Here is a 57,671-nt window from a genome sequence, read left to right on the forward strand (position 1 = left end):
CGTCCTTGCGCGCCGGAGATCACCACGCGCACCGACGTGAGCGATGCGAACTGCGCCGAGAGGGGCTGGCGCGACTGCGTCACGGTCAGCGTGTACGTCGCCGATGCCGACGCCTCGGACCAGCCGGTGAAGCGGAAGTCGCTGCGCGCGGTGGCGACGGCGGTCACGCTCCGTCCGCAATCCCCCGTGAGCGTGCCGGAGGACAGCGTCACCGTGCCGCCGTCGGCAGGCAGCGCGGCCAGCACCAGCGTGCACTGCGCCGTGAACTCCGGGGTGAGCGTGAGCGTGGGCGCGGTGAGGGTGAGCGTGTACGGCGTGGTGGTCGTGCCATCCGACCAGCTCCGGAACCGGAACCCGGAGTCGGGGCGTGCCTGCAGGCTCACCGCGCGGCCGCAGTCGCCGGTGAGTGCGCCGCTCACGAGCGTCGCCGCACCGCCGGGAGCTGTGCCAAGTGTGAGTGCACACTGCGGCACGGCCGCGAAGGTGGCCACGACCGAGCGATTCGTGGCGAGCGTGAAGCTCCACGGGTTCACGGTGCTGGCGGTGCCGCCCCCCTCGGTGAACGCGCTGAAACGATACAAGGGACTCGGAGTCGCCTGTACCGAAACGCTGCGCCCGCAGTCACCGCCGAGCGTCCCGCTGGTGAGGGCGACGGTGCCGCCGGTGGCGGGTGACGCACCGAGCGTGAGCGAGCACTGGGCGACGAACGCCGGCGTGAGCACCAGGGCCCTCGACGCGACGATGAAGGTGTAGGTGGCCGCGGTGGCACCATCAGACCAGCGATCGAAGCGATAGCCGGCCGCCGGCGTCGCGACGACGGTGACGCTGCGGCCACAGGCGCCGCTGGGCGTTCCGTCGGCGAAGGTCGCGGAGCCGCCGCTGGCCGCGAGGATCGTGACCGTGCAGTCAGGCTCGAAGGTCGCGACCGCCGACACGTTGCCGGTGAGGTTGCTCACCGTGCAGCGCGATGCCGAGCCGGCGCTGGCACAGACGCCGGCCCAGCCGGCGAAGACCGACCCCGCGAGCGGTGTGGCCGTGAGCGTGACGGCGGTGCTGCGCGCGTAGGTCCGCGCGCAGGTGCCGGCAGCGATACCGCTGGCGATGGCGCAGTTCATCCCCGCCTGGCCGCCGGTGGGCGGCACGGTCACCCCACCGAAGCCGGAGCCCCCTCCCCTAACGCGCAGGGTGTAGGTCTGCGCCTGCACGGCCGGGATCGCCAGCAGCATCGCCGCGGCAAGCGCGCACACCCGGGACAGCGGTGCGCGCCGCCGCAGCCGGTCCGGAAACGCCGCGACGGCGGCCAGGACGGCCGAGGGTCCTGCGGCGGTGCGGCTGGGTTGAGGTGGCATGGGTCACGCGCGGTGAGGTACGCCGCCATTCCGCCTGCCGGCGACGGCGAGACAGGACGCGGCGTAAACCAGATGTCCATGCATGAGCCGTGCGCGTCGCTTGCGGTCCATGCCCGTGTTTCCGCGGCGTCGCGGCCTTGCGTGTCCGCGCGGCGATGGGGCCCCGCCCTGGTGGGCGGATCCACGGCGGCAAAGAAACGGCAAACACTTGTCGTTGAACGTGTTACGTGCGAGCTATCGCGCTCCCGGCACCCGTCGCTTCAGGCGGTCCGGTCGCCGCTGCCGGCGCCGCATGTGCCGGACTGATCCGCGGGACCGCCCGATGAAAGGCAGAGTCCGCATCGGAGGGGGCGACCTGTTGCCTGAGCTCTGCAACCGGACGCTACAGGAATGGCCGAGTTTCCGGGGTGGTGTGAGTCGGAGCGGGTGCCGGCTACTGTCGGACCACCGACAGCGTGACTGCCGAGCTCGCGATGGCCGCGTACCCCTGCTCGCGACCACCCGTCGCCTCGACCACCGTCACGGCGAGGGGCGCCTCCACGTTCGCGACCTTGAACTCGAGCACCGCATCGCCGTTGGCCACGCCGCGGGTGCTGATGACGAAGGTGCTGGTGTCCGCCAGCGTCCGCCGCGTCAGGATCGCTGCCGTTCCCTTGGCCGCCGGCAGCGAGACGCCGGCGCCGACCACCAGCACCCGCATGGCGCCGACCGTGCCGCCGGTGGAGGAGAGCGACACGACGGCCGTGCCCGCCTTCACGACCGGCGGCGGCGGGGGTCCGATGATCGGTCCGTCGCCGCCGCTCCCGCAGCCGGCGAGCAGGGCGCTCCCGGCCAGCAGGGAGAACCGTGCGCGCATGGACCGCTTCGAGGGCTTCAGCATGTCGTCAGGGTCTCCGTGTGGGTGCGCCGGCGGTCGTCGGCTGACTGAGCGGCGTCGTCGCCTGCAAGATGCGCGAGGAGATGGCTGGTGTCAGCACCTGCTTCGTCCTGTCCAGGTGGGCGAGCAGGTCGCCGAGGTTGAAGACGCCGTCGCCGTTGCCGGTCTGGTCCAGCAGTTCGCGGTCCGCGAGTGACAGGCCGGTGCCAGTGAGCAGGTCCAGCGCCGCGACGTCGGCCGCGATCGACCGCACGGGGAGGAAGAGGGCTTTCACCTCGCGTCCGTCGCCCTCGCCCGGCGTGCAGGTGCCGCGGCCGCTGCAGACGCCCCGCCAGCCGATGAAGCCCGTGGTGGGCTCGGGTTCGGCCACCAGCAGTTCCGTGGCGGCCAGCACCACCGTGCACGCCGTCTCCGTGGTGCCGGTCACCAGGGCGCACACCGGGGTGCCGCCCGTCACGCGCGCCACGCGCCCCGCCGCGCCGGACACCACCACCCGCACCGCCGCCGTCGGCGCGAACAGGGCCGAGAGCGGCTGGTTCGACTGCGTGACCGTCAGCGTGTATGACGCCGCGGCCGACGCCTCGCTCCAGCCCGTGAACGCATAGCCGGTGTTCGGGCGTGCGAGCGCCGTCACGCTCCGGCCACAGTCACCCGTGAGCGTGCCGCTGGTCAGCGTTGCCGAGCCCCCCTCGACCGGCGCGGCCGTGAGCACCAGCGTGCACTGGGCCGCGAACTCCGGCGTGAGCGTGAGCGTGGTGGCGGTGAGCGTCAGGGTGTACGGGTTGGTCGACGTGCTGTCGGACCAGGCCTTGAAGCGGAAGCCCGAGGCCGGCGTGGCCTGCAGTGTCACGGCGCGTCCGCACGCACCTGCGAGCGTGCCTGCCGTGAGCGCCACTGTGCCACCGGTGCCGGTGCCCAGCGTGAGCGCACACTGCGGGATGAGCGCGAACGTCGCGGTCAGGCTGCGCGCCTCGGTCGTGACGGTGGTGGTGCGTGTGGCCTCGGTGTTGCCATCGGACCAGCTGGTGAAGCGGTACCCGGATGCCGGCGTCGCGACCACCGTCACCGTGCGACCGCAGTCGCCCGCTGCGCCACCCGTCGTGATCGCCGCCGTGCCGCCGGCGGTCGGCGTGGCGGCCACGCTGAACGCACACTGCTGCACGAACACCGGCAGCAGCGTGAGGGTGGTCTTCGTGAGCGTGAACGTGTAGGGCGTGGTGGTGGTGCTGTCGCTCCACCGGGCGAAGCGGTACCCGGTGCCGGCGGTGGCCTGCACCGTGACCGACCGCCCGCAGGCACCCGCCAGCGTGCCGCTGGTGAGCGTGGCCGTGCCGCCGGTGGCCGTGCCGAGCACCAGCGCACACTGGGGCACCGCCACGAAGGTGGCGACGATCGTCCGGTTCGTGGTCAGCGAAAGCGTGAAGGGATTGAGTGTGCTGACGTTCGTCGTGCCATCGGTGAACGCACCGAAAGTGTAGGTGGCGTTCGGCGTCGCGAGCATGGTGATGTTGCGCCCGCAGATGCCGGTGGCGCTGCCACCCGTGATCCGCACGGTGCCGCCGGTACCGGCGCTCAGCGTCAGCGTGCACTGCGGCTGTGCGAAGGTCGCCGTGAGTGTCTGTGCGGCAACCGTCACCGCCACCGTGCGCGACGCGGTGGTCACACCGTCGGACCAGGTGCGGAACTCGTAACCGCTGGCCGGCGTCGCGAGTGCCGTCACCGTGCGGCCGCAGTCACCGGTCGCGCTCCCCGACGACAGCGACACCGTGCCGCCCGCGGCCGGCGTGGCCGCGAGCGTGAGCGTGCACTGCGCCGTGAAGCTGGCGGTGAGGGTGAGCGTGGGCGCGGTGAGCACCACGGTGTATGGCGAGACGGTGGTGCCGTCGGACCAGCTCGCGAAGCGGAAGCCCGTGTTCGGCGTGGCCTGCACCGTGACGCTGCGGCCGCACACGCCGTTGGCGGCACCGCTGGTGATCGTCGCCGTGCCGCCCGCGCCAGCCGACAGCACGAGGGTGCACAACGGCTGCGCGAAGTTGGCGGTGAGCGTCTGCGACGGCGTGGAGATCGTCACGGCGCGCGTGGCCGTGGTGGCGCCATCCGACCAGTTGGTGAAGAGGTACGGCGCCGTCGGTGTGGCCGTCGCAGTGGCGGTGCGGCCGCAGTCACCCGTCAGGCTCCCCGGCGCCAGTGTGGCGGTGCCGCCGGCGCTGGGCGACGCGGCGAGCACCAGCGTGCACTGCTGCACGAATGCCGGCGTGATGGTGAAGCTCGAGCTCATGGTGAGCACGTACGGCGTGACGGTGGTGCCGTCACTCCAGCTCCCGAAGCGGTAGCCGGTGGACGGCGTGGCCTGCACGGTCACGCTGCGCCCGCACGGCCCCAGGGCGCTGCCAGTCGTGATCGTCGCCGCGCCGCCCACCGCGGCGCCGATCGTGAGGTTGCACTGTGGCACCGCCGCGAAGGCCGCCGCGATGGTCCGGTCGGTGGTGAGCGTGAAGGTCCACGGATTCGATGTCGAGACGGGTGCGCTGCCCTCGGTGAACGCATTGAACGAGAAGGTCGGATCCGGCGTCGCCTGGATCGTCACACTCCGGCCGCAGACACCGGTCGCTGTGCCGCTCGTGATGGCGGCGCTCCCGCCGGCACCACTCGTCAGCGTCAGGGTGCACAGCGGCTGCTCGAAGGTGGCCGTGAGCGACTGCGACGGCACCGTCACCACCACGCTGCGCGAGGCGGTCGTCACACCGTCCGACCAGGTCCGGAACACGTACCCCGTCGCCGGTGCCGCCAGCGCGGTCACCGTCCGCCCGCAGTCGCCCACGGCGCTGCCATCCGTCAGCGTCACCGTGCCGCCAGCCACCGGCGCCGCGATCAGCGCGAGCGCGCACTGCGGCGTGAAGGTCGCGCCGAGGGTAAGGGTCGGCGCAGACAGGACCAGCGTGTACGGCGTCACCGTGCTGCCGTCCGACCAGCGCGTGAAGGCGTACCCCGACGCCGGCGTGGCCTGCACCGTGACGCTGCGACCACAGACACCGCTGGCCGAGCCGCTCGTGATCACCGTCGTGCCCCCGGTGGGCGGGTCGAGCACCAGCGTGCAGAGGGGCTGTGCGAAGTTCGCCGTCAGCGCCTGCGATGGCGTGGCGATGTTGACCACCCGCGTCGCACTGGTCGATCCGTCGGACCAGTTCACGAAGGTGTACGGCGCCGTCGGCGTCGCGGTGGCCGTGGCGGTGCGCCCGCAGTCGCCGGTCAGCGTGCCGTCGGTGAGCGTGGCCGTGCCGCCGTCCGCCGGTGACGCTGCCAGCGTGAGCGTGCACTGTTGCACGAACGTCGCGGTGAGCGACAGGCTCGACGACACGACGAACGTGTACGGCGTGACGGTGCTGCCGTCACTCCAGCCCGCGAAGCGGAACCCGCTCGCGGCCGCGGCCTCCACCGTCACGCTGCGCCCGCACGGCCCACTCGGCGTGCCCGCGGTGAGCGTGGCGCTCCCGCCGATGCCGGCGCTCACGCTGACGTTGCAGAGCGGCACCGAGGCGAAGGTGGCGACGATGGTGCGATCGGAAGTGAGCGTGAACGTCCACGGATTGGACGTGGAGACCGGGCTGCCCCCTTCGGTGAATGCGCTGAAGGAATAGGTCGGATCCGGCGTGGCCTGCACGGTGATGCTGCGCCCGCAGGCACCGTTGGCCGCGCCGTCGGTGATCACGGCGTTGCCACCCGTGCCGGCGCCCAGCGTCAGCGTGCAGCCGGGCAGCGTGAACTCCGCCGTCAGCAACTGCGCCGGCGACGTCACGAGCACGGCGCGCGTGGCGCTGGTGGAGCCGTCGGACCAGCGCGTGAACAGATACCCTCCCGTGGGCGACGCGCTGGCGGTGACGGTGCGACCGCAGTCGCCGGTCGCGTCACCCGCGACCAGCGAGGCCGAGCCCGCCCCGACCGGGCTCACGTCGAGGGTCAGCGTGCACTGCTCGGTGAACGACGGCGTCAGCGTGAGTGCCGGCGCCGTGAGCGCCAGCGTGTATGTGGCCGAACGGCTCCCGTCGCTCCACCCGGAAAACCGGTAACCGCCGTCCGGCGTGGCCACCACGGTCAGGCTGCGCCCGCAGTCACCCGTCAGCGTCCCGTCGGTGAGCGACGCACTGCCGCCGACGGCGGTGCCGATGGTGAGGGTGCACTGCGCCACCGCGAAGGTGGCGGTCCAGGTGTCCGAAGTGGTGAGCGTGAACGAGTACGGATTGTCGGTCGAGACCGGACCGCCACCCACTGTCCAGGCCGCGAAATCGTGGCCGACCGCCGGCGATGCCGCGATCGTCACGGTGCGCCCGCAGGCTCCGGTCTCGCCACCGCCGATCACCGCCGCCGAACCACCCGTGCCGGAGCTCACGGCCACCGTACAGACCGGTTCGAATGCCGCGGTCACCGCTTGCGGCCCGTCCAGCGCGCTCAGGCTGCAGGTGGGGGCGGTGCCGGCGGCGGCGCAGGCGCCCGACCAGCCGGTGAAGATGGAGCCTGGCGCCGCAGTGGCCGTCAGCGCCGCGACGGAATCGCGCTCCCACGTGTCCGAGCAGGTGCCGGTGGTCAACCCGGCAGCGATGTCACAACTGATCGCGGCCGTGCTGGCGCTCGCGGCGGGTGCGGCGACGTTGCCCGCCCCCGCGCCGCTGCCCTGGACCGAAACCGTGTAGGTCTGCGCCGCGAGCACACCCGCGCCAAGCACGCTGGCAGCGGCCAGCGCAGCCAACCGGCTGCACCCCTGCCTGGCGCGCACCAGCATGCGGACCAGCCTGGGGCTGATCAGCGCCGGGCACCCGTGGGCGACGCGGCGGAACGTGCGGGAGGGGCGGAACATCGCGCGGCGTACTCGGGAGGGTCGGGCACCATCGGGACACGGATGGCGACGTGCAGGTCGAGCGGGCGTCGCTGGTCTCGCGCGCGTCGTTCGTCATGGAGCAGGAAGAGCGGATTTCCCTGCAGGGAACGTGCACGGAACACCGCCCGATGCGAATCGATCCAGCGGTCTGGACCAGTCGCGATCCGCGAGGATCGACCTGTGCCCCCTGATGATACCACTCGTCACGTGCCGATGCAGCGCGGGCGCCGCGGCCGCGCCCGCCATGGCTCCGTAGCTCCTTCCACCACAAGCGTTTACGGCGCCGCGTGAGACCTGCCGCGTGCCGGCACCGCGCAGGCCCTCCCTTCTGTCGTCACCGCGACGCGAACGGCCTGTCCGTCGCGACGCGCCACCACGCTCACGGGAGCCATCCATGCACCGTCCGGATCACCGCCGTTTCCGCGCCTCACTCGTGGCCCTCTGCTGCGGTACGCTCGCCACACCACGTCTCGGCGCACAGGCAGACCGGCCGCCGATGTGGATGGAGGCGAGCCTGTGGGCGGGGGTCACGTCGCTCGAGCAGACGCCCGGTGCGATCGGACGGACCAGCGCCGTGCAGTCCGGGATCCGCGGGGCCGAGTTGTCGGTGTGGCCGGTGCCGTCGCTGCGGCTGTTCGCGCGCTACGACAACACCTTCTCGCTCGACAACCTCGCGCTGATCCGCGCCGGCCGCAGTGTGCCCCTCTATCGTGCCGGCGTGCAGCGCGACTGGAACCACGCGTCCACGACCGTGGCAGATGTCGGCCGCCGCACGCTCCCCGGCAGCATCACGCAGGGCATGCTGACGGTGGAGCAGGTCGTGTTCCTCCCCGGCACCGTCGCCCTCAAGGCCGGCGGCTGGGTCGGCCCGCGGAGCGACGCGCGCACGGAGTGGCTTGGCTTCGGCGCGCTGTCGGTGCCGATCGCCCCGCGCGTGCGGATCGAACCGACGTACTTCCACGCCCGCAGCGGCCTGGCCGACGAGCGGCAGTGGCGTGCGCTCCTCGCCGGCGAGGCGCGCCTGTCCTCGCGCCTCAGTCTCGGTGGCGGCGCGGCCATGGGGCACAACACCAGCATCACGCCACGCCTCACCGGCGACACCCGCGCGGCGTTCGCACGGCTCGCGCTCTCGCTCACGCGCCGGCAGCGGGTGCAGCTCGTGCTGAACCGTGAGTCGGCGCCGGGCGCGAACACGCAGGTCACGCTCGCGGCAGGCTTCTCCGTCGGGGTGCCGCGCCGATGACACCCCCACGCCCGGCACCCGCGGCCCGGCCCACACTCTACCTCACGATTTTCGCCGCCTGGTTCGCCTCGCTCGCCTGGTTCCACCCGCGCCTGTTGGCACTGCTGCCGCTTGCCGAGTCACGGCTCGCCACCGGCGCGCTGCTCTTCTTCATCGTCTTCACCGAGATCGCCTGGCTCTACGGCTTCTACAACGTCTTCGTGGTGCTGTTCGCGATGTGGTACCGGCGCCGCCAGCGGGTGTCTCCACCGGCCCCCGACGCGCCGATCGAGGGCGAGTTGCCGCGGGTGGCGATGCTCTACCTCACCTGCAACGACTTCGTCGAAGCCAGCGCCGCCTCCTGCCTCGCGCAGGACTACGCGGCGTACCGTGTCTACATCCTCGACGACAGCAGTGATGCGGACTGCCGCGCGCAGGTGGATGCCTTCGCCGCGCGCGATCCGGAGCGCATCCAGGTCGTGCGCCGCAGCGACCGGCGCGGCTTCAAGGCCGGCAACCTCAATCACGGCCTCGCGTCGGCGGCCGTGATGGAGCCCCTGTTCGCGATCGTCGATGCCGACGAGATCCTGCCGGCCGACTTCCTCACGCGCATGGTGCCGCGCCTGCTGGGCGACCCCAGCTGCGGCTACGTGCAGGCCAACCATCGCTGCAACCACCGCGACGCCGGCACGATCGCCGGTGCCGTCGGGGTCGGCATCGACATCCACTGGCGCTGGTACCACCCGCTCCGGAACCGCTGGGGCTTCGTGATGCTGCTCGGTCACGGGGCGCTCATACGGCGCCAGGTGTGGGAGGAGATCGGCGGGTTCCCGGAGATCGTGAGCGAGGACCTCGGCTTCTCCGTGCGTGCCCGCGAACGCGGCTGGGGTGGCGTCTTTGCCGATGACATCGTGTGCCTCGAGGACTTCCCCGAGACCATGCGGGCCTTCCGGGTCCGGCACATCAAGTGGACGCGCGGCACCTGCGAGTTCTTCGCGCGTGAGATGTGGCCCGTGCTGCGGGCGAAACGGATGCCGTGGGTCGAGAAGCTGGACGTGCTCTTCCCCGCCCTCAGCCTGCCGCTGGCGCTCTTCTACTTCCTGTTCGTGATCGACGCCAACCTGCTCTTCACGATGTTGTTCTCGCATCCGCGGCCCCTGACGGCAGTGCTGGCCGGCCACGAGCTCGTGCTGCCCATGCGCGCGCTCGACGCCCGCTTCGCGGTGGTGAGCAGCTGGGACTTCTTCCTCGTGACGGTGCTCACGTTCGTCGCCCCGGTGTTGTGCTTCATCGTCGAGCTGGCGCGCACGCCGCGCGAACTGTTCAGCTTCCTCTGCCGGAGCAGCGTGATCTACTCCGCGCTGGGCCCCCTGTCGTCCCTCGGGGTGGTGGGTTACCTGCTCTCCGGCACGGCGACCTTCCTCGTGACCGGCGATCGCGGCACCGCGAACACCGGCAGTCCCACGCGGCGGTCACCCGCACCCTGGCGCCGCGCGGTGGCGCTCGTCCGCTCGGCGGTGCAGACCAGCCACCCCGACCATCCGCTGGTGCAGGGATTCGAGATCCTCTGCGGCATCGTGTTCGCGCTCGCCTGCCTGCAGATGGGACAGCTGTCGTTCCTCGGCCTCGCCCTCGGCTTCGTGATGGCGCCGGTGCTGCACCACACGCCGTGGAACCATCCCGTCATCCAGCGGCTGGTGTACGTGCCCTTCACGTTGATCATGGGCGGGCTGGCGGTGGGCGGCATGGGATTGCTGGGGGTGCAGACGGTGTTCTTCGGGTATGGCTTCCACTTCTGAGCGCGGGACCAGGGCGCCGTTCAAGGGGACGGGGATCTCGAGTTCGAGTGCGTTCAAGGGGACGGAGATCTCGAGTTCAAGGGGACGGAGATCTTGAACCTTTCGAGGGGACGGGGATCTTGAACGCATGCACACCCACGCCGACACCACCGTCTTCCACATCTGCTCCCGCGCCGCGCTCGCCGAGGCACGCGCCCGCGGCGTCTACCGCGCCGGGAGCCTGCTCGGCGAGGGGTTCATCCACCTCTCGCGCGCGCACCAGGTCCCGGGTACCGCCCGCGCGTTCTTCGCCGGCGTGCCCGACCTGGTCCTGCTGGTGATCGACCCGACGTTGCTCACGTCGCCGCTCGTGTACGAGCCCCCGGCTCCACCACCGGGCGCAACCGAGACCGACGACCGCGCCGCCGAGCTGTTCCCGCACTGCTATGGTCCGCTCGACCTCGACGCGATCATCGACGTCGTCGACCTCGCCACGTTCGATGGCACGCCGGTGCACGCCGACACCGCGGCGCTGCTCCGCCACTACCGGTTCGACCGCCTCCCCCTCGAGGGAACGCTCTACCGCAGCACCTGGCGCTCGACGGTCGAGAACGACGCGGGCGAGCCGGCCGGCACGGCGATGATCGGGCTGTACGCCGACAGCCCGCGCAGCGTCTCCTGCTTCCATCGCCTGGCACACGCCGAGGTGTGGCATGTCCATGCGGGCGACCCCTTCACCCTCCACCTGCTGCATGAGGACGGGCGGACCGAGACGGTGCTGATGGGCACCGATCCCACCGCCGGCCAGCAGGTGCAGCACGTGATCCCGGCGGGGTCATGGCAGGCGGGCTGCCTGGTGCCGGGTGGCCGCCATGCCCTCTTCGGCTGCACCATGGCGCCGGGCTTCACCGGCACCTGCTTCGAGGCCGCCGTGCCTGCCGAGCTGGCGGCTCGCTATCCGGGCGCGGCCGACGTGATCGCGCGACTGTCGGTGACCGGCGGTGCCACCCGCATGCCGGCAGGGTTCGCGACGTAGGATCTCCGGATCCCGTTGTCGAACGTCGGCTCCACGCGTCGCGAGGCTACGGCCGCGGGATCGGCGCCCCCACGTCGCCGTCGTGCACCGGCAGCGCGAACGCCATGTTGTGCTTGTCGATGCGGTCCTGGCCGCCGGCCGCGAAGCCGAAGAACCAGCCATAGGCGCGGTCCTTCGCATAGTCCACGTTCGACCAGTAGCCGTACGAGCGCACCTTCTGGAAGTCGCCCGTCACCTTCAGCCCCCATCCCGGCTGCACCGGCGTGCCGGCGGTGTCGAAGTAGCCCTTGTTGGCGAGCGTGACGTACCAGAGGTGCGCCATCTCGCTGTAAGTGCGCGAGGAGTCCCGCGTGCGGGGATTGTAGCCGCAGTCGCTGCCGTCGTTGCTCCAGTCGCAGCCGCGGCGCCCGGTGTCCACGATGGTCGGCAGGCGCCAGCCACCCACCGATCCCACCACCAGCGACGACGCCCAGGCGTTCGCGCTGCCCCAGTCCATCAGCCCCTTCACGTCCGCGTCACGCAGCCAGGTGATGCGCAGCACCGTGTCGTAGAACGCCTCGGGGCCGTTGGCCGTGTTGCCATCGAGGTCGCGCGGCTGCAGGGTGGACTGCCAGGTGCCCTGCGCGTGCGCCACGCACGGCGTACCACCCAGCACCGCCGCGCCCAGCAACGCCACCGCAACCACCCGGCGCGTCATCCGTGCGATCGTGATTCCGCTCATCCGTCCTCCCATCGTGAGTGTGTGCATCAACCGGCACGGGCGCGACGCGAGCCACGGGCCGCCACCGCGGCCCCCCGTGAGAACTCCGCGTACGCCGCCACCATCGCCGCCGTGATCTCCGGCCCCGCCGCCTCCGGTGAGCCGGCGTGGAACGGCGGCTGCGGGTCGTACTCGATGTTGAGCTGCGTGCGCTTCGCCACGGTCTCGCCCGCGATCCGCGCGAGCAGCGTCAGCGCCAGGTCGATCCCCGCCGACACGCCGGCGCCGGTGACGACGTTGCCGTCGGTCACGACCCGCTCCGCCACCGGCGTGGCGCCAAGCAGCGGCAGGATCGAGTCACGCACGCCCCAGTGCGACGTGGCGCGCCGGCCCTTCAGCAGCCCCGCCGCGCCCAGCACCAGCGATCCGGTGCACACACTCGTGATGTACGACGCGCGCGGCGCCCGATCGGCCAGGAACGTCAGCACCTCCTCGTCCTGCATCGCGGCCAGCGTGCCCCGCGTGCCGCCCGGCACGAAGAGCATGTCCACGTCCGCCGGACACTCCGCGAACGTCGTCGTCGCCGTGAACGGGATCCCCGACGCCAGCAGCGTGTGCCGGTCCTTCCACACCAGGTGTGTCTCCAGCGCACCCGACAACACCGCATGTGGTCCGACGAGGTCCAGCGGATACATCCCCGGGTACATCACCATCGCCAGTTTCATCGGTGCCGATCCTCGCACGGGGGGGCCGAGCCGGTGGAGCAGCGGGAGTGCCCCGATGCCCATCGCGGCCGCTTTCGTGAATGTCCTCCGGTCCATCGTCACACTCCTCTCGTTCCGGGGAACGACCTGCCGGCCCACACGCCGGCCGCGTGCCATGACACCTGTGCCTACCGCTTCCGCTCGAACACGATCTCCCCGGCGATCAGCGTCATCACGGCCCGGGTCAGCAGGATCTCGGCATCGGGGATGGACATGATGTCGCGATCGAGCACCGTGAGGTCCGCCCACTTGCCCACCGTGATCGACCCGCGCACGCGCTCCTCGAAGGCCGCGTGCGCGGCGTACGTCGTGAACATCCGCAGCGCCTCGGTCCGGCTCACCCGCTGCTCGGGGTGCCACACCGCGTCGTCACCCGCCTTGCCGCGGATGTCACGACGGGCGACGGCGGCGTAGAACTCGATCATCGGCTCGCCACGCTCCACCGGCGCATCCGACCCACCGGCCACCGGCACACCCTGGTCGATGAACGACTTCCACGCATAGGCCCCCGACAGCCGCGGCACGCCGAGGCGCTTGTCGGCGAAATAGAGGTCGCCGATCGCGTGGGACGGCTGCATCGAGGGGATCACGCCGAGCGACTTGAAGCGGGGAATGTCCGCCGGGTCGATGATCTGGGCATGTTCGATACGCCAGCGCAGGTCGCGCGATGCCCCGGCCCGCTGCGCCGGCGCGACGGTCCGGAACGCGGCGTCGTACAGGTTGAGGATCAGCCGGTTGGCCGAGTCGCCGATCGCGTGCGCCTCGACCTGCACACCCTTCGCCAGCGCGGCCGCCAGCATCGGGCGCAGCTTGGCCGTGTCACCCGTCATCAATCCCTTCGCGGCCGGCTCGTCGCTGTAGGGCGCCAGCAGCAGTGCGCCGCGTGACCCGAGTGCGCCATCGACGAACGTCTTGATCGTGCGGATCGTCAGCCGGCCACCGAACTCACCCACACTCGGTCCCACCGCGAGCAGGGAGTCGGACTCCTTTCCCGGCCCGCCGATCGCCTGGTACACGCGCAGCTTCATCGTCCCGCTGGCATAGAGCCGGCGCAGGCGCCCCACCTCGTCCCAGCTGCCACCCGCGTTCTGCACCTGTGTCCATCCCAGCTCCGTGCTGCGGCGCGCACCGACCACCAGCATCGAGTCACGCTTCGCCGGGCTGTCCTTCGGCATGTGCACCGCGATCAGGCCCTGTGCCCAGTCGATGAGCATGCCGGTGGCCTCGCCGGAGGCATCCCGGAGGATCGAGCCACCCTTCGGATCCGGCGTGGTGCGCGTGACCTGCGCCACCGCCAGCGCCTTCGAGTTGAGCACGGACGCATGCCCATCGGCCCGTGTGAGCACCACCGGATGGTCCGGCGCGATCCGGTCCAGGTCCTGCCGCGTCGGGAACGCCTGCGGCACCCAGAACGTCTCGATCCACCCCGACCCGATCACCCACTCGCCCGCCGGCGTCTGCGCCACGCGCTCCTGCACCCGAGCGAGGAAGGCCGCCTTCGTGTCGGTGCCCTCGAGGTTGAGCGTCATCTCGCGCTCACCCACACCACCCAGGTGGTAGTGCGCGTCCGCCAGGCCCGGCACCACCGTTGCACCGGCCAGGTCGCGCACCACCGTGGCACTGCCCTGCAGCGCGCGCGCATCCGTCGACGACCCGACGAACACGATCCGGTCACCGCGGATGGCGATCGCCTCGGCCCGCGGCCGGCCGGCGTCCAGCGTGTGCACGTTCGCGTTGATGAGCAGCAGGTCGGCCGGCGGCCGGTGCGTCGCGCACGCCGGGAGCAGCCCCGCGGTGACCACCAGGACTCGTCGCATCAGTTCGCCCTCGGCGTGGTGGTGGAGATTCCCGCCAGCCCCTTGTCACGCAGGAGCTGGTTGAACGGCGCGACGTGCTCGCGCATCACCGCATCCAGCGCCGTGCGGGCGGCGCGGGTGCGCGCCGTGAGCAGGCTCCCCACAGTGCGCTGCGGTTCGGTGGGCGGGTCGTCCGAGCCATTGAGGTCGTTGATCAGGTAGAAGAACTTCTCGGCCAGCTTCGCCTGGTACCGGATCATGTCCTGCCCGCGCCCCGTGATCCGGAGCTGGATCAGCGCCTCCTCCACGTCCACCAGCCGCTGCTCCACCACACCGGCCCGTGCCAGCACCGCCGTGTCGGTGATGGTCGCCTTCACCGTCAGCAGCTGCGCCCGTGCGACCTCGATCGCGTTGATCATCGCCACCGCGCTGTCCAGCTGCGTCGTCAGCTCGCGCTGCAGTGTCGTCTTCGCGACGATCCCCGCATCGGTGGCCTGGCTGTTCGGGTCACGCCGCACCTCGATCGGCTGCACCTGCACCGTGGTGCCGACAGTCAGCTTCACGGTGTACCTGCCTGGCGGGAGCATGATGCTCGTGGGGTACACGCCCGGCGCGCTGCGCCCCGTCACGCCCACCGTCACCTCTGGCGCGTGCAACGGGCTCGTTCGCACCAGCACCGGCTTCGACCAGTCGGACTGCAGGTCCCAGTAGACGCGATTCACGCCGGGCAGCGCCGTGGCCTCCAGCGTGCGCACCACGGAATCGCGGGCGTCGAGGATCGTCAGCACCGGCGGGGTGGCGGGCACCGACTTGAGCCAGTAGCTCAGCGAGGCGCCGTAGCGCGGGTTCGTGCCCGCCACCTGGTCCTCGAACGGCGCCCACGGCCCCTCGGCCATGCGGAACCGGTACACCGGACGCGGTGCGAACAGGTGCGCGTCCTTCGCCACCACCTCCGCCGAGAGCTGCTGGAGCGGCGTGACGTCATCGAGGATCCAGAAGCCACGCCCGTAGGTGGCGAGCACCAGGTCGTTGAAGTGTTCCTGCACCGTCACGTCCACCACCGGGGCGTGCGGCAGGTTGTTCTGCAGCGGCTGCCAGAGCGCGCCGCCGTTGAACGAGACATGGAGTGCGTTCTCGGTGCCCAGGTACAACAGGCCACGCCGCACCGGATCCTCCTTCACCCAGTGTGCATACGAGAGCGGCGACTTCGCGATGCCGGCGACCAGCAGCGTCCACGTCTTCCCCAGGTCCGTCGTGCGAAACACCCAGGGGTCGTGGTTGTCCACCTGGTGTGCATCCACGGTGAGGTACGCCGTGTTCGCATCCCACCGCGAGGGCGCGATGTTGCTGATGGTCGCCCATTCCGGCAGGCCCGCCGCCTTCGGGGTCACGTTCGTCCAGCTCGCGCCGTTGTCCACCGAGAGCTGCACCAGCCCGTCATTCGTGCCGGCCCAGAGCTGCCCCTTCGCGACCGGCGACTCGGCGATCGCGAACACCACGCCGGCGTACTCCACGCCGATGTTGTCCGGGGTGAGGCCGCCGGAGATGCCCTGCCGCGTGCGGTCGTTGCGCGTCAGGTCCGGGCTGATCACCTGCCACGACCGTCCGCCGTCGCCGGTGGCATGCACATGCTGGCTGCCCACGTACACCCGGTTGTGGTCGTGCGGCGAGATCGTGAGCGGGAACGACCACTGGAAGCGGTACTTCACCGAGTCGGCACCGTGCCCCGTGGTGACCTCGGGCCAGATCTCCACCGGCGACGAGATGCGCGTGCGCAAGTCATAGCGCGTGACGATGCCGCCGACGCTGCCGTTCCCCGATGCGCTCGACCAGACGAGGTTGGAGTCCACCGGATCGGGCGTGGCCCAGCCGCTCTCGCCGCCGCCCACCGAGTGCCACGCCGCGCGCGGGATCCCGGCGTCGCCGAAGTAACCGATCACACGGCTGTTGCTCGGCCCACGCGCCGACTGGCCGTCCTGCCGGTTGCCGTACACGAAGTACGGGATGCGATTGTCCACCGTGACGTGGTACATCTGCGCGATAGGCAGCTGGATCCGGTTCCAGGTGCGCCCGCGGTTGCTGGTGATCGAGACGCCGACATCGTGCGCCACCACCATGCGGTCGGTGTTGCGCGGATCCATCCACAGGTCGTGGTGGTCGCCACCCGGGTACTGCGAATACGGCGGGTCGATGATGTGCCGGCCGGCGTCGAGGGTCTTCGACCAGTTGGCGGCCAGGAAGTACGCCTCGTTCTCGTTGTCGGGGGCCACCACCACGCGCGTGTAGTAGTGCGTGCGCCCGCCGAGCTGCCGGTCATGGCTCACCAGATTCCAGCTCGCACCGCCGTTGTCCGAGCGCCAGAGTTCCCCCGTCTCGGTTTCGACGCCGGGCAGCGGCACACCATCGCTGGTCTCGATCAGCGCATAGATCCGGTCGGGGTTCGTTGGCGCGACCGACAGGTCCGCCTTGCCGAACGGCTTCGTCGGCAACCCGTTGCCGCGCAGGCGCGTCCAGGTGGCGCCGCCGTCGGTGCTCTTCCAGATGCCGCTCCCCGGCCCGCCACTCGTGCGACCCCACGTGTGCACCTCGAACTGCCAGGTGGTGGCGTACACGATGCGCGGATTGTGCGGATCGAACTCCACGTCGTTGCCGCCCGTTTTCTCGTCCACGAAGAGCACACGGGTCCACGTCGTGCCACCATCGGCCGTGCGGTAGACGCCGCGGTCGGGATGCGGCCCGTAGCCCGTGCCCAGCGCTGCGACGAGGACGATGTCCGGGTTCGTCGGATGGATCGCGATGCGGGCGATGCGGCCCGTGTTGTCGAGGCCCAGCTTCTTCCACGTGCGCCCGGCGTCGGTGGAGCGGAAGATGCCCCACCCCACCGAGATGTTGCTCCGGATGTTCGGCTCACCGGTGCCCGCCCACACCACGTTCTGGTCCGATGGGGCGATCGCGAGGGCGCCGATCGAGAGCACCGGCTGCCCGTCGAAGATCGGGTCCCAGTGCAGCCCCGCGTCGGTGGTCTTGAAGATCCCGCCGGAGGCGGCACCGGCGTAGATGATGTTCGGGTCGCCGGGAATGCCGGCCACCGCAACGACCCGGTTCCCCTCGGGCCCGATGTGCCGGAAGGTGAGCTGGCCCAGCATGTCGGACGCCACCAGCGGGGCATCGGCCGCGGGCTGGGCGGACGGGCGGCGGCGCTGGGCACCGGCAGCCGGCGGGAGAAGCAGCGGGAGCGCGACGGCTCCTGCGACGAGGACGGAGAACAGGCGCATGGCGACCCGGGGCGGGAGTCCGTTCCAGCGAGGCGGCGGCGCGCGGCGCCTGTGGAGTCCGGGGGGCCGTAGGCCGCGCCGGTCCCGCCAGGAGCAGGTGTCCGCCAGAAACTAGCCTTTGCTAGTATTTTTCTGAACATCATTCAGATTTTTGACGTGTCAAGGGTGCAGCAGAGCGGCGCCCGCGGGTCCTACCATCCCCGCATCCCCTGTTCTGCCCGCCAGCCCGTCCGGCGTGCCTGCGGCGACTCGCGCCGGCCGAGTCTTCCGCGTTCAAGGGGACGGGGATCTTGAGTTCAAGGGGACGGGGATCTTGAACGCGAGGGGCTTCAAGGGGACGGGGATCTCGAGTTCAAGGGGACGGGGATCTTGAAAGACACCCATCCCAACCGGGCCCAAGCATCACCCCCGGTAGCGCACCCGGCCTACCGGGGGCATCCTTTCCTTAGCCGGTTACGTGCCGGTTCTCGCTTCAGCTCGCTGAGTCCCACCCGCGCACGCGCGCGACCGATCCTTCCGGATGAGCCACCCCGCCGCAGCCCCGACGCCCAGCACCCCGTCACCCTCCCCCACCGGCGCGCCGGAGAAGCACAAGTACCCGGGCTTCCACGTCACCTGCAGCGGCAACTACCTCGTCGCGCACTACGTCGAGACCCGCATCACCGAGGGCGGCGTCTTCTACCCGATCACCCCGTCCACCGAGGGCGGCGAGATCTACCAGGCGTCGTTCGCCGCCGGTGAGCTGAACGTCTGGGGGCACCAGAAGGTCGCGGCCGAGACGGAGGGTGAACACGCGGCCCAGGGCGGTGCCACCGCCTTCGCCGTCACCGGTCGCCGCACCGTGAACTTCACGTCGGGCCAGGGCCTCGTCTACGCGATGGAGCAGTACTACCACGCGCCGGGCAAGCTCTCCACGATGGTGCTGCAGGTCGGCGCCCGCGCGCTCACCAAGCATGCGCTCAACGTGCACTGCGGCCACGACGACATCTACGCCGCGCTCGACACGGGCTGGATCATGCTCATGGCCAAGGACGCGCAGCAGGCCGCCGACCAGGCGATGATCCTGCGCAAGGTGGCCGAGCTGGCGCTGAACCCGGGCATGAACATCCAGGACGGGATGCTCACCACGCACAGTGAGCGCATGTACCTTGCCCCCGAGCCGGAATTCCTGCGCGAGTTCCTCGGTGCACCGGACGAACAGATCCCCTGCCCCACGCCGGCACAGCGCGAACTCTTCGGCCCCACGCGTCGCCGCGTCCCGCAGATGCTGGACCTCAAGAACCCCGTCCTGCTCGGCCCCGTGCAGAACCAGGAACACCACATGAACGGCGTGGTGGCCCGGCGCAACAACTTCAACGAACACATCCTGCCGATGCTCTCGGCAGCGTACGACGAGTTCGCGCACTTCACCGGCCGCCACTACGGCCTCGTGAGCCAGTACCGCACCGACGACGCCGACACGGTCTTCGTGTCACTCGGCTGCGCCGCGGAGAACATCGAGGCGGCGTGTGACTACCTGCGCGAGCAGCGCAACGCGAAGGTCGGCTCGATCCATGTCAACGTCATCCGGCCCTTCCCCGACGATGCCATCGTCGAGGCGCTGCGCGGGAAGAAGCGCGTCATCATCCTGGAGCGCACCGACGAGAGCCTCGCCGGCGACAACCCCCTCGGCCGCGACATCCGCGTCGCGCTCAACAAGGCGAACGAGGCGGCGAAGTACGGCGGCACGCGCGTGCCGCTCACCCCCGACGAGACCCCGCGCCTCTTCCGCGGCGCCTACGGCATCGGCTCGCGCGACTTCCGCCCCGAGCACACCATCGGCGCCTACGAGTTCGCCACCGGCACCACCCGCCGCACCGACGGACTCGGCGCCGACGACGGGAAGTCGTTCTTCGTGCTCGGCGTGGACCACCCATACGCCGTGACATCCAAGGACGCCCCGTCGCTGCTGCCGGAAGGCGCCATCGCGGTGCGCTTCCACTCCATCGGCGGGTGGGGCATGATCACCACCGGCAAGAACCTCGGCTCCATCATCGGCGACTTCGGGCAGTTCATCTCCGAGCAGGATGCGAAGTACGACGCCGACGGCATCCTGATGGACAAGCTGTTCGTGATGGCGAACCCCAAGTACGGGTCGGAGAAGAAGGGCGCGCCCACGAACTACTACCTCACCGTCGCCCCGTCGCAGATCAAGGTGAACTGCGAGCTGAACCACGTGGACGTGGTGCTCTGCTGCGACCCCAAGGCGTTCACACACACCAACCCGCTCGAGGGGCTCAAGCGCGGCGGGTCGCTGGTCTGGGAGTCGAGCGAGTCCCCCGACACCGCCTGGTCACGCATCCCGGCGAAGTACCGCGAGTTCGTGATCGAGAACAACATCCGGGTGTTCATCCTCCCCGGCTTCGACATCGCCCGCAAGGCCACCGACCAGACGGAGCTCCAGCTCCGCATGCAGGGCAACGCGTTCCTCGGCGCGTTCTTCCGGGTGTCGCCGTTCCTGAAGACGTTCGGCATCACCGAGGACCAGTACCTGTCGGTGGTGCGCAAGCAGTACGTGAAGAAGTTCGCGCGCTTCGGCGACGCCGTGGTCGAGTCGAACATGACGGTCATGACCGAGGGCTTCTCGCGCGTGACCGAGATATCCATCGGCCGTGCCGACGACCCCGATCGCAGCTCGATGCGGAACCCGCTGCTGGCCCCCATCAGCGACGTGCACTTCCCGCCCACCGCCGGCTGCGGCAGTTGCGGTGGCGGCGGCGTGCCCACCCCTGCCGTGCAGCTCCGGCGTGCGCCGCTGCAGACCATCGCCAAGTTCGACAGCGAGTTCCGTAACGGGCTGGGCTACCACCAGCCGTCCAGCGCCCTCGCCTCGGTCGGCATCATGGGCAGCGGCACCGGGGCCACCCAGTCCAAGTACGTCGCCCGCCGCGAGACGCCGGTCTACATCCCCGAGAACTGCACGCAGTGCATGGAGTGCATCTCGGTCTGTCCTGACACGGCCCTGCCCAACACCGCGCAGGAGATCTCGACGGTGCTGGTGACGGCGTCGGACAACTACGTCTCGTCGCCGGCCGACCGGATGGCATTCCGGAGTGAGATCGCGGGGATCGAGTCGCGTGCCCGCGTGAAGATGAACGAGTCGGTGAAGGCGAAGACGAACATCCCCTTCCCGCAGATCATCCGCGAGGAGGTCGAGGGGCTCACCACCGTATCTCCCGAGGGCCGCGCGCAGTTCACGAACATCATCGACAAGCTGCCGCTGGCGTACAGCCAGGTGCCCGCGATCTTCCGCACCATCGAGACCAAGACCCCCGGCAACGGCGGCCTGTTCTCGATCTTCGTCTCCGACCTCTGCAAGGGGTGCGGCGAGTGCGTGCAGGTGTGCGGCGACCACGACGCACTGCGCATGACCCGCGAGACCGAGGAGCTGAATGCCGAGCTGACGACGGCGCAGGTCTTCTCCCGCCTGCTCCCCGACACACCGCAGAAGTACCTCGGCCTGCACAGTGACGCCGACATCACCAGCTCGCGCGAGGCGACGCTGCGCAACCACCTGATGGTGCGCCGCAACTACGAGGCGATGGTGAGTGGTGACGGCGCCTGCGCCGGCTGCGGGGAGAAGAGCGTGCTCCGCTCGGTGGCCAGCGTGACCGAGGCGTACATGCGCCCCATCTACCACCGCAAGGCCGACCGCCTCACCGCCAAGGCCGCGCGCATCGTGGCGGAGGGCCCGGCCGCGCTCTCGGCCCTCGAAACCGGTGACAGTGCACAATTTGCACGATTCCGCACCGCCTTCGCCCACATCGTCATGGGGCTCGGCGGCGAGAACGACGCCGACACCGCCGTCCGGATCGCCGCCTACGAGGCCGAGCATGGCCCGATCACCGCAACGCAGCTCGTGGACGGGCTCGCGGCCGTGCTGCGGCAGGACGCGTTCAACCACAAGGAGCTGCAGGCCATCGACGGACGCCAGGCCAACGGCATGTCGGTCATGATGATGGGCGCCAGCACCGGCTGCAACACCGTGTACGGCTCCACGCCGCCGGCCAACCCGCATCCGTACCCGTGGATGAACTCCCTCTTCCAGGATGGCGCGACCATCAGCTGGCTGATGGCCGAGTCGGTGATCATCGAGCATGCGCACCGCAGCGTGGTGCCGGAGCGGCTGGCCGACATGCTGCTGTCCGGCACGGCGATGTCGGAAGAGGCCTACTTCACGCTCACGCACCTCGACGACGCGCTGATGACCGAGCAGGAGATCCGCGAGCTGCCGAAGGTGTGGGTGGTGGGTGGCGACGGCGCACTGGGCGACATCGGCTTCCAGAACGTGTCGAAGGTGATGCTGCAGAACCGCCCGAACGTGAAGATGATCATGCTGGACACACAGGTGTACAGCAACACCGGCGGCCAGAACTCCGACAGCAGCACGATGCTGGGCGGCTACGACATGAACCAGTTCGGCGTGGCCAGCCAGGGCAAGCTGATCGAGAAGAAGAACGTGGCCGAGGCGTTCACCAGCGGGCATGGCAGCCCGTTCGTGGCGCAGGTGTCGGTGGCGAACGCGCCGAAGCTGTACAAGGCCTTCATCGATGGCCTCGAGTACCGCGGCACGGCGTTCTTCCAGGCGTACACCACCTGCCAGCCCGAGCATGGCGTGGGTGACAACATGAGCGCCGACCAGGCCAAGCTCGTGCGCGACGCGCGCGGGATGCCCGAGTTCGTGTTCAACCCGCGCAAGGGTGAGACGACGCAGGAGGCGTTCGACCTGAAGGGGAACCCGAGCGTCGATCGTGACTGGTGGAACACCAAGTACGCGTCGAACGGCGAGGCGTACACGTTCACCGTCGCGCACTGGGCGCTGACCGAGGGTCGCTTCCGCAAGCACCTGAAGCAGGTGACCGCCGAAGCCGCGGCGACGATGGTGCCGTTCGACCAGATGCTGGTGTTCGTGACGCAGGACGACGTGATCCACCGTCGCGTGTTCGACCCGAACCACCGGAGCTTCATCCCGAACTTCGACTGCTACATCAAGGTCGAGGTGGATGGCGTGTTCAAGTACTACGCGGTCACGCGGCAGATGGTGCTGTTCGCGGTGGAGCGCCGGAAGGCGTGGCGGATGCTGCAGAGCAAGGCTGGTGTGGTGAACAAGGACTACCTGGCGCAGAAGGCGCTGCTGGCGAAGGTCGACAAGGGGGAGATCGCGCTGGCGGATGCGAAGGCGCGGGTGGTGGAACTGATGAATGAGGAGCTGGCGCTGGTGAGGTAGGCCGGCAGGTTCACGCCTGAAACGACGACGGCCCTGCTTCCGGCATCGGAGGCAGGGCCGTCGTGTCTCCCAACGGAGCGCTCAGACGCCGAAGCCAAGCGATTGCGCCACTTCCCGCTGGCGCTTGTCGTTGGTCAGGAATGTCAGCTTCGATGGATCAGGCGACAGGTACAGCGCTGTCGCGAGGTGATAGCAGTCCGCACCGCGCACGTAGCCGGCACCGAGCACCCGGGCGATCTCCGGTGTCAGCGCCCGCGGCACGGTGACCCATCGCAGCGGGCGAAGCAGCCCGGCGGATGCACCACGCCCCTCGCGCCGACACACACTCGCCAGTTCGGCTTCGAGTAACGGTGACGCGTGGACGAGGGCAAAGCTCGCGAGCCTTCGCTTCACGTCGGGCGCCGCTGCCTCATCCAGCGCGACGGCCACGAGAACGGAGCTGTCGACGAATGCCGCGCTCATTCTCGATCCTCGAGGAACCGCTGCAGTGCCCCCGGAGCCGCGTCGCCGAATGGGAGGTCCAGGAACTCACTGGGATGCCCGACCGCCGGAGTGATCTCCCCCCGCGCCTCGAGCTCCGCAATCCGCTCCTCGAGCGTCTGCGGCTTCTTCTCCGGCGGCGTGATCGGACGCAACTCGGCAACCGGCTCGCCGTGGACGGTGATGATGAACGAGCTGCCCTCGCGAACTCGCCTGACGAGGGCCGAGAGCTGGGCCTTGGCGTCGTAGATCGAGTATTCGTCCGGCATGCCACAAGATAACAGCCTAGTCAGACTAGTTCAATAGAACGAAGCCGCGATTTCGCATGCCAGGACTCGGCTCACCCTCTCCGAACCAAGGCCCTACCGTGGAGGCGACCGGAGCAGGCCGGCCGCCGCAATCCGCCCCACCTCCGCCAGCGTCTCCAACGCCACCGGATCCATCGGATCGACCAGTCGCGCAGGCTCGAAGTACGCCGTCACCACGATCGGCGCACGACCTGCTGGCGCGCCGTACGCGATGTCGACATACGTGTGCCGCGCATTGCCGATGCCCGTGCCCGTCTTGTCACCGGACTGCCAGTCCGGTGGGAACCCTGCCCTGATCCGCTGCGAACCAGTGCGCACGTCGGTCATCCACGCACGCAGCGTCGCCCGACGTGGTACCGACAGCACGTTGCCCGTTACGAGTGCGGTCGTGGTCCTTGCCATCGCGACAGGCGTCGTCGTGTCGAGGTCCGAGCCGGCAGGTCGGTCGTTCAGCGCCGGTTCGTATCGATCCATCCGACTGACCTGGTCGCCCAGCGTGCGCCAGAATGCGGTGAGTGCCGCCGGGCCGCCGAATCGCCGCATGAGCACATTCGCTGCCGTGTTGTCGCTCGTCACCAGCGTTGCGCGCGCGAGCGCCTCGACGCTCAGGCCACTGCTGATGTTCGCCGCCGTCACGGGACTCACGCTCAGCATGTCGCTCGGCTCCCAGTGCAGCACCTCGCTGAGGTCCACCATGCCCTCGTCTGCACCGCGCAGCAGCATGGCAGCCAGCGACAGCTTGAACGAGCTGCAATGCGCGAAGCGTTCGTTCGCTCGCCAGCCCACGCCGGTGCCGGTGGCCGTGTCGAGGATGTAGGCGCCGAGCCGGCCGCGGGCCGTCTGTTCCAGTGAGCGCAGCCTCGTGATGCGCCAGTCCGGCGCGGCCGCGGCGGCGCGCGCGGCACCACACGCTGTCGCGAGTACCGAGACGAGTGCCGACAATGCAACCCGGCGACTGAGGCGAGGCGCGGGCATCGCCCACGGATCGCGCGTGACGCTCATGGTCCCCAGTGCTCCCGCGATTCGCGCAGCTGCGTGTACGCATCCCATGCCCACGGATGGACGACCTCGAGGTCCGTTCTGCGCTCGAACAAGTACTCCAGGTAGCAGTACGCCCCGGCCTCGAGTGACTGCTCCACCGCCACCACGATCTCCTTCAGGTACGGCGGATCGCCGAACTGGTCCCAGCTGATCTTGTCGGCGACGAAGACGACGCGGTCCAGCGCGCTGGCATCACGCTTGAGGGTGGTGTGGCAGCCGATCGCGGAGAGTGTGGCCGGGTCGTTCACGCCGAAGAGTTCCTGGGCCATCACCCCGGAGAGTCGCTGGTGCACGATCATCGGCAGTTCACGCTCGGCGTCGAGGATCGCGAGGCCGAGCGCTTCGGCCACCTGCAAGCGTTCGGCGTTCGGGATGACGGCACTGATGTCGTGGAGCAGGCCAGCGGCGTCGGCTGCGTCGGGGTCGAGGTCGAATCGTCGTGCGAGGCGCCGGGCCTCGACGGCGACGCGGTCGCAGTGCGTGGCCGTCTCCGCATGGCCGTTGGCGCGCAGGAAGGCGCCGGATCGGTCGCGGAGGGTACCGGTGCCGAGGGGTTCGCGGATGTAGGGGTGGAGCGGAGGCGGATATGTCATGCGCAGCGGGTGGCTGTTGGAGCGCGCACGTGGCGCATGAAGGCTCAACATCTCGCCGGAGCGTCTGGAACTCAACCGCATGGCCTGCCACGTCAGCGATCCGCGCGGAACGGTCGCGGTGCTGCGCTCCCACACCCGGGAGTTCAGCGCCAGGAAGGGTGCAGCTACCTGCCTTCGCGCTTTTCGGCGCGGCCTCGCCGAAGTCAGGCCGATACTCCCGGCCGAGTGCGCAGGGGCACGCTTCGGCCAGCGAGCTGACCCGAGCGCAAACTTGCGCCGAGCATCGATCTACAAGAGCGGGAGACGGGACTCGAACCCGCGACCTCCAGCGTGGCAAGCATGTACCAGAATTCGGTGGCTACACCGAGCGCTCATGCTCCGCAGGGGAGCGCGAAGCGTGAAGCGAGCTGGACAGATCACCGGATGCCTGGTTGCTCAATCCAGATGGCGATCGTGGCGACCACCCGCTCACGGTGCGGCCAGCCGACCGACCGGCCAATAGTGCATTCACGCGCCCTCTGGATGGTACGCGCGAACCGCGCCTTCCTCGGCTGATCACGCCGACGGCGGGTGGACTGATGCGCTACTATCGTATAGCGCTCTCCTGCTGCCGTGCGGTGGACCTTCCGAACGTCTGTCGCGCCCATGCGCATTCCGGTGGTCCTACGACGGCAGGGACGCAAGCATCCTTCGTCCACCGCCCTCCCTCGCATGTTCGACACGATGCGCTCAACATGATCGGTCGCTGGGTGCAACAGACATCGATCTGTGTGGGACTTGGCGGAGTGCTGCTCACGCCCCGAACCGGCTCGGCTCAAGTTGTCGATGTCTACCCCGTTCCGCCCGCCGCTCGTGCACGGATAACGGCGGCGAACATCGTGATCGGAGCCGCCGTCGGCGGCATGCGTGCGTGGTCGAGCAACCGACCAGTGCGCCGCGCGGTTTTGCTCGGCGCAGGCGGTGGACTCACGACGGCTCTCGGTCGGCAAATCACCGCGACGGGAGGTTGGCCCGCCGGCTTCGTCGGGAGGGTGGTTCACGATGTCGGCCTGGGACTCGGCTCCGCGGCTGTGGACTCGCACTTCACGGTGCCGGTGCACTTCGGTCCGCTTGTGGCACGCTGGACGCCAGCCGCGCGACGCTGGCCACTTGTGCGCGTGAACGCGACGAACCTGCTGTACGCGACCATGCTGGCTTCGCAGGCGAACACCAAAATCGACTGGGAAGCGACGCTGTGGTCTGGCGCGGTCACTCTTCAATCGCTGTACAGCTTTGACGGCGGAGTCGATCGAGCCAGTGCGGCGCCGGGCACCATTCGCATGCGGACAGGCAGCAGTCGCTGCGTGCCGACGTCGTCAGGTGCACGACGATGCCGGCTGGAGCTCGCCCATGAAACGGTGCATATCCAACAAATGGACATGCTCCACGATTGGATTGGCCAGCCAATCGAGGATGCCGTGATCATGCGCCGCCTGCGTCGCCATCGTGTCTTCCGACATGTCGAGCTGGGCGCCGTCGGTCCGCTGAGCATTGCTGGCATTGAACGCCTCCGGCGGTACGACACGCGATGGAGTGAGTACGAGGCGTCGTGGCTGACGGCAGGGCGCGGAGCGATCCCAGAGCCGCGACTTCAGGCCAAATAGCCGACTGTGGCCCCGCGAGCTGTGTGCGTGGAACAGGGGCCACCATTGCCCGACAGTTGGTCCAGCCTGACTCTCGTTTAGGGCAGAGTGCATCGTGATCGCAGGCCCGGCATGGCGGGACCCAGTGTGCCTTCTGCGATGATCGACACCGACTGGCTCGTCACGTTGTCGTACCGCTTCACTCCGGCCGCGCCGGTTGTGTAAAGGGCGAACAGGTAGCGCCCGGCTTCCGGTCCGTTCTCGTTGGCCGTCTGCATGTCCCAGTTGTCGCCGAGCTTCACGCCACCATTCAGTACCCCCCGGTCGTTCGCCGAGATCGTCCGCTGCACGAAGTGCGCTGAGGACAGCAGCAGCGGATTGGACTCGGAACGCGAACCGGTCGGTACCGATACGGCAAGCGGAGTGAAGTTGCGGAACCGCGAGGGTGCCAGCGCGGCACGCAGGACGAATGCGGCGACGGCAAGTCGACGCCGGCGACGCGTGCTCGAATGTCGACACCGCGGCCGGTCCCCGCACCGTGCTCGCCTCGCTCCTACCGTGGCGTTGAGGCATGAGCGCGCGGGGCCATTTCGGAGCGACAGGTCAGGACCTTTCGACGCGATGCGCGCTATGGACGATCCCGCCGGCTCGGGCTATGTTCAGGAAATTCGCGATTTGCTCCTCTTCCAGCGTTCCGCGCAGAGCCCCGAATGCGTCGCACGTCCAGTGTCCTGCCACTGCTCATCGCCACCGCGACCGCCCTGCTCTCCGCATGCCGCGGTGATTCCTCGACCGCACCAACACCCGTCCCTCCTCCGACGGCCACGGTCAAGCCCGGCCTGAAGATCCTCGCTGGCGCAGGTGCCACCGACACGATCAACGCGCAGCCGCTGCAGTCCCTCGTGGTCGAGGTGCGCGGGCCGGACAGCCTGCCGGCACGAGGCACGGTGGTGCGCTTTGAGGTGCAGCGCACCACGGACACGACGCGGCGAGGGTACGCGACGATGCACGCCTGCTCCGTCTCGGAGCCGGTCTGCGGACAGTTTCCAGGTGCAGACTGGCAGTCGGTTGCATCGGATACCGTCGACGCGAAGGGCAAGGTCAGTGCGCTGCTGCGCTTCGGCACCATTGCCGGGCGCGCAGTGGTGCGCATCGTCGTTCCCGATTTCGCATACAGCGATTCCGCGATATACACCGTGACCCCAGGTGCGGCAGCAGCGGTGCGCCTGGCTGGCGCAACAACCATGCTCTCCATCGGCAGGACGAAGTCGATGCGTGGCGCGATCGTCGACAGGTGGGGGAACCTGCGCAGCGAGCTGCCGACCGTCAGCAGTACGTCCGGCAGCGCGCTCTCGCTGGACGCGACGACCGGCGCTGCCACCGGACTCGCGCTTGGGACCGAGACCGTGTACGCCAGCTTCGGCACGTTGAAGGATTCGACGATTGTCACCGTGGTCCCGCAGGGACGATTGCTGGTCTGGTCCGCCTCCAACGGCTCCGTGCGCATGATCGACATCGATGGCACCGACGCGCGTACGGTGATCAGCAGTGTCGGCAGTGACCTCGGCACCTTCCCGCAATTCGACCAGGCGCGCCAGCAGGTCACGCTGCATCGTGGCACCTTCAGTACCGGCGGTCCGGCAACGGTGATCGTCGTCATCGACACCAGCGGCGTTGCGAAGCGCGAGATCAGCTCGGGCGTGCTCGGCAACGTGTATGCACAACGTCGGATGGCCGACGGCAGCATCAGGGTCGTGGCCGGCGTCACCGGCTTCCCTGACGGCACGCTGTCGAGCATCCTGCCCGATGGCACGGTCGTCCAGCTGCTCAACCTGCCGGGCATGCTCGACATCTATGGTGGTGCGGACATCTCCCCGGACGGCTCGAAGGTCGCCTACCTGACCGCCGGCGCAAGGGGTGCCGAGTTGCGCGCGCTGGACGTCGCAACGGCAGCGGGAGTGACGCTGGCGCCAGCGGCGCGTGCGCCGCGCTGGTCGGCGAGTGGTGATCGCGTCGCCTATCTCGATCCAACCAGCATCAACGGCTTCGGCCTCGATGGGACCCTGAACGTCGTCAATGCCGACGGCAGCGGCTGGCGCCTGATCAATGCCGCGGGCTTCAGTCCTGGACTGTCGTGGTCGCCCGATGGCACGTACGTGATCGGCCGGAACAACATCGGCGCACTGCAGGTGACGCGAGTCAGCGATGGGGTGGCCGTCCGGCTGCAGCTGGGTGATCCTGCGTTCAACAACGGCACCTTCGACGACCTCTTCCAGCCGGATTGGCGCTGAGTCAGCACGCCGCCTTGAACTATCCGTCACCGAACGCCTTCGAGGCCGAGTACGCCCTCACCCTTTCAGCCGGTCAAAGCTCAGTCCGCTGCTCGCTCATCGCCCACTCCGCGCCCAAAGTCTCAGGTCAACTGGGATGCCGTCGGCGCTATCCGACTGCAAGACTTGTGCAGAAACTCCCCTAGTGTTGAGCCGACGCCGGGCGCGATGAGCAGCGGAACGCGCTCAGTGGAAAGCACGAGAGTGTGACGAGAGATCTGAAGTACGGTGCCAATTGCCCGCCCTGACTGCTTGGACTCCACCCACGTCACCCGCACGCGTGGTACTCCTGCCACGCAGACCATGAACGACGGCTGGACCTCCTGCCGTCGCGCTCGCGAGCAGGCGGGGTGAGACGGGTGCGTCGCTAGTGCTGCGAACGTCTCGCCGGCGAGACGGCAGCGTAGTCGATTCCCGTCCGCTGAGCTAGCAACTTTGCTGCCGCTTCGGAGTTTCCTTGGATGTTGGCGACGAAGATTCGCGCGAGACCCGGATCGGCGTCATCTGGGAAGACGATGTCGATTTTCGAGTCTTGAATGTGACCCTGCTGCTTCAGTTCGTCCAGCATCTGCTGCAGCCGTTCCAGCAGAAGCATCTGCGACTTTCTGGATTCGATGCTCGATGCGAATCGCACCGTGATCGGAATCCAAGCGTTTCGACGCTTCGTCACGACTTCTTCTGGTGATGTCCCATGTCTCTCTATCCTGCTTCCGATTTCGTGAGATCTCAGTGCTAGCGGAGTGTCGCTTCGGCGTCGATGATGCCTGCCCCGAACTCTTCGCAGAACTGTGTCTGCCCCAAACAGTACCGTGTCTTGAGACGATTTCGAACTTGCGATGGCACCAGCTCCGGCTCCTTGGCCAGAAGCAGCGCCACCACCCCTGTTACAAAAGGGGCCGCCATCGAGGTCCCGTCCCAAGTATCATAATTCACCTGTGCCGCCAGTTTCGCTCGGTACGATGGGACAGTCGACCAGATTTCCACCCCAGGCGCACAGAGCGCAATATGTGGTCCAGTGTTGCTGAATTGACCGCGGCGAAGATTCTGGTCCACCGCTCCGACGGCTATAACTCCCTCTATGGCAGCAGGATACGAAGTCTCGTTGCCCTCCTCGTACTCGTTGCCCATCGCAGCAACCACGACCGTGGTGTCGAGAGAGCGAGCAATTATCTGCTCCTCGACGGGATCGTGCGGCCCGCCTAGGCTCAGGTTCACAATATCGCACGTCTCGAGCGCCTCTCGGAGCGTGCGGTAGTAGAGCGCTGGGGAATATGGGTCCAGCGCCTGATACACCCTGAGCGTCGGCTTGCAGACGCCCTTCATCCCCAACGGCCCTGCGGGCACGGCCGCCACAATACCCGTCACATGCGTTCCGTGTCCAGACGTGTCCTTGGACCGTGCTGACCGGGGGACATAGGTGGCCTTGCTCCCAGCAAGGTCTGGATGGGAACTGTCTAAGCCAGAGTCAATGATGCCAACGACGACCTCACAGACGTCACTGAATCCGGCCTGCTGCCGCGCTTTGTCGAGATTGATCGCCGAGACGCCCCATCTGCTTGGCTGAGCCCCAGTCCCCTTCGTGGACTGTGCACCGCTTCCGCGGTGCGCGGTCAGGACGAACCGGGGCGGGGCGACGAAGGCAAAGTCGACAGTCGGATCCTCTCCGAGCTGCTCCAGTAACTCTCGCGTTTCCGCATCGGTCGTCACGTCGATGACATAAGCGTCCGGCAGTGGGAGGGTCGGCTCGGCAGTCTGTCGAGCGCGCGTCGATGGACGCGCCTGCTGTGCCTTCTCCACCGCCGCCCGACCGCGGCCTGCTGCCGGAAACACCGCGTCCGCCTTCCCGGATTCAATCAGGCGATTCAGCGTGCCGTCCTGGGTGTCAATAGCCTTTGCCACGGTCTTCCGGACTGCGTTCAATTTGACTGCCACGACGTGCCACGCCATTGCGGATTCTCTCGAGAAGAGGAGTGTGAAACGGCACCGGTCTCAACTTACGAACGATACCCCGCCTACAGACTTGCAACGCGCGCTGCGAGCTTTGCCGTGACCAGTTTGAACCCGGCCTTCGTTGGATGAAGCTCGTTGGCCCAGTGCTCGCGGTATCCGCCATCATTGCGCAGCTCAGTCCGAAGGTCGACGAAGTGCACATGGTTGAAAGCGGGAAGCGAGACCAGTGTCTCCATCATGTTGTTGAAGCGATCGATGAGGGTCGCGGTGACTTTCGTGTTCAGCGACTGATCCACGTGACCCTTGCTCACAAATCCAGGGCGCAGCCACGGCCCGGGCAGCAGCGACCACCCTCCCATGAACCCGCGTCCATCGGGAACCGGGTGCGCGTAGCCGTGAACGACGATGGGCAGGGGGACGTCTAGATATCCCTTGGTGATGGTCGTCAGACCGCTGATCATGTGCGCATACGCATCACGCATGCGGACATCGATCACACCGCGCACGATGTCGTCATTGGTAGCGGGCAGAGGTGATGCGGCATGGTTGAGCAGGAGAGAGAACTGGTCCCCCGCGATGTCGTTTCCGCCGCCAGACAGCAGAATGGCCCTGGGGACCTCGTTGGCTCGTAGCAGCTTCTCCAATCTGCGAGCGAAAGCTTCAGCCTGTCCGCCGGAGTACGCCATGTCTTCGATCCGGTCACCCCGGTGCGCAACCGACTCGACGTTGTACCCGTAGTCGTCCTCGAGCATGCTCAGGACGTCGTGCATGGGATAGTCGAACCATGAATCGCCCTCGGCCATCAGCGTGCCGGTTCGAGCGGACAGGCTCAACATTGAACGTGTGCGCTCAGGAATCGCCAGTCTGCCGGCCTGTATCGCTGCCACGTTTCGAGTCCGTGTCAGCCTCGCAGCCTTCTGGCGACGACGCGCAACCCGGGCGCGCACCAGTAGTACCTCTGTACCGGCTTGCTCGCCGCCCTGAATGGTGGAGGCAAGCAAGGCATCTGCCTGGTTCTTGCGCTTGCGGCCACTCTTCGAGCGTTTCTTAGGACCTTTCATCGTGCCCTCACGTGGGAACCTGACCGAACCGGTCGGGCCTGCCCGCTTGTGTCTCCGAGGTGTCGCCTGACCTTAAAGTCGCGATGCAGCGCCGCGGGCGGCGGCCGAGCCTTTCGACACCCGTCGCAAGAACAGGCCTTGGCTGCCGGTACCGTGAATCAGTCACTAATTGCTCCATCTACGATCTGCGCTGGGCCCGATCCGCACAAGGCGTCCCTAGTGCTCGCGGTCCGGCGCATGGCCCCGCCAGCGCTGTGCTTGCGGAACCAACGCGCGCACCAGAACTGGCTAACGACCCGGATATCGGCCGGCTCGCAACGGGATTCTTCCTGGGAAGGCGTCTCCTCGCCGATCAGCAGGTCGCGTGCCTGCGAAGGCGAGACGCTCACATCGGCGGGGCAGGGATTCTCCGCCGTGACGCGAGGAATGATCCAACGAGACGACCTCCCGACCGTTGAGGCCGCCGACGAAGCGAGCATTCGGCTATCGGCAAGCAACATGGCGAACGGCTGGCAACCATCAGGTGGATCACACCGAACTCGCCCGTTGATAAGCCCGGTGCAGACAGCACCCCAAACTCCTACACCCGTGAGCAGGCAATCTACCGCAGCAATTGACGGGGCCGCCTCACGCGGCCCTTTTCCGAGCCGGACTCCGGCAGCCCGTAGCCCCCGGCACGGAGCAGCGCATGGCGATTGCGTGGCTCCAGACGCGCGAGCCGATGTGGCCGGGAGGAACCATCCTAGAGACCCGACACTCCATCCAACCGGAGGCGCTTGTACCACATCCAGACTATGCCGCGGACAAGCAGGCCCCTACGCCAATTCCGCCACTGGCACCCAGCACGGACGAGATTGTACCACGGCGACTCGCACAGCCGGGGTCAATCAAGCATCCTCGTGGGTGATCACAGAGCCCATGGTTGCTTGCCGGTTGCATGTCTCGACGACCCGAGCTTTCAACCGCTACTCCCTCTGAGAGACCTCTCAATCAACTACAGCTAGCGGTGTGCGGCTTACCCGAAGCTCTGTGAGGAAGCGGTCGCCGCCACCACCATCCTACGTCGATACATCAGTCCACGCGGCCGTTGGGCAACACGACGCGCATAGAACAGCACGGCCTCTCTAAGTGTCGCTCTGGTTCCAGAAATCTCCCGTCCCCTTCCACGCGAGCGCGATCAACACCTTGCTCAACGGCGTGAAAAGAACTGGTCGAGGCGCATTGAAACTCCGCCGATGAAACGCAGATCATCCGGGCCGCTACCGTTGTTGAGGTCCAATCCGAGATAGACGTACTGCAGAAAGATCCTCGCCTCGATATAGTGGCGCCACTTCTCGCCACGCACGAACGCACTCTGGGGCGGGACACCCGTGGCGAGGCAGGTAGCCGGATCCCGGAGGCAGACAGTGGCGGCTGAAGATGCGCTGGTATCCCTTGCAGTGGCGGTCTCGAAGTTCTGGAATTGCCCATAGGAATAATCAACGTACGCCGCGGGAGCCCAGCCATGCTGCGCAAGGTCGCCAGCCTTTCGATCCTTCTCGAAGAGCGTGAGACGCCCGCCAACCGCCCACGAACCGAAGAGATCATCCTCGAGATTCCACACTCGCGCAGACCGCTGCCCATCCGAGACACTCTGAAAGATGGCGCGACCGACCGGGCCGAAACCCCAGTGGAACCTCGTCTTGTTGACGTTGAATCCACCGAAGTTGAAGGTGCTCGTCGCTCCAAATATGACCTGCGCTGCCTTCTTGGACTGGATCTCATCGCCGGCCGTCGTACTCGAGGAAGCCCCTGTCACGGCGATCGTGGTAAGGCGAAGTGATACGGCTGGATCCAGATAGAAGCGATCGTACCCGCGATCTTCCTGAGCGATCAAGGATGCTCTGGCGTTAGTGTAATCGACCCTCTTCGATGCGTCCCCTTCCGCGCGCTGGCGCTTGATGAGCGTGTCGCATGCGAACCAACATGACCACCCGAACACGCGAGGCTGTGATTCAAACGCGAGGTAGACCGCTGCCTGAGCAAATTGTGAGCTCTGCACGGACGCCGTCTTGCCGTCCGCGCTCTTCACCACACTGGCCTGCCCGTTCGAGAAGATCGAACCGCCCACGATACGGACACGCAACGCCTCGAGCACCTCGTTGTCACTGCCCGCGAGCACTGCGAGCGCCGGCGTCGTTGCTTCGATCGCGGTGGATGCTACGAGACCAGCGAGTTCCGTTGTTGCAACCGCTAGCGCCTCTCCAGCACGTACCACGCTGTCTGCGAGGATCCGAACGTCGTCATCACTCGCCGCCGATTGGGCAGCAATGGCGCGTAGCACCAACGCACTTGCACTCACAATCGCTTGCTTCCGAGCGAGTGCACCGACAACGCTTGCGTTGGCCGTGACACGCGATGCGTCGGAAGCTGTCTCCGCCGCCGCGAGAGTGGCTTGGACGACGCCTGTTTCGGCGAGCACATCTAGGCCCACTATTGAAGTGGCGACTGCACCTGAATGGCCAACTATTATCGCGATGGCTACGCCGGGCGCCTGAAGCTGTTGCCGGAGCAGTTCCACCTTAGCCCTTACGGCCAGCGCTCGCGTCAAGAGCGCGTCAGCCGTTCGCGCTGCGTCGGCTGACCTAGCCTTCGCCGAGCTGAGTGCTACAGCACGCGCGGCCGCGACCTGCGCCTCCGCGGTTGGGGGGACACCTTGCCCCAAGAGGCCGTAAACTGGAATGAGTGCTGCAATCACCGACACAACGGTCCTCGAGTACGCTCGCATGGCAGCAACTCGCCTAGAATTGTGAGAGAAGCAACTGACAGACGGAGCACCTACAATGCGAATGTTCGGTGCTTGGGGATACGGGCCGACAGCATGGGTGGTGCACGCGAAGCACTCTAGATGGGCCCGCGCGCGTGACGACTCTCGGTCGTCACGTGGTTGACCGTTTCGTCTTACCGAAGTAGCGATGCAACGCTTGCTTCGGAGCACGCTTTCTGAGCGACTTCGCTGCGCTCGCAAATTTGTCCGGACGAACCACGTCGCCAAGAAGTCGTGAGCGCGCGCCGCGAAGTTGTTTGGGTGATGCCCAAGCATCTCCAAATGCGCTTTTCGAAATCCGGATGATGGCCGTAGCGTATACCGCCAACTCGACCGTGGACAGCTCACTCTCCTCAGAGGTCGCAGAGCCTAGAAGCGCGGTCCAGTTCGTCAACAACCATTCTACCTGTGCGAGATTCGTGGGCCCGTTGGTTGCAGCCGCCAGCACTTCGATGGCTCGTGTCTGAAGCGTGTCCATGATGAGCTCCGTGCGTTAGGGAACGACTGCCACGCCAAGCCCCGCGAACCATGCGTCTATCTGGTTGCGGAACTGGCCGTACGGATTGGGGCCACGAAATGCTCGTCCGTACAGCATCACCTGACGCGATCCGAGCCTAAGTCGGTTTGGCAACACATAGCCGATCACAACGTTGGTCTGAAGCCGTTTCTCAGCAGCATTCAATCCATTGTGATACGGGAACACCGTGCGATTGGCAATGGTAATGGCGCCGCGCCAATGCCCTCCAACGCGATCAGACCCTGGGTCAAGCGCGATTCCAGTGGCCTGACGCACATCGAACGTGACAGCGGCTTCGGTCGTTGGAGGGATAAGTGGAACACGGCCGGGATCTGCCTCGCCAGGGAAGAGCTGATAGTGGCCGCCCTTCCCGATTCGCTCGACCTCGACCGTCGCCTCGGCGAGCCAGTGAGGAATCCGATAATACCGAAGCGATGTCCAGCCTCGAACGGGCCAGTACGAAACGTTCACTCGATCGAATGGAAACGGACCCCGGTCCGACGAGGAACTCGAGATCACATATTCGTCGCCAAGATGTGTACTGATGTGAGACTTCGAGCCACCGAGCCGAAGCTCGAGATTCTTTGTGAGCGCACGCCGTAGAGCCAGGTCGATTCCAAATGTGTAGTCGGTATTGAGAATCGGCTCGTTGTGAGTGAATGGATCCCAGAAGAGATGGAATGCGATGGGGACTGAGAGTTGCATGGTGACGCGCCCGTCCGTTCGATCCGGCGGCGGCGTCCCCCTTTCGTCTTTGGGAACGTACGGCTGATCAGGTGACGCGAATCCGCTCCACGTACGATTGGACAGCGCAAGGATGGGGTTCACATAGCCAACATCAACGAGCAGGTACCGACGATCGTCACCGATGGCTGAGGCCTGTCGGTCGCGCTTGGAGGAAGCCAGCTCATATCCCCGCCCCTGTACCAACGCGACCCGCGTGGCCGGCTCTTGCACGTCGGAGATCCGAACAGGACGAGTGCCGGTATCCTGGAACCAAACGCTGTGCGCGCAGCCACTCACGCCAGTTGCAATGACGAGAAGGTAGGCTGCGGCCTGCAGGGTCCGATACGTAGCCCACCTTGACCTTTCCCTTACCGCACCGACCGCTCTCTGCCATTCTCCCGGCTCCCGCCTCGACGTGACTGCCCGAGCGCTTTCGACGCACCGACTGGTTCTCCGCAAGAACACTGCGACCATAAGAATGCCTCACGCGTAGATGACAGATACCTTGACGGCCAAGCGCCGATACTTTCGCGAGATGGCCGGAACGCCATGCTTCTCTCGTCGGCGGGCGGCGATGACATGTAGTGCGCTCGTGGCGTCCATGCGTGACCATGACGGCGAGGACCGGCAGCCACGCGGAGCGCAGGGAGTTACGTGGCGTTCGTCGCGTGTTCCTCCGTCCTCACGTCCGGGTCGCTTTGACTCGAGACAGCCCCAAAGACGATCCGAACGTGGCTCAGAGGCGCGGCCGTGTCAATGATCGCCTAGAAGTCTTTGCGGGGTGCGTAGTGGAGTGACCTCGATCAGCTAGACAGAAGCGTGGATTGGGTTTGACCTTCGAGGGCGCGGCCTGCGGAGGCCTCATGTCAATGGCCCACCCAAAGTCTCGCTTTCAGCTGCGCCTTTGCGGCCGCGCTGATATCTGCCGCGCGGATGCGGGTGAAGGAGCGGGTGAATTGCTGGTAGTCTTTGAGGACGGACGTGCGCAGGTCGAAAACGTTCACGGCAATTCGCAGGGAAGGTTCATCACGTCGGCTCGGACACGTGTCACGGATGGGATCTAAGGAAAGCAGACATTAGCAGCATACGTACCTGGTAGCTCCACCGTCTCAGCCCTTGCGAGAGGGGCGCTTAGCGCCTGCAGCGACAGATCGATTCTTCGTCGCTGGACTCTTCTTGGTCGCAGCCTTCCCAGCGGTCTTTCTCAGGGCGGAACGCTTCACCGGAGACATCGGCGAAGCGACATCGCTGACATCCTTGCTGCTGGCCGGAGCAACGACGTTCGAGATGCCGTACGGTACGTGAACAGATCGAACGTATCGCGCGGCAGATTGTATGTGGCCGACTTGATCATCGAAGTAGATGTGCGGCTTCAAAACTCCGAGGACAGGCCCTTTTTCGACGCCGCCGAGGAACACCGCGTCGTTGACCATGACCCCCCAGCTCTTCAGCGTTTGCACCGCGCGTTCATGGGATGGCGCGTTCCGGGCCGTGACGATGGAGACGCGCAGGCGGATCTGGTACGAAGCGTCGTTGCGGCGTCGTTCTTCCTCGAGACGCTGAATTCTGGAGATTCTCACAAGGAACTCCTTCAGTGGGCCGGGCTGATGGTGCGTGCCAGCTTGCGCCTGCTCGTAGCCGTGAAAAGCTGTGATGTCTCCTGCCTGATATACGCGCTCCGACTCGTCGCTCGCCAGGACACCGTCGAAGTCGAATGCGATCCGGAGCCCGGTGTCTGCGGGGTCATCGACTGCCTCTGACGCCATCACATGTCCGGCAGGATGCCCCTTTTCGACCGCCTCGCGCACGCCCGCGGCGTCGCCACTGAGGAACAAGGCGATGTGCAGCGGAGCGATGAACTCGTACGGGGTTCGACCCTGTGTGAAGACGGCGCGCGTGACGTCGAGTTGGTAGTGCTGCATCGATTGCATCACGCGAAGCCCCGTATCGGGATCGTTGCGCGAGAGCAGGATGACTTCGACGAGCGGCGACGCTGGCGTTCCCACGGCAAGGTCATTGAGCGACAGCAAGCGCCTGACGAAGGAGAAGGCTGGCCCCCTCGGGAGCGGGTCTCGCAAGTGGGCCTCCTGATACTTGCGATACTCCTCCTCGCCCTGCTCCTTGAACACCGCGTCGGACTCCGAGAGGTCGAACACCGCGCTGGACGCGACCCCAACGACCAAGCGGGTTGAGAGATCGTAGGGGGGCAATTCGCACCGGATGATGGGGGAGGCTGCTCAGGCCGGCGACGACAGCCGACCCCTCACTCGGAAATTAGTCCCGATGCTACGATATGCTCAGCGGCATTCGCGCGGCACTTTCCACGGTCAGAATACCAGCTGCCGCTGACAGTCGGCTGATCAGTCGAGGCTCCGAGGCCGGAGGAATGGCCGGACCGTGGCTGACTGTATTGGCTGACTAGCAAAACCGAGGAGAAAAGAAAAAGCACTGTCAAACATACTGACAGCGCTAAGTTCTTATGCTGTAATGTGTTATCCAGAGCGGGAGACGGGACTCGAACCCGCGACCTTCAGCTTGGGAAGCTGACACTCTACCAACTGAGTTACTCCCGCCGCACTCACCGCACCCGCACGTGCCAAAACCAACCAGAGCCACAGAAGGGGATTGAACCCTTGACCGCTCGATTACGAATCGAGTGCTCTACCACTGAGCTACTGTGGCATTACCCCCCCACCTGCCCTCCAACCACACGTACCGAGGATGCCCTGACGCGGACTCGAACCGCGACGCCTTGCGGCACCACCCCCTCAAGATGGCGTGTCTACCAATTTCACCACCAGGGCAAACATCCAACCTTGCCGTCCTTCCCGCGCCGACCCACGACGCCCTGATCCCAGAAAATGCAACGGGGCCGACGGGGCTCGAACCCGCGACCTCCGCAGTGACAGTGCGGCACTCTAACCGACTGAGCTACGGCCCCAGTTGTGATCCTCCACCTGCACCCACACCCACGACTCCACCCACCGAAGGTAGCGCGTACGGGAGTCGAACCCGTCTCTGAACCTTGAAAGGGTCCCGTCCTAACCGATAGACGAACGCGCCGCAGGGCCGAAACGCCTCGACTCCACCACACCGTCGACCAACCACACGCACTCCCCACACCCACACCAACACCCGCATAGCGCTAACGGGATTCGAACCCGTGTTCCAGCCTTGAGAGGGCCGTGTCCTAGTCCCCTAGACGATAGCGCCGTTCGTCGTCCACCCGCACCCGCAACTCCCTCCCGCACAGGCCCGGCAGGAATCGAACCTGCAACCCCCGGTTTTGGAGACCGGTGCTCTACCAATTGAGCTACGGACCTTCACCGCGTTCCCGTGCAGAGTATCGACCCGCCAACCCCGGCCGACCACCCCAGGGTGCCTGACGGGGATTGAACCCGCAACCCCCGGAACCACAATCCGGTGCTCTAACCAATTGAGCTACAGGCACCATGCGTACCGCCCCACAACAGACACCCAAAATAGACCAACGCCGCCGCACGTTCAAGGGCCGGACCCAACCCGACCGGACCCAGCCCCGAACGAACCAGACCTATTCCTTCGAGCGCTCCAGATAGTCCCCGGTGCGCGGATCCACCCGGATCCGCTCCCCCACACTCAGGTACTCCGGCACGTTCACCGTCACCCCGTTGTCCAGCTTCGCCGGCTTCTGGCTCGCACTCTTCGTCGCCGTCTTCATCACCGGCGCCGTGTCCACGATCTCCAGCGTCAGCGAGTTCGGCAGCTCGATCCCGATCGGACGGCCATTGTAGTACTCGGCCACCAGCTTCATCCCGGGCTGCATCCACTGCGCGTTGTCGCCCAGCATCTCGTCGTCCATCTCGAGCTGGTCGTAGTCGCTGCTCTTCATGAAGTAGTACGTCCCCGCCGTCTCGTACAGGAACTCGAGGTCGTGCGTCTCCATCATCGCCTTCTCGATCGCGTCCGCCGCGCGGAACCGGTGCTCGAAGTTCGAACCGGTCCGCAGGTTCTTCATCTTCGTCTGCACCATCGCGCGCAGGTTGCCAGGCGTGTGGTGACGGAACTCGATCACCCGGCAGGGGTCGCCCTCCATCACGATCACCATGCCGCGACGAAGCTGCGTGGCCGGAACTGCCATATCAGTACATCCTCAACTCTGGGGTCCGTGTAGTGAACAGCCACGAAACATAGCGGACCCGGCCCGCCCGCTGCAGCCCACGCCCGGCTCCCGACCCGACACCGCCCCCGCCCCCTGTCACAGCGCCGGACGCCGCCCCCGGACACGGTCCAGTACCACCCGCACCGTCGGCCACGCATTCCGCGCCGCCTTCGACGCCCCCTCCGCCGTGGGGTGGATCCCGTCCGGCTGGTTGAGGCCGCTCACCCCGGCCACCCCCTCCAGCAGGAACGGCATCAGCGTCGCCCCGGTCGCCTTCGCCACCGCGGGATACACCGCCCGGAACGGCCCGGCATACCCGGCCCCGAGATTCGGCGGCGCCTCCATCTGCACCACCACCACCTCCGCCGCCGGCAGCCGCGACCGCACCTTCCCCACGATCGCCAGCAGGTTCTGCTGCAGCTGCGGCACCGACGTCCCCCGCAGCCCGTCGTTCGCCCCGGTCTCGATCACCACCACGTCCGCGGTGTCCTTCAGCAACCAGTCGGTGCGCCGCAGCGCTCCGGCCGAGGTCTCACCGCTCAGCCCGGCATTCTGCACCTGCACCCGGTAGCCGAGCGAGTCCGCGATGTGCCCCACCTGGCCGGGCCAGGCCTGTACGGCCGGGTCCGCCAGACCGAGACCGGCCGTCAGGCTGGTGCCGATGAACAGCACCCGCACCGGCCCCGTCTCGGCCACCCGCCCCATGTCCACCGAACTTCCCGGCGGCAACGGCGTTTCAGTGCCAGCACCGCCTGCACCAGCTACCGTTGACGTGTCGGGAGACGTGCCCCCCCGATCGGCAGATTGTGGCGCCGCGCCGCCGCCGCAACCATGCACCGACACCAGCAGCACGCCGAGCACCACGGCCCCGCGCAACCGGGCCGGACGGCCCCGCTTCGCACCACCCCGCGCGCCCCGATCCTCACCACCCCGCTGCTTCCGCATGTCTGACACCGGTTTGTCGTCATCCAGCCGCGCCGCGGCGCCCAGGGGCACGACGCCCATGATCGCGGTCCGCTCCCTGACGAAGGAATATCGCAGCGGCGGCGACGCACTGGCGGTCCTCCGTAACGTCACCTTCGACATCGCCGCCGGCGAGACGGTCGCCATCGTCGGCCCCTCCGGCAGCGGCAAGACGACGCTCCTCGGCCTCCTCGCCGGTCTCGATACCCCGACCACCGGCTCCGTGCTCCTCGCCGGCGCCGACCTCGCCACGCTCGACGAGGACGCCCGCGCCCGCCTCCGCGGCGAACGGGTCGGCTTCGTCTTCCAGAGCTTCCAGCTCGTGCCCACCCTCACCGCCCTCGAGAACGTGCAGGTGCCGCTGGAACTGCGCGGGATCCGCGACAGCGAGCCGCGCGCCCGCGACCTGCTGGAACGGGTGGGCCTGGGGCATCGCATCCATCACTTCCCGACGCAGCTCTCGGGCGGCGAACAACAACGCGTCGCCATCGCCCGCGCCTTCGTCAATCGCCCGCGCGTGCTCTTCGCCGACGAACCCACCGGCAACCTGGACGGGAGCACCGGCGAGAAGATCGTCGCCCTCCTCGAGCAGCTCAATCGCGAGGATGGCACCACCATCATCCTCGTCACGCACGACCCGGTGCTGGCCTCGCGCCTGGGCCGCCGCATCCGCCTCGCCGACGGCATCGTGATCGAGGACACGGGTGCCCCGGCCACGACGCCCACCCGCGCCGATCGCGCCGATTCCGACGAACCCGATGCGGTCGGGGCGATCGCGTGACACCGCCCCCCACGCTGCCCGCCGTCTCCTGGGCGCGACTCCCGGCCCTCGCCTGGAAGGAAAGCCGCACGGCACGACGACGCCTGCTGCTCTACATGTCGTCCATCGCCCTCGGCGTCGCGGCCCTCGTCGCCATCGACAGCTTCGCCGACAACCTCACCACCTCGGTCCGCGAACAGAGCCGCGCCCTGCTCGGCGGTGACGCCTCGCTGACGACACGCGCCGGCATGACACCGGCCGCCGACTCCCTGGTGGACTCGCTCGCGCGCAGCGGGATGACCATCGCGCGGGTGGTGGAGTTCCCGTCCATGGCCGCCATCACCGCCAGCGGCAACACCCGCCTCGTGCAGGTGCGCGGCGTGAGCAACAGCTGGCCGCTGTACGGCGACGTGGTCACCACGCCCGCCGGCGCCTTCACCCGCATCCGCAGCGAACATGCGGTGATGGTGGACCCGGGGCTGCTGGTCTCCCTCAACGCGAAGGTCGGTGACTCGCTCTCGCTGGGCTACGCGACGTTCGTGATCGCCGGCACCCTCACGCAGGTGCCCGGTGATGCGGGGTTCGTGTCGGTGGTGGGCCCGCGCGTCTTCGTGAGCGAGCAGTGGCTGGACGAGACCCGCCTGCTGAGCTTCGGCTCGCGCGCGTCGTACGAAACCCTGCTCAAGATGCCCCCGGGCATCAAGGCCACGACGTGGGCCGCGAAGAGCAAGCCGGCGCTGGAGAAGCTCAAGCTGCGCGTGCGCACGGCGGCCGAGTCGGAGGCGAACGTCACGGAGGCGATCAACACGCTGGGTGACTTCCTCGGCCTGGTGGGCCTCGTCGCGCTGCTGCTCGGTGGCATCGGCGTGGCCTCGGGCGTGCACGCCTTCATCCGCCGCAAGCAGGAGACCATCGCCGTGCTGCGCTGCCTCGGCGCGACCAGCAGGCAGGTGCTGGTGGTGTACGGCGTGCAGGCGGCGATGATGGGCCTGGCCGGCGCCGCCGTCGGTGCGGCACTCGGCGTCGCGATCCAGCTCGCGCTGCCGGGACTGGTGCGTGACCTGCTCCCGGTGGATGTGAGCGTGTCGCTGTCACCGATCGCGATCCTCTCCGGGCTGGCGGTGGGGGTGTGGGTGGCGCTCGCCTTCGCGCTGCGCCCGCTGGTGGGGGTGCGCAACGTGTCGCCGCTGCAGGTGCTGCGCACGCAGGTGGACGAGAGCCAGCAGCAGCCGTGGTACCGCGACTGGCGCGGCCTGCTGGTGCTGGCGGGCATCGTGTCGAGCATCATCGCGCTGGCCATCTCGCGCGCCGGTGGCGTGAAGGAGGGGCTCGCCATCAGCGCCGCCATCGCGCTGGTGCTGCTGCTGTTGCTGGGCAGTGCCTCGCTGCTGATGTGGGGCGCCCGCCGGGCCATGCGCGCCGGCTGGCCGTACGTGATGCGGCAGGGTGTCGCGAACCTCTACCGCCCCAGCAACCAGACGCGGTCGGTGGTGCTGTCACTGGGATTCGGCGCGTTCCTGGTGAGCACGCTGTACCTGCTGCAGACGGCGCTGCTTGCGCGTTTCTCGATGGATGCGGCGGCCAGCGGCGGCAACGTGCTGTTCTACGACGTGCAGGACGACCAGGGCGCGTGGATGGACACCATCGTCACGCGCAGCGGCCACACGCTGATCCAGCGCGTGCCGATCGTGACGATGCGCCTGAGCGAGGTGAAGGGCGTGCCGGTGAAGGTGGCGCAGAAGGCGGCAGAGGCGCTGAAGAAGGCGCCGTGGCCGTACACGCGCGAGTACCGCAGCACCTACCGCGACACGCTGGTGAAGAGCGAGACGCTGACCAGCGGCGCCTGGTTCGACACGGCACCCGCCGCCCCGGCCGGTTCGAGCCGCGTGAGCATCGACGAGTCCATCGCCGACGACCTGATGATCAAGGTCGGCGACGTGCTCACCTGGAACGTGCAGGGGGCCACGGTGACGACGGTCGTGGCCAGCACCCGCAAGGTGAACTTCGCCCGCTTCGAGCCGAACTTCTTCGTGGTCTTCGAGCGCAAGGCGCTCGAGGACGCGCCGAAGCAGTTCGCGGTGATCGCGAACGTGACCGGCGACAGCGCCATCGCCGCGCTCCAGCGCGACGTGGTGCGCAAGTACCCGAACGTGAGCTCGCTGGACATCTCGCTGATCACGCGCACCATCACGAACATCCTCGACAAGGTCAGCAGCGCGATCCGCTTCATGGCGATCTTCGCGCTCGTGATGGGCGTCCCGGTGCTGGTCAGCGCCGTCGCCGCCACCCGCCGCGAGCGGCTGCGCGAGGGGGTGCTGCTCAAGGTCCTCGGCGCCACCCGCGTGCAGATCGGCCGCATCATGCTCAGCGAGTACGCCGTGCTCGGCCTGCTCGGTGCGCTGAGCGGCATGCTGCTCGGCATCGGCGGGGCGTGGGCGCTGGCGACGTTCAGCTTCAAGGTGCCGTTCGCGATGGCCTGGGGGCCGGCGTTCGCGATCGCGGGGCTGCTGCTCGGGATCACGGTGCTGGTCGGGATCCTCACCGGGCGCGAAGTCTTCCGCGAGACACCCATGGCGGCGTTGCGCGAGTCGTGAGTGCTTCGCTCTCGGTGGGATAGCGAGCAGGGTTCACGCGGAAAACGCGGAAGCGTCCTGCCGCGATGCCTGTCTACGTCACCGCTCGCCGCGTTCGAATGCCGGCGGAACTGCGTACCCGGATGCGCAGTTCCTGCAGCAGTTCCTGCAGCAGTCACTCCAGCGTGAGCCGTCACCGGCGCCGCAGTGGTGTCGTGGGCTCTTTCCGCGTTTTCCGCGTTTTCCGCGTGAACCTTGTCAGCAGAGCCCGAACATCAAGGAGCCACGAGACACAGCGTCGACGCCGTCCCCAAGACCCCCGTCAGCGGTGCCCGAACATCATGGAACAACGAGCCGCGCCGTGGTCGTCTGCCCCGAGGTGATGGTCGAGCGCGTCTCGACGAGTGACCCGCCGAACGGGATCGCGATCACGCGCAGCGCCCCCGGCGGCATGCCGGTGAAGGTCGCGGTGCCGGTGCTGTCGGTGTTCTTGTTGCCCACCAGCGTGTTGAAGTTGTTGCCGGAGGCCTGCACCACCACGCCCACGTTGGGTGCCGGTGCGCCGCCGAGGGTGGTCTTGGTCACGACCACGCTGAGCGTGCCGAGGGCAGCGCGCTTGGCGGCGAGTCCGGAGGGAATCGGGGCGCGGAGCACCGACATCAGGCTGTAGATCGAGAGCCCGGTCGTGAGCGCCGGTGGCGCGGCCTTGGGCTCCAGGATCAGGTCCACCCGCGTGTAGTTCTCCGGCTGGCCGATCACGTCGCTCGACGGGTTGATGCCGCGCACCACCGCCAGCACGCTGTCGCTGCGCAGGTCGGCGTTGAACAGCGAGACGAAGGCCGCGTCGGTCACGTCGCTCCAGGCGTAGGCGACGCCGGTGAGGCTGTCGATCACGAACGGCTGGTAGAAGTAGCCGCGCGGCGGCTTGCGGACGTTCGCGAGCTCCACCCGCATCGCCGGCTTGCCGGTCTTCGCCACGTCCCAGAACAGCAGCGATCCGGTGCCCCCCGAGGCATACGCCACCTGGCGCGTGGGCGAGAGGAAGTCGCCGAAGGTGGCCCGCAGCGTGTCGGGCACGATCACGTCGTCGTCGCGGGTGACGGTGCCCTTCTGGTCGCGGAAGCGCAGGAAGAGCGGACGCGGCGTGGTGTCGTTGAAGGCGGAGCGGGTGGTGTCGGACTGGATCGTGAGCACCAGCCAGGCCCCGCGCTGCTGCGCCGAGTCGGCGGCAGAGAGCGTGACGGCGAAGCGGAGGCGCTGGCCGTAGAACGCGCCGCGCCAGAAGTCCTTCACGCCCGAGAGCTTGCTCGTGTCCACCGGGTTCGAGAGGTTGCCGGCGGCATCCAGCAGCGTGTCGGTGCGGATCACCCACTGCCGGTGCGACACCGGCACGGCGGTCGAGTCGAGCCCGTTGACGAGGAAGAACTGGTACCGCGCCTTGCCGTCGAGCGGCTTGGTCAGCGACACCTCGCCCACCAGCGAATCGACCACCGAGGCGTTGTTCACCGTGCGCCCGAAGGCGAGCGCGAACATCCCCGGGTACCGCACCTGGGAGACCTGCGTGAACTGGCTCTCGAAGCCGGCACCACCCATCGGCGTCACGGCGCCGTCCTCGGAGCAGGCGCCCAGCGTCGCGAGGGCCGCCAGACCCAGCACGGTCGCGCGGAGGTGGGAGAGTGTCGTGTGCTGCATGCCGCGCCGGGTCATCGTGCACCTCCCGCCGGTGCGCGCTTCACGCCGAGGCGGTACGTCAGGCCAATCGTCATGCGCGGGCCACCGAAGTTCTTCACGGCGGCCGGTGGCCGCGTGAACGGGGTCACGAAGGCAGGATCCTCGAGTGCCGGATCGCTGGGACGGATCTTGTCGCGGTCGAAGTTCATGAACTGTGCAATGCCGAAGCTGGCCGTGGCACCGAGGCGCTTCGTGAGCTCGGCCATGCCGATCACCGCGATGCCGTACGTAGGTGCGACGAAGGTGCCGGCGTTCGCCCCGCCGGCCGGCGACGGCAGCATGGCGTACAGGCCGCCGTTCAGGCTCACGCCGGCGCGGTACTTCCGGTCGTCATCCATGTCCTTGATGGCGTCGAGGCTGAGCCGGCCGGCAATCATCGTCGCGGTGCCGCCCACGGCCACGAACTGGAGGCTGTCGCCCACCGGCCGGTTCTCGTACGGGAAGTAGGCGCCGTTCACCTTGGTCGTGCCGGCATCGACCGTCGCACCGACGTGCAGCCACTCCGGCGAGAACTGTCGCCTGAGCCCGAGGGTCAGCATCGGCAACGAGGAGCTGGTGGCGTTGGCGGCCTCGAAGCGCGAGGTGCCGATGCCGAAGGAGAGCTCGGTGCGCCGCACCGGCACGCTGCTGCGGGTGCGACGTGCGCCACCGGCTGGCGCGGTGTCGGGACGACGGACCTGGGCCAGCAGGGAGAGCGGCAGTGCGCCGGCAAGCAGCGCCACCAGGGCGCTCTGGCGCAACAGGCCACTCCGGTTCGGAGAGTGCATACGGAGACTGAAAGGGGCGGGAACGGCCACGCTGCAGCCGCGCGGTCCCCGCGGGGGGAACCCACGGGTGTGACGATAGAGGATAATCCCCGTCACCAGTCGCGGCGCGGCACAACGGCCGCGCCCGCCAGCCCCGCTGCAGGCTACTTGAAGCGGATGCCGTTCGGGGCCACGTAACCCTTGGCCGGCACGACGGGCGCCGCCGGCTTCGCGGGTGTGCGCGGCCCGTGCCCTGCCGGACGTCCGCCGGCAGCCGCCCCGCCGCCACCCGCGCCGCCACGGCTCCGGCCTGCACCCTCCGCCGGCGGACGCTCGCCACTCTTCATCGTCAGCGCGATCCGGCCCCGCGCCAGGTCCACCGACTGCACGGTCACCGTGACCTTCTGGCCCACCTGCACCACGTCGTTCGGGTCCTTCACGAACCGGTCGGCGAGCTGGCTCACGTGCACCAGCCCATCCTGGTGCACACCGATGTCCACGAACGCCCCGAAGGCGACGATGTTCGTGACCACACCCTCCAGCACCATGCCGGCACTGAGGTGCTTCATGTCCGTGACGTCGTCCCGGAACGCCGGCGGCACGAAGCTCTCGCGCGGGTCTCGTCCGGGCTTCCGCAGCTCGGCGACGATGTCCTGCAGCGTCGGCAGCCCCACGTCATCCGAGACGTACTTCGACAGCTCCAGCGACGACAGCAGTGCCTCGTTGCCCACCAGCTCCTGCAGCGACACGCCACGGTCCTTCGCGATCTTCGCCACCAGGGCGTAGCGCTCGGGGTGCACCGCGCTCGCATCCAGCGGATGGGCACCACCGCGCACGCGCAGGAATCCCCCCGCCTGCTCGAACGCCTTCGCGCCCAGCCGCGGCACCTCCTGCAGCTCCTTGCGCGCCGTGAAGCCGCCCTTCGCATCCCGTGTCGCCACGATCGCCTGCGCCAGCGCCGGCCCCACGCCGGACACGTACGCCAGCAGCTGCGCCGAGGCGGTGTTCACCTCCACGCCCACGCGGTTCACGCAGCTCTCTACGATGTCATCCAGCCGCTGGCGCAGCTTGGGCTGGTTCACGTCGTGCTGGTACTGCCCCACGCCGATCGACTTGGGATCGATCTTCACCAGCTCCGCCAGCGGGTCCTGCAGCCGGCGCGCGATGCTCACCGCGCCGCGGATCGACACGTCGAGGTCGGGGAACTCCTCGCGGGCCACGTCGCTGGCCGAGTACACCGAGGCACCGGCCTCGCTCACCACCACCACCGTCGGGGCCGGCGGCTCGAGCTCGCGCAGCGTGGCCCGCACCAGCGTCTCCGTCTCGCGCGAGGCGGTGCCGTTGCCGATCGCGATCAGCTCGGGCTTGAAGCGGCCGACGATCGCGCGGATGGTGGCCGCGAAACGGTCCTCCTGGTGCAGGTAGAGCGTGTCGGTGTGCTGCAGCGCGCCGGTGCGGCTCACCAGCGCCACCTTCACCCCGGTGCGGAAGCCGGGATCGAGCCCCAGCACGCTCTTCTCCCCCGCCGGTGCCGAGAGCAGGAGCTGCTCGAGGTTCCGCCCGAAGATGAGGATTGCCTCCTCGTCGGCGCGCGTCTTGAGCTCCAGCCGCAGTTCCACCTCGATGCCGGGCGACAGGAGGCGGTTGTAGGCATCGTCGGCCACCTGCGCCAGCAGCGCGGCCGCCTTCCGCGTGCCGACCACGTCGCGCTGCAGCCGCGGCCCGATGTCGGCCACCGGCGCGTCCACGCTCCACACCAGCTCACCCTCGGTCTCGCCGCGGCGGATGGCCAGCACGCGATGTGACGGGATGGTGCCGAGCGGCTCGCGGAACTCGAAGTAGTCCGAAAACTTCGAGACCTCCTCCTTCCGCCCGAGCGCCCGCGCGCTCTTCACGGCGCCCTTCGCCCGGGTCACCTCGCGGATCCATCCGCGCACCGCCGCGTCCTCGGCCACCTGCTCGGCGAGGATGTCGCGCGCACCGGCGAGCGCCGCGTCCACGTCGGCCACATCCTTCGCCGCGTCGACGTACCCGGCGGCGGCATCGCGCGCGCCGGCGTCATCCACCGTGCCCGCCCAGATCGCCTCGGCCAGTGGCCCCAGGCCGCGCTCTCGGGCGATGATCGCACGGGTGCGACGCTTGGGCTTGTACGGGAGGTAGAGGTCCTCCAGTGCCTGCTTGGTGGTCGCACCGAGGATCGACGCCTTCAGCCGGTCGTCCAGCTTGCCCTGCTCGTCGATGCTCTTGAGCACCGCCGCCCGCCGCTCCTCCAGCTCGCCGAGGTACTGCGCCCGGTCGCGCACGTCGCGCAGCTGCACCTCGTCCAGCCCGCCCGTCATCTCCTTCCGGTACCGCGCGATGAACGGCAGCGTGTTGCCCTCCGCGAACAGCGCCAGGGTGCGTTCCACCGAGGTGACGGGGAGCGCCAGTTCACGCGCAACGGTCGAGATGAGTGACGGAGCCATCGGGAAGGTCTGGGTGGGAAATGCCGGTGCCGATCGAAGCGGCAAACTGCGCCCGTCACGTGCGGACGGCAACGCCTTGACTTCCGTCCTTCGCGGGGCTTCTACGCCTGACGGGCATCGTCAACAGGGTTCACGCGGAAAACGCGGAAACGCACTACATCACAGCCGGCTTGGTCGCAGTTCCTGTTTCTGAAATGCGGAAGGAACTGCGTGGGAGGGCGCGCAGTTCCTTCCGCATTTCTTCAGGTCGAGCCGTCGCCGGGGTGGCCGCGCTGTAGTGGGTCCTTTCCGCGTTTTCCGCGTTTTCCGCGTGAACCTTCTTAACGATGCCGTATGAACAGCTAATGCATGTCCGCCGGCGACATCGCTGTCCGATTGCGTCCGGTGCGCCAGAGCAGCAGCAGCGGCAGGCCGAGTGTCATCACCGCACCGCTCAGCAGGTAGATCTTCGAGAACGAGATGACGCTGGCCTGCGCCAGCACCTGCCGCTCCAGCACCTGGTACGCCTGGGCCGCCGCGGTGGTGGCGTCGGATCCGCGGGCCACGAAGGCGCGCGAGAACCCCGCCAGCCGCTGCGTCACGTCCGGGTCGCCGGCCGACATGTGCGTCACCAGGCTGCTGCGGGCGCTGGCGGTGAAGCGGGAGAGCAGCGTGGCCATGATCGCGATGCCCAGCGAGCCACCCAGCTGGCGCGTGAGGTTGAACAGCGCCGTGCCCTGGGGCACGCTCATGGGTGAGAGCTCTGCCATGCTGGCGTTGGTGAGCGGCACGAAGATCAGCCCCATGCCCACACCGCGCAGGATCAGCGGCCAGAACACGTCGTCCGCACCGGCGTCCAGGCTGAGCTGCGACAGCCACAGCATGCAGGTGCCGAACATCGCCACGCCGGCCACGATGGTGTAGCGTGCGTCGAGCCTGTTGGCGTTGCGGCCGATGATCGCCATCGTGAACGCACTCGCGATCGCGCCCGGGAAGATCACCTTCCCCGTCTGCCACGCCGTGAAGCCGTGGAGCTGCTGGAGGAACACCGGCAGCACGAAGATCGAGCCGTACATCGCCAGCCCCAGCATGGCGGCGAACACCACCCCGACGGCGAGCTGCCGGCTGCGCAGCACGCGCAGGTTCACGATCGGTTGCTCGAAGGTCAGCTCGCGCCAGATGAACGCGGCCATCGAGAGCGCGCTGATCGCGGCGAGGCCGGTCACCAGGCCGCTGTCGAACCAGTCGTTCCGCTCGCCGCGCTCGAGCATGAACTGCAGCGTGCCGATGCTGGTGGCGAGCAGCACGATGCCGGCAACGTCCACCTTGGTCGCCCGCACGGCGTTCTTCGAGTCGCGCACGAAGGCCCACACCAGCGCCGCCGCAAGCAGGCCGAGCGGCACGTTGATGTAGAAGATCCAGGGCCAGTCGAGGTTGTCCACGATGTAGCCGCCCAGCGTGGGGCCGAGCGTCGGCCCGACCATCACGCCCATGCCGAAGATCGCCTGGCCCTTCCCCACCTCGTCGGGCGGGAACGCCTCGAACAGCGTGGCCTGCGCGGTGCTCAGCAACGCGCCGCCGCCCAGCCCCTGGATCACGCGCCAGAACACCAGCGGCCAGAGCCCCGTCGCCGCACCGCAGAAGAAGCTCGCGGCCACGAAGAGCAGGATGCTGCCCACGAGGTAGTTGCGTCGCCCGAACCAGTTCGAGAGCCAGCTCGACATCGGGATCACGATCACGTTCGCGATGATGTATCCCGTGCTCACCCACGCGATCTCGTCCAGCGTCGCGCCGAGGTTCCCCATCATGTGCGGCACGGCCACGTTCACGATCGACGTGTCCACCAGCTCCAGCACCGCCGCCAGCGTCACGGCGGCGGCGATCCAGTAGCGGTTGGCGTACGGGTCTTCGGCCACGCCCGCGCGGGAACGCGCGGGCACCGGCTGCACGGTGGTCGCCATGCTCAGCGGGTCAGGCCGGGCAGCGTCGGCGGGTCGGCGGGCGTCACCTGGTGTTCACGTGTGCCACCACGCTGAGCCCGATGCGCAGCGGATGCGTGGTGTCCAGCCCCTTCGTGATGCGGATCCGCACCGGCACCCGCTGCACGACCTTGGTGAAGTTGCCGCTGGCGTTGTCGGGCGGGAGCAGCGTGAAGCGGGCCCCGGTGGCGGCGCTGATGCTCTCCACCACCCCCTCGATCACGGCCCCGTCGTAGGCGTCCACCTCGAGCTGCACGGTCTGGCCCACACGCAGCGTCTCGAGCTGCGTCTCCTTGAAGTTCGCGGTCACGTACAGCCCCGTGTCCGACGCGATGTTCATCAGCATCTGGCCGGGCTGCACGAGCTGGCCCACCTCCACCAGCTTCTTGCTGATGGTGCCCGACGCCGGTGCGGTGATGGTGGCGAACGAGAGCTGCAGCGCCGCGTTGTCGCGCGCCGCCGTCGCCGCCGCCAGTCGGGCCTCGGCCAGCCGCACGCCCGCCTGCATCCCCGCCACGTTGGCGCCGGCGGCAGTCTCCTGCCGCTGCACCGCCACCAGCTGCGCCCGCATCGCGGCCGCCTGCGCCTTCGCGCCATCGAGCTGCTGCTGGCTGACGATGTTCTTCGCAGCCAGGTCGGTGAAGCGCGCCAGGTCGGCCTCGGCCTTCACCACCTGCGCCCGCGCCGCCTCGATGTTCGCGGCCTGCACCGCCGTCTGCGCCGAGGCGGTGGCCACCATCGCCTGCGCCTGACCGGGCGTGCCACGCCCGCCACTGGTGGCCCGCGCCGCCGCCAGGTCAGCCTCGGCCTGCGCCAGGCGCACCTTGTACTCGCGGTCGTCGATCGTCACCAGCGGCGCATCATGCACCACGCGGTCGTTCTCGGCCACCCGCACCGCCGTCACGAACCCACCGACCTTCGCCAGCACCGGCAGCACGTGACCGTCGATCATGGCGTTGTCGGTGCTCTCGTGCGCACGGGCGTACGACAGCGTGCGGAAGCCCCACACGCCGCCCGCCAGCACCAGGGCGCCGAGGATGAACGGCAACGGGCTGCGCTTCGCCTGCACCGGGGCACCACGCGGCGCCGGTGCCGGCGTGACGGGAACGTCGGCGGCACCACGGCCGGCAGGATCGGGACGCACCTGGGTAGTCATGACGACAATCCTTCCGCTCAGCGGAGTGACGAGATGGAGCCCTGCGAGCGGGCGATCGAGATGCGCGCGAGCTGGCGGGATGCCAGCGCGTCCACCAGTTGCGTGCGGGCACCGCTCAACCCGAGCAGCGCCGAGGTGACATCGAGGTTGCCGGAGACGCCGGCGGTGAAGCGGTCGCGCGCCTGCGAGAGTTCCTGCTCCGAGAGGCGCACCCGCTCGCGGGCGGCATCCACCGCCTCGCGCGCCGACTGTGCATCCAGCAGCGCACTCCGCACGTCCACGCTCACCTGCGCGAGCAGGTCGCTGCGCCGTGCCTCCAGCTCCTGCTGCACGTACGACTGCTCACTCTCGCGCGCCTCGCGGCGTCCCCCCTCGAACACCGGCACCGAGACCCGCAGCGCCCAGGTCCAGGTATTGAGCATGTTGGTGCCGACGTTCTTGCCGATGAAGCCGTCGTCCGCCACCGCATTCACCGTCGGCAGGCGCTCGGCGCGAATCGCGCGGGACGCCAGGCGCGCCGTGGCGAGCTGCTGGTTCACCACCTGCAGCTCGGGACGCTGGCGCTCGGCAGTGGCGAGAGCCACGCCTTCCTGCGGGATCTCGAGCTCACCCGCATCGAGCGCGTCGGCGATCCGGATCGGCTGGTTCAGGTCCACGCTGATCGCGCGACGCAGCTCGAGTTGCGCCTTGTCGCGCTCCACCCGCGCCCCGATGAGCTGTGACCGGATCGACACCAGCTGCGACTCGGCGCGGGTCACGTCCAGCGCGACGCCGGTGCCGGCCCGCAGCGTTTCGCGGGCGATGCGCAGCAGGTCGGCGGCGAGCGTCGAATCCGCGGCACGCGCCTCGAGCACGGCATCGGCGCGCTGCACGCGCACATACGCGATGGCCGCCTGGGTGGCCGCGGTGGCGCCGGCCTGCGACGTCTCCGTGCGCGCGGTGCTGCCCTGCTGGCGCGCCAGCCGCAACCGTGCCAGCGCGGCACCATCGAAGATCGTCTGCTGCACCCGCGCGCGGACGTCGCTGGTGGGCACCGGGCCAAGCACCTCACCATCCGGGTCGAAGAACGGCGCCGATCCCGGTGCGGCCGGGAAGCTGATGCCGAGCGTGGCCGTGTTGAAGGTGCGGCTGTTCGCCTCGGTGATGCCGGAGAGTTGTGGCAGCAGGTCGGCGCGGCGCTGGTTCACCCGTGCCTCGACCTGCGACGCACGCGCCGTGGCGCCGATGACCGCGGCACCCTGGAGGCGTGCGCGCGCTGCGGCGTCGGCGAGGGTCAGCGAGAGCACCGGCGTCGCCGGACCCTGCGCGTGGAGTGCGGCGGTGGACAGCGACAGGGCGAGTGCCAGCGCGAGCTGCGCGCGCGCGCGGAGGCGGACGTGTGGATGTGTCATCTACGCGGAAGGGAGCGGCGACGGCCTGAGGGCGGCGCGGACGAAGCTGAGCAGCCGGTCGAACACGGCGTCGGCGTCGTGCAGGGCACCAGCGGTGCAGAGTGTCGGGTTGGCGCGCATGAGGGCGTGCTGCACCATGAGGGCGTGGAGCATGCGCGAGGCAGCGGGGGCCTGCGCGGCGTCGAACACTCCGTCGGCCACGCAGGCGTCGATGGTGGATTGCATCAGCCGCTGCCAGCGCAACGCGACGCGCTCGGCGAAGAACTGGCTGAGTTCGGGGAGTCGCGGGAGGACGCTGGACACGAGCCGGTAGAGCACCGGGAACTTCGGCTCGTTGACGTACGCCCAGAACGTGCGGGCGACGCGCTCGAAGTCGGCGAGGGGCACCGGGTCGTGCGGCTCGCGCTCGAGGGCATCGAGGCGCTCGACGATGGTCCGTTGGATCATCTCGCGGAAGAGCGCTTCCTTGTTGGGGAAGTAGAGGTAGATGGTGCCCTTGGCGACGCCGGCGAGGCGGGCGACGTCCTCGAGGCGCGTGTCCTCGAGTCCGTGGGCGGCGAAGGCGGTGAAGGCGGCGTCGATGATCTGCGCCTCGCGTTCCTCGGCAGGTCGCCTGGTCCGCGCCTCGTGCCGTGGCGGTGCGTGCTCTTCAGTAGTGACTGACTCGTCAGTCATCGCGAACTCCAAAGAAAGGCCCGCGGTGTCCGGGCGTCTCTCACGATACTGACTGGTCAGTCATTAATCAAGCCACGATCGCCCGCCCTCTGCTCAACGGCCCGTCACCCGAACCCTGGTGACGGGCCGCCGCCCACTGCCCCGGCCCGCGCCCGGCCCTCCTCCGACTCAGGGCGTGCAGCCCGTGGTCCGCCGCGTGTCCGTCAGCGCGATGATCTTCCACGTCTCGCCCACCTTCGCCACGTGGAACACGTCCACCCCGCAGTGGATGAAGCGTGGGCCCACGTACAGCGAATAGTCCACCCACACCGACGCCAGCGTTCCGTCGATCAGGACGCGGGGATTGAAGATCCGCTCGTCGATGGGCTGCGGACGCGGCGTCCCGACCATCCGCACGAAGGCATCCACCGGCGTCGCCGACACCCGCCCCTTTCCATCAGGCCCGGTGTCCGACGTCAGCAGTGCCACCATCTGCGGATGGAACACGGCCCGGACCCGCGCACTGTCGCCGGCCCGCATGGCATCGAACAGCTCACGCACCACGGCGCGCTGCGCCACGGTCTCCGACTCACTCGCCTGTGCACCGGCCGCACCGGCGGCCATCATGCCGGCGAGCGCCAGCACCACGGTGCGCGTCCGCAACCGGCTCATCGCGCGGCACCACCGTTCGCCGCATACGTGCCCTTCAGCTTCGACGACTCACCTCCGACGGTGATCGTGCCCTCCAGCACCGTGCCGTTCACGGTCAGCTCGATGCGGAACGGCCCGGCCGGCGTGTCACCGGTCATCGTGACCTGGTTGCCGGCCTGTGTCACGCTGCCCACTGCCACGTCGCCACTCTCGGGGTTCCCGCAGGTGCCGCCATACGTGCCCGAGGCGCTGCGGGTGATGAGACACTTCACGTCGAACTGTGCCGCGCCGAGCAACGGCCCCGTGGTGACGAAGTCGTAGGTGCCGGCCGCCGTCGCGAGCGCAGCACCTGCAGGTGCACCTTCCGCCGCGAACGTCCCCGCCAGCGGCATCTCCATGCCCTGATAGGCCAGCGTGCCAGCCACGCGATCGGCGCCGGTGAACTTCAGCTTCACGCTCACCCCGCCATCCGGCGTGTCGGCGAGGATCGTCATGCCGCTGTCGGACTGGGTGACCGTGGTGATCGGGATCACGGGAAAGCCGTCGGCCGCGACGGTGCCGCCCAGCGCCTCACCGGTGCGCTTGACCACGATGACCGTCTTCACAGCACCCTGCGGACTCTCGATGCTGGTGGTGTAGGTGCCGGTGACGGGACGGCCCTGCGACGCGAGGCTGCCGGCGACGAGCGCCACCAGCGCGACGGCGCGACCGGTGAGGGAGAGCGCGAGGCGAATGGCGGATGAGCGCATGGGGGTGGGTGCGGGGGGGAACGGGTCGTGCAGCGACAGGGCTCACTACGGCACGACGGATGATCCGGATTCGGCGCCCTAAATCATGGCCCGGCACCGGGCCGGCACAAGCGCGGAACGCGGACCGGCGATGCGGAATCCGGACCGCACCGTGACCGAGCCGGAACGCGCCAGTCACGCGCCGCTGACGCGTGCCCCGGAGCTTCGGGAGTCACCCTGCCCGAGGGCCACGATGCCGTACCACGCCATGACCGCCGCACCATCCGCACCCGCCCGCCGCGTGGTGCTCCTCGTCCTCGACGGCCTGCGAGCCGATCTCGTCGGCGACCCCCGTTTCCCGCACCTGGCCTCGCTGGCCCGCGCCGGTGCCTGCACCACCGACGCCACCACCGTGCTGCCCAGCGTGACCGCCGTTGCCATGACGTCCCTGCTCTCCGGGCTCGCGACCGCCGACCACGGCGTGACCAGCGATCGCTTCCGGGTGCCCGTCACCCGCGTCCCGCTGCAGACCCTGCCGATGCTGGTGCGCGCCTCGGGCCGTCCCGCCACGGGCATCGTGCGGCAGGTCCCGTGGCTCATCCGCCCCCTCGCACGCCGCATCGTGGACGCACTCGGCCTCGATGACACGCGGTTCGCCAGCGCCAACGCGCACTCGCTGCTCTCGGCCGCGCTCCCGGCCCTGCGCGGCCAGCGCGACGGGCTGATCGTGATGCACTGGCCCGACTGCGACGCCATCGGCCACCGCACGGGGTGGATGTCACCCGCCTATCTCGCCGCCGTCGCGCGCATGGACATCGCACTTGGCACGCTCCGCCACGAACTGGCGCCCGCCATGCACGACACGCTGCTGATCACACTCGCCGACCACGGCGGCGGCGGCCGCGTACCGACGCACCACGACAGTCCGCACCCGCTCGACTGTACCATCCCGATCCTCATGGCCGGCGCGGGCGTCCACTCACAGGCGCTGCCGGCCGGCCTGTCGCTGCTCGACGTGCCGGCCACGGTGCTGTGGGCACTCGGCCTGCCGGTGCCGTCGACCTACGCGGGCACGCCGATCCATGCCGCGTTCGAGGCACCAGCGTTCACGACGCCTGGCGCCGTCGCGGGCACGCACCTCGCGGCCTCCGCCGCATGACCAACGTCCTGATCGCGTACGCCGACACCGGCGGTGGCCATCGTGCCGCCGCCAGCGCGCTGCGGGCCGCGCTGCTGGAGCACGGCCACACGACGACGGTCACGCTCGTCGATCCGCTCGCCGTCGAATCCCGTTCCGCGCCGGGCCGCATCGCCAGCCTCTACCCGCACGTCGTGCAGCGGGCACCGTGGCTCTGGCACGCCGGGTTCGAGGCCACGAACTCGC

The 57,671-nt window shown here is 68.3% G+C and carries 41 protein-coding genes and 8 tRNA genes (1 of these 49 running past the window's edge); 10 read left to right on the plus strand and 39 right to left on the minus strand.

What is annotated here, in order from left to right; translation table 11 throughout:
• The 3 genes from IT355_11245 to IT355_11255 form a co-directional block, all read right to left on the minus strand.
• Positions 1-1,349, minus strand: a 1,349-nt coding sequence (locus IT355_11245; protein ID MCC7053833.1) for a hypothetical protein, incomplete at its 3' end; no start/stop codon positions are given.
• Positions 1,350-1,782: 433 nt separating this feature from the next.
• The gene (locus IT355_11250; protein MCC7053834.1) at positions 1,783-2,229 is read right to left on the minus strand and encodes a hypothetical protein; all 447 of its coding nucleotides are present in this window, start codon (positions 2,227-2,229) and stop codon (positions 1,783-1,785) included.
• Positions 2,230-2,233: 4 nt separating this feature from the next.
• Positions 2,234-7,078 carry a hypothetical protein gene (locus IT355_11255; protein ID MCC7053835.1) on the minus strand — a complete coding sequence of 1,615 codons (4,845 nt, stop codon included), beginning with the start codon at positions 7,076-7,078 and terminating at the stop codon, positions 2,234-2,236.
• A gap of 415 nt (positions 7,079-7,493) precedes the next feature.
• Between IT355_11255 and IT355_11260 the strand changes: the two genes are divergently transcribed.
• The 3 genes from IT355_11260 to IT355_11270 all read left to right on the plus strand — a co-directional run bounded on the left by IT355_11260 (position 7,494) and on the right by IT355_11270 (position 11,135).
• On the plus strand, positions 7,494-8,342 hold the full coding sequence (locus IT355_11260) for a hypothetical protein (protein ID MCC7053836.1): 849 nt from the start codon (positions 7,494-7,496) through the stop codon (positions 8,340-8,342).
• Positions 8,339-10,120, plus strand: a complete 1,782-nt coding sequence (locus IT355_11265) for a glycosyltransferase (protein MCC7053837.1) — start codon at positions 8,339-8,341, stop codon at positions 10,118-10,120. The genes IT355_11260 and IT355_11265 overlap by 4 nt, the downstream gene beginning before the upstream one ends.
• Before the next feature lie 127 nt (positions 10,121-10,247).
• Entirely contained in the window at positions 10,248-11,135 is an 888-nt protein-coding gene (locus IT355_11270) for a cupin domain-containing protein (protein ID MCC7053838.1), read from the plus strand.
• A gap of 46 nt (positions 11,136-11,181) precedes the next feature.
• Here IT355_11270 and IT355_11275 read toward each other — a convergent pair whose 3' ends face one another.
• From IT355_11275 to IT355_11290, 4 genes are all read right to left on the minus strand, one after another.
• Positions 11,182-11,856, minus strand: coding sequence for a hypothetical protein (locus IT355_11275; GenBank protein ID MCC7053839.1), 675 nt, complete (start codon positions 11,854-11,856; stop codon positions 11,182-11,184).
• Positions 11,857-11,882: 26 nt separating this feature from the next.
• Positions 11,883-12,656 carry a DJ-1/PfpI family protein gene (locus tag IT355_11280; GenBank protein MCC7053840.1) on the minus strand — a complete coding sequence of 258 codons (774 nt, stop codon included), beginning with the start codon at positions 12,654-12,656 and terminating at the stop codon, positions 11,883-11,885.
• 71 nt (positions 12,657-12,727) lie between these two features.
• Positions 12,728-14,416: an amidohydrolase gene (locus IT355_11285; protein MCC7053841.1), complete on the minus strand. Its 1,689-nt coding sequence runs from the start codon at positions 14,414-14,416 to the stop codon at positions 12,728-12,730.
• Positions 14,416-17,670: a hypothetical protein gene (locus tag IT355_11290; GenBank protein ID MCC7053842.1), complete on the minus strand. Its 3,255-nt coding sequence runs from the start codon at positions 17,668-17,670 to the stop codon at positions 14,416-14,418. Before IT355_11290 ends, IT355_11285 begins: the two co-directional genes overlap by 1 nt.
• A gap of 520 nt (positions 17,671-18,190) precedes the next feature.
• Here IT355_11290 and IT355_11295 point away from each other — a divergent pair.
• Positions 18,191-22,936 carry a 2-oxoacid:acceptor oxidoreductase family protein gene (locus IT355_11295; GenBank protein ID MCC7053843.1) on the plus strand — a complete coding sequence of 1,582 codons (4,746 nt, stop codon included), beginning with the start codon at positions 18,191-18,193 and terminating at the stop codon, positions 22,934-22,936.
• Between the two features lie 81 nt (positions 22,937-23,017).
• Here IT355_11295 and IT355_11300 read toward each other — a convergent pair whose 3' ends face one another.
• The 4 genes from IT355_11300 to yqeK all read right to left on the minus strand — a co-directional run bounded on the left by IT355_11300 (position 23,018) and on the right by yqeK (position 25,358).
• Complete coding sequence (locus IT355_11300) at positions 23,018-23,398, minus strand: PIN domain-containing protein (protein ID MCC7053844.1); 381 nt, start codon at positions 23,396-23,398, stop codon at positions 23,018-23,020.
• Positions 23,395-23,685, minus strand: a complete 291-nt coding sequence (locus IT355_11305) for a type II toxin-antitoxin system prevent-host-death family antitoxin (protein ID MCC7053845.1) — start codon at positions 23,683-23,685, stop codon at positions 23,395-23,397. Before IT355_11305 ends, IT355_11300 begins: the two co-directional genes overlap by 4 nt.
• A gap of 93 nt (positions 23,686-23,778) precedes the next feature.
• Positions 23,779-24,726, minus strand: a complete 948-nt coding sequence (bla, locus tag IT355_11310) for a class A beta-lactamase (protein MCC7053846.1) — start codon at positions 24,724-24,726, stop codon at positions 23,779-23,781.
• On the minus strand, positions 24,723-25,358 hold the full coding sequence (gene yqeK, locus IT355_11315) for a bis(5'-nucleosyl)-tetraphosphatase (symmetrical) YqeK (GenBank protein ID MCC7053847.1): 636 nt from the start codon (positions 25,356-25,358) through the stop codon (positions 24,723-24,725). The genes bla and yqeK overlap by 4 nt, the downstream gene beginning before the upstream one ends.
• 734 nt (positions 25,359-26,092) lie before the next feature.
• Here yqeK and IT355_11320 point away from each other — a divergent pair.
• Entirely contained in the window at positions 26,093-27,001 is a 909-nt protein-coding gene (locus tag IT355_11320) for a hypothetical protein (protein MCC7053848.1), read from the plus strand.
• A 77-nt stretch (positions 27,002-27,078) separates the two neighbouring features.
• On the opposite strand, the gene IT355_11325 is transcribed toward IT355_11320, so the two are convergent.
• Positions 27,079-27,330: a hypothetical protein gene (locus IT355_11325; protein ID MCC7053849.1), complete on the minus strand. Its 252-nt coding sequence runs from the start codon at positions 27,328-27,330 to the stop codon at positions 27,079-27,081.
• Between the two features lie 360 nt (positions 27,331-27,690).
• Here IT355_11325 and IT355_11330 point away from each other — a divergent pair, with 360 nt between their 5' ends.
• Entirely contained in the window at positions 27,691-29,271 is a 1,581-nt protein-coding gene (locus IT355_11330; protein ID MCC7053850.1) for a hypothetical protein, read from the plus strand.
• A 406-nt stretch (positions 29,272-29,677) separates the two neighbouring features.
• On the opposite strand, the gene IT355_11335 is transcribed toward IT355_11330, so the two are convergent.
• From IT355_11335 to IT355_11420, 18 genes are all read right to left on the minus strand, one after another.
• On the minus strand, positions 29,678-29,980 hold the full coding sequence (locus IT355_11335; protein MCC7053851.1) for a hypothetical protein: 303 nt from the start codon (positions 29,978-29,980) through the stop codon (positions 29,678-29,680).
• Positions 29,981-30,042: 62 nt separating this feature from the next.
• Positions 30,043-31,257 carry a S8 family serine peptidase gene (locus IT355_11340; protein ID MCC7053852.1) on the minus strand — a complete coding sequence of 405 codons (1,215 nt, stop codon included), beginning with the start codon at positions 31,255-31,257 and terminating at the stop codon, positions 30,043-30,045.
• Between the two features lie 65 nt (positions 31,258-31,322).
• Positions 31,323-32,321, minus strand: coding sequence for an SGNH/GDSL hydrolase family protein (locus tag IT355_11345; protein ID MCC7053853.1), 999 nt, complete (start codon positions 32,319-32,321; stop codon positions 31,323-31,325).
• A gap of 1,189 nt (positions 32,322-33,510) precedes the next feature.
• Positions 33,511-35,088: a hypothetical protein gene (locus tag IT355_11350; protein ID MCC7053854.1), complete on the minus strand. Its 1,578-nt coding sequence runs from the start codon at positions 35,086-35,088 to the stop codon at positions 33,511-33,513.
• A gap of 151 nt (positions 35,089-35,239) precedes the next feature.
• Positions 35,240-35,605, minus strand: coding sequence for a hypothetical protein (locus IT355_11355; GenBank protein ID MCC7053855.1), 366 nt, complete (start codon positions 35,603-35,605; stop codon positions 35,240-35,242).
• 15 nt (positions 35,606-35,620) lie between these two features.
• On the minus strand, positions 35,621-36,601 hold the full coding sequence (locus tag IT355_11360) for a hypothetical protein (protein MCC7053856.1): 981 nt from the start codon (positions 36,599-36,601) through the stop codon (positions 35,621-35,623).
• A gap of 635 nt (positions 36,602-37,236) precedes the next feature.
• A complete protein-coding gene (locus tag IT355_11365) occupies positions 37,237-37,374 on the minus strand; it encodes a hypothetical protein (GenBank protein MCC7053857.1) in 138 nt (45 codons plus the stop codon).
• A gap of 105 nt (positions 37,375-37,479) precedes the next feature.
• Positions 37,480-38,526 carry a 5'-nucleotidase gene (locus tag IT355_11370; GenBank protein MCC7053858.1) on the minus strand — a complete coding sequence of 349 codons (1,047 nt, stop codon included), beginning with the start codon at positions 38,524-38,526 and terminating at the stop codon, positions 37,480-37,482.
• A 344-nt stretch (positions 38,527-38,870) separates the two neighbouring features.
• Positions 38,871-38,943: transfer RNA gene (locus IT355_11375), tRNA-Gly, on the minus strand.
• Positions 38,944-38,980: 37 nt separating this feature from the next.
• A tRNA-Thr gene (locus tag IT355_11380) sits at positions 38,981-39,052 on the minus strand.
• 40 nt (positions 39,053-39,092) lie between these two features.
• Positions 39,093-39,174, minus strand: a tRNA-Leu gene (locus IT355_11385).
• A gap of 63 nt (positions 39,175-39,237) precedes the next feature.
• A tRNA-Asp gene (locus tag IT355_11390) sits at positions 39,238-39,311 on the minus strand.
• 50 nt (positions 39,312-39,361) lie between these two features.
• A tRNA-Glu gene (locus IT355_11395) sits at positions 39,362-39,433 on the minus strand.
• 77 nt (positions 39,434-39,510) lie between these two features.
• Positions 39,511-39,583 (minus strand) — tRNA-Glu (locus IT355_11400).
• Positions 39,584-39,620: 37 nt separating this feature from the next.
• Positions 39,621-39,693, minus strand: a tRNA-Trp gene (locus IT355_11405).
• Positions 39,694-39,747: 54 nt separating this feature from the next.
• Positions 39,748-39,821: transfer RNA gene (locus IT355_11410), tRNA-His, on the minus strand.
• Positions 39,822-39,923: 102 nt separating this feature from the next.
• Positions 39,924-40,490 (minus strand): elongation factor P, encoded by a 567-nt coding sequence (gene efp / locus IT355_11415; protein MCC7053859.1) that lies wholly within the window; start codon positions 40,488-40,490, stop codon positions 39,924-39,926.
• Positions 40,491-40,607: 117 nt separating this feature from the next.
• Entirely contained in the window at positions 40,608-41,240 is a 633-nt protein-coding gene (locus IT355_11420) for an arylesterase (GenBank protein ID MCC7053860.1), read from the minus strand.
• A 214-nt stretch (positions 41,241-41,454) separates the two neighbouring features.
• Here IT355_11420 and IT355_11425 point away from each other — a divergent pair, with 214 nt between their 5' ends.
• Together IT355_11425 and IT355_11430 are read left to right on the plus strand one after the other, a co-directional pair.
• Positions 41,455-42,255, plus strand: a complete 801-nt coding sequence (locus IT355_11425; protein MCC7053861.1) for an ABC transporter ATP-binding protein — start codon at positions 41,455-41,457, stop codon at positions 42,253-42,255.
• Complete coding sequence (locus IT355_11430; protein MCC7053862.1) at positions 42,252-44,828, plus strand: ABC transporter permease; 2,577 nt, start codon at positions 42,252-42,254, stop codon at positions 44,826-44,828. Before IT355_11425 ends, IT355_11430 begins: the two co-directional genes overlap by 4 nt.
• Before the next feature lie 318 nt (positions 44,829-45,146).
• On the opposite strand, the gene IT355_11435 is transcribed toward IT355_11430, so the two are convergent.
• The 9 genes from IT355_11435 to IT355_11475 all read right to left on the minus strand — a co-directional run bounded on the left by IT355_11435 (position 45,147) and on the right by IT355_11475 (position 56,308).
• Positions 45,147-46,514 carry a carboxypeptidase regulatory-like domain-containing protein gene (locus IT355_11435; GenBank protein ID MCC7053863.1) on the minus strand — a complete coding sequence of 456 codons (1,368 nt, stop codon included), beginning with the start codon at positions 46,512-46,514 and terminating at the stop codon, positions 45,147-45,149.
• A complete protein-coding gene (locus IT355_11440; protein MCC7053864.1) occupies positions 46,511-47,278 on the minus strand; it encodes a hypothetical protein in 768 nt (255 codons plus the stop codon). Before IT355_11440 ends, IT355_11435 begins: the two co-directional genes overlap by 4 nt.
• 170 nt (positions 47,279-47,448) lie before the next feature.
• Positions 47,449-49,749, minus strand: coding sequence for an RNA-binding transcriptional accessory protein (locus IT355_11445; GenBank protein ID MCC7053865.1), 2,301 nt, complete (start codon positions 49,747-49,749; stop codon positions 47,449-47,451).
• A gap of 341 nt (positions 49,750-50,090) precedes the next feature.
• Positions 50,091-51,689 carry a DHA2 family efflux MFS transporter permease subunit gene (locus IT355_11450; GenBank protein ID MCC7053866.1) on the minus strand — a complete coding sequence of 533 codons (1,599 nt, stop codon included), beginning with the start codon at positions 51,687-51,689 and terminating at the stop codon, positions 50,091-50,093.
• A 43-nt stretch (positions 51,690-51,732) separates the two neighbouring features.
• Positions 51,733-52,863 carry an HlyD family secretion protein gene (locus IT355_11455; GenBank protein ID MCC7053867.1) on the minus strand — a complete coding sequence of 377 codons (1,131 nt, stop codon included), beginning with the start codon at positions 52,861-52,863 and terminating at the stop codon, positions 51,733-51,735.
• 17 nt (positions 52,864-52,880) lie between these two features.
• Complete coding sequence (locus tag IT355_11460; protein ID MCC7053868.1) at positions 52,881-54,254, minus strand: TolC family protein; 1,374 nt, start codon at positions 54,252-54,254, stop codon at positions 52,881-52,883.
• Positions 54,255-54,929: a TetR/AcrR family transcriptional regulator gene (locus IT355_11465; GenBank protein ID MCC7053869.1), complete on the minus strand. Its 675-nt coding sequence runs from the start codon at positions 54,927-54,929 to the stop codon at positions 54,255-54,257.
• A gap of 168 nt (positions 54,930-55,097) precedes the next feature.
• A complete protein-coding gene (locus tag IT355_11470) occupies positions 55,098-55,580 on the minus strand; it encodes a nuclear transport factor 2 family protein (protein MCC7053870.1) in 483 nt (160 codons plus the stop codon).
• Positions 55,577-56,308 (minus strand): hypothetical protein, encoded by a 732-nt coding sequence (locus IT355_11475; protein ID MCC7053871.1) that lies wholly within the window; start codon positions 56,306-56,308, stop codon positions 55,577-55,579. The genes IT355_11470 and IT355_11475 overlap by 4 nt, the downstream gene beginning before the upstream one ends.
• A gap of 232 nt (positions 56,309-56,540) precedes the next feature.
• Between IT355_11475 and IT355_11480 the strand changes: the two genes are divergently transcribed.
• Both IT355_11480 and IT355_11485 read left to right on the plus strand, forming a co-directional pair.
• On the plus strand, positions 56,541-57,446 hold the full coding sequence (locus tag IT355_11480) for an alkaline phosphatase family protein (GenBank protein MCC7053872.1): 906 nt from the start codon (positions 56,541-56,543) through the stop codon (positions 57,444-57,446).
• Positions 57,443-57,671, plus strand: partial view of a hypothetical protein gene (locus IT355_11485; GenBank protein ID MCC7053873.1) — the 5' end (the start) only. 956 nt of this gene lie beyond the right edge of the window; the window shows 229 of its 1,185 coding nt (coding positions 1-229); the start codon lies at positions 57,443-57,445; the stop codon falls past the right edge of the window. Before IT355_11480 ends, IT355_11485 begins: the two co-directional genes overlap by 4 nt.

The sequence above is a fragment of the Gemmatimonadaceae bacterium genome (assembly GCA_020851035.1).
Taxonomy (GTDB): Bacteria; Gemmatimonadota; Gemmatimonadetes; order Gemmatimonadales; family Gemmatimonadaceae; genus JACMLX01.

Excerpts from the sequence above, each read along its gene's own strand:
- IT355_11345 (MCC7053853.1), bottom strand. The coding sequence starts at position 32,321 with ATGAAAGGTCCTAAGAAACGCTCGAAGAGTGGCCGCAAGCGCAAGAAC.
- IT355_11465 (MCC7053869.1), bottom strand. The coding sequence starts at position 54,929 with ATGACTGACGAGTCAGTCACTACTGAAGAGCACGCACCGCCACGGCAC.
- IT355_11295 (MCC7053843.1), top strand. The coding sequence starts at position 18,191 with ATGAGCCACCCCGCCGCAGCCCCGACGCCCAGCACCCCGTCACCCTCC.
- IT355_11435 (MCC7053863.1), bottom strand. The coding sequence starts at position 46,514 with ATGACCCGGCGCGGCATGCAGCACACGACACTCTCCCACCTCCGCGCG.
- IT355_11350 (MCC7053854.1), bottom strand. The coding sequence starts at position 35,088 with ATGCGAGCGTACTCGAGGACCGTTGTGTCGGTGATTGCAGCACTCATT.
- IT355_11460 (MCC7053868.1), bottom strand. The coding sequence starts at position 54,254 with ATGACACATCCACACGTCCGCCTCCGCGCGCGCGCGCAGCTCGCGCTG.
- IT355_11270 (MCC7053838.1), top strand. The coding sequence starts at position 10,248 with ATGCACACCCACGCCGACACCACCGTCTTCCACATCTGCTCCCGCGCC.
- IT355_11355 (MCC7053855.1), bottom strand. The coding sequence starts at position 35,605 with ATGGACACGCTTCAGACACGAGCCATCGAAGTGCTGGCGGCTGCAACC.
- IT355_11260 (MCC7053836.1), top strand. The coding sequence starts at position 7,494 with ATGCACCGTCCGGATCACCGCCGTTTCCGCGCCTCACTCGTGGCCCTC.
- IT355_11285 (MCC7053841.1), bottom strand. The coding sequence starts at position 14,416 with ATGCGACGAGTCCTGGTGGTCACCGCGGGGCTGCTCCCGGCGTGCGCG.
- IT355_11280 (MCC7053840.1), bottom strand. The coding sequence starts at position 12,656 with ATGGACCGGAGGACATTCACGAAAGCGGCCGCGATGGGCATCGGGGCA.
- IT355_11425 (MCC7053861.1), top strand. The coding sequence starts at position 41,455 with ATGTCTGACACCGGTTTGTCGTCATCCAGCCGCGCCGCGGCGCCCAGG.
- IT355_11480 (MCC7053872.1), top strand. The coding sequence starts at position 56,541 with ATGCCGTACCACGCCATGACCGCCGCACCATCCGCACCCGCCCGCCGC.
- IT355_11475 (MCC7053871.1), bottom strand. The coding sequence starts at position 56,308 with ATGCGCTCATCCGCCATTCGCCTCGCGCTCTCCCTCACCGGTCGCGCC.
- yqeK (MCC7053847.1), bottom strand. The coding sequence starts at position 25,358 with ATGACATATCCGCCTCCGCTCCACCCCTACATCCGCGAACCCCTCGGC.
- IT355_11455 (MCC7053867.1), bottom strand. The coding sequence starts at position 52,863 with ATGACTACCCAGGTGCGTCCCGATCCTGCCGGCCGTGGTGCCGCCGAC.
- IT355_11300 (MCC7053844.1), bottom strand. The coding sequence starts at position 23,398 with ATGAGCGCGGCATTCGTCGACAGCTCCGTTCTCGTGGCCGTCGCGCTG.
- bla (MCC7053846.1), bottom strand. The coding sequence starts at position 24,726 with ATGAGCGTCACGCGCGATCCGTGGGCGATGCCCGCGCCTCGCCTCAGT.
- IT355_11275 (MCC7053839.1), bottom strand. The coding sequence starts at position 11,856 with ATGAGCGGAATCACGATCGCACGGATGACGCGCCGGGTGGTTGCGGTG.
- IT355_11450 (MCC7053866.1), bottom strand. The coding sequence starts at position 51,689 with ATGGCGACCACCGTGCAGCCGGTGCCCGCGCGTTCCCGCGCGGGCGTG.
- efp (MCC7053859.1), bottom strand. The coding sequence starts at position 40,490 with ATGGCAGTTCCGGCCACGCAGCTTCGTCGCGGCATGGTGATCGTGATG.
- IT355_11330 (MCC7053850.1), top strand. The coding sequence starts at position 27,691 with ATGCGTCGCACGTCCAGTGTCCTGCCACTGCTCATCGCCACCGCGACC.
- IT355_11265 (MCC7053837.1), top strand. The coding sequence starts at position 8,339 with ATGACACCCCCACGCCCGGCACCCGCGGCCCGGCCCACACTCTACCTC.
- IT355_11320 (MCC7053848.1), top strand. The coding sequence starts at position 26,093 with ATGATCGGTCGCTGGGTGCAACAGACATCGATCTGTGTGGGACTTGGC.
- IT355_11470 (MCC7053870.1), bottom strand. The coding sequence starts at position 55,580 with ATGAGCCGGTTGCGGACGCGCACCGTGGTGCTGGCGCTCGCCGGCATG.
- IT355_11305 (MCC7053845.1), bottom strand. The coding sequence starts at position 23,685 with ATGCCGGACGAATACTCGATCTACGACGCCAAGGCCCAGCTCTCGGCC.
- IT355_11340 (MCC7053852.1), bottom strand. The coding sequence starts at position 31,257 with ATGGCGTGGCACGTCGTGGCAGTCAAATTGAACGCAGTCCGGAAGACC.
- IT355_11445 (MCC7053865.1), bottom strand. The coding sequence starts at position 49,749 with ATGGCTCCGTCACTCATCTCGACCGTTGCGCGTGAACTGGCGCTCCCC.
- IT355_11250 (MCC7053834.1), bottom strand. The coding sequence starts at position 2,229 with ATGCTGAAGCCCTCGAAGCGGTCCATGCGCGCACGGTTCTCCCTGCTG.
- IT355_11290 (MCC7053842.1), bottom strand. The coding sequence starts at position 17,670 with ATGCGCCTGTTCTCCGTCCTCGTCGCAGGAGCCGTCGCGCTCCCGCTG.
- IT355_11255 (MCC7053835.1), bottom strand. The coding sequence starts at position 7,078 with ATGTTCCGCCCCTCCCGCACGTTCCGCCGCGTCGCCCACGGGTGCCCG.